This window comes from Polaromonas sp. OV174 (genome assembly GCF_900112285.1).
Classification (GTDB): domain Bacteria; phylum Pseudomonadota; class Gammaproteobacteria; order Burkholderiales; family Burkholderiaceae_C; genus Polaromonas.
On the sequence record NZ_FOKZ01000006.1, the window covers coordinates 1 to 55,538 of the forward strand.

Annotated in this window: 55 protein-coding genes, 1 pseudogene and 1 riboswitch (1 of these 57 running past the window's edge); of the genes and pseudogenes, 39 read left to right on the forward strand and 17 right to left on the reverse strand. The window is 64.1% G+C overall.

The genetic code is table 11. The features are described from left to right. On the reverse strand, window positions 1-311 hold a 311-nt coding region (locus BM160_RS07015; RefSeq protein WP_143093196.1), incomplete at its 3' end, for a helix-turn-helix domain-containing protein. Between the two features lie 106 nt (window positions 312-417). Continuing rightward, window positions 418-849, reverse strand: coding sequence for an SWIB/MDM2 domain-containing protein (locus BM160_RS07020; RefSeq protein WP_092002674.1), 432 nt, complete (start codon window positions 847-849; stop codon window positions 418-420). Between the two features lie 455 nt (window positions 850-1,304). Here BM160_RS07020 and rraA point away from each other — a divergent pair, with 455 nt between their 5' ends. After that, window positions 1,305-1,817: a ribonuclease E activity regulator RraA gene (gene rraA / locus BM160_RS07025; RefSeq protein WP_092002677.1), complete on the forward strand. Its 513-nt coding sequence runs from the start codon at window positions 1,305-1,307 to the stop codon at window positions 1,815-1,817. A gap of 26 nt (window positions 1,818-1,843) precedes the next feature. Here the strand turns inward: rraA and BM160_RS07030 are convergent, their stop codons facing one another. From BM160_RS07030 to zapB, 3 genes are all read right to left on the reverse strand, one after another. Next, a complete protein-coding gene (locus tag BM160_RS07030) occupies window positions 1,844-2,659 on the reverse strand; it encodes a sulfite exporter TauE/SafE family protein (protein ID WP_092002680.1) in 816 nt (271 codons plus the stop codon). Window positions 2,660-2,971: 312 nt separating this feature from the next. Next, a complete protein-coding gene (locus tag BM160_RS07035) occupies window positions 2,972-3,301 on the reverse strand; it encodes a cell division protein ZapA (protein WP_092002683.1) in 330 nt (109 codons plus the stop codon). Further along, window positions 3,298-3,537, reverse strand: coding sequence for a cell division protein ZapB (zapB, locus tag BM160_RS07040; RefSeq protein WP_092002685.1), 240 nt, complete (start codon window positions 3,535-3,537; stop codon window positions 3,298-3,300). The genes BM160_RS07035 and zapB overlap by 4 nt, the downstream gene beginning before the upstream one ends. Before the next feature lie 36 nt (window positions 3,538-3,573). Further along, window positions 3,574-3,864: riboswitch (cobalamin riboswitch) on the forward strand. Window positions 3,865-3,948: 84 nt separating this feature from the next. Here zapB and BM160_RS07045 point away from each other — a divergent pair. The 21 genes and pseudogenes from BM160_RS07045 to BM160_RS07145 all read left to right on the forward strand — a co-directional run bounded on the left by BM160_RS07045 (window position 3,949) and on the right by BM160_RS07145 (window position 26,712). After that, the gene (locus BM160_RS07045; RefSeq protein ID WP_092002688.1) at window positions 3,949-5,766 is read left to right on the forward strand and encodes a TonB-dependent receptor domain-containing protein; all 1,818 of its coding nucleotides are present in this window, start codon (window positions 3,949-3,951) and stop codon (window positions 5,764-5,766) included. Continuing rightward, the gene (locus BM160_RS07050) at window positions 5,751-7,103 is read left to right on the forward strand and encodes a cobyrinate a,c-diamide synthase (RefSeq protein ID WP_092002692.1); all 1,353 of its coding nucleotides are present in this window, start codon (window positions 5,751-5,753) and stop codon (window positions 7,101-7,103) included. Before BM160_RS07045 ends, BM160_RS07050 begins: the two co-directional genes overlap by 16 nt. Further along, window positions 7,096-8,040: a cobalamin-binding protein gene (locus tag BM160_RS07055; protein ID WP_255368711.1), complete on the forward strand. Its 945-nt coding sequence runs from the start codon at window positions 7,096-7,098 to the stop codon at window positions 8,038-8,040. Before BM160_RS07050 ends, BM160_RS07055 begins: the two co-directional genes overlap by 8 nt. Beyond that, window positions 8,033-8,623, forward strand: a complete 591-nt coding sequence (gene cobU, locus BM160_RS07060) for a bifunctional adenosylcobinamide kinase/adenosylcobinamide-phosphate guanylyltransferase (RefSeq protein ID WP_092002695.1) — start codon at window positions 8,033-8,035, stop codon at window positions 8,621-8,623. Before BM160_RS07055 ends, cobU begins: the two co-directional genes overlap by 8 nt. Before the next feature lie 5 nt (window positions 8,624-8,628). Then, window positions 8,629-9,492: an ABC transporter substrate-binding protein gene (locus tag BM160_RS07065; protein ID WP_369821759.1), complete on the forward strand. Its 864-nt coding sequence runs from the start codon at window positions 8,629-8,631 to the stop codon at window positions 9,490-9,492. Continuing rightward, window positions 9,489-10,568, forward strand: coding sequence for a FecCD family ABC transporter permease (locus BM160_RS07070; RefSeq protein ID WP_092002701.1), 1,080 nt, complete (start codon window positions 9,489-9,491; stop codon window positions 10,566-10,568). Before BM160_RS07065 ends, BM160_RS07070 begins: the two co-directional genes overlap by 4 nt. Before the next feature lie 8 nt (window positions 10,569-10,576). Further along, window positions 10,577-11,350, forward strand: a pseudogene (locus tag BM160_RS07075) (ABC transporter ATP-binding protein); the annotation flags it as partial. Window positions 11,351-11,377: 27 nt separating this feature from the next. After that, window positions 11,378-11,947, forward strand: coding sequence for a cob(I)yrinic acid a,c-diamide adenosyltransferase (cobO, locus tag BM160_RS07080; RefSeq protein ID WP_092003177.1), 570 nt, complete (start codon window positions 11,378-11,380; stop codon window positions 11,945-11,947). Between the two features lie 157 nt (window positions 11,948-12,104). Then, window positions 12,105-12,929, forward strand: coding sequence for an ABC transporter substrate-binding protein (locus tag BM160_RS07085; protein WP_092003180.1), 825 nt, complete (start codon window positions 12,105-12,107; stop codon window positions 12,927-12,929). A 23-nt stretch (window positions 12,930-12,952) separates the two neighbouring features. Then, window positions 12,953-14,014: a cobalamin biosynthesis protein CobW gene (gene cobW, locus BM160_RS07090; protein WP_092002704.1), complete on the forward strand. Its 1,062-nt coding sequence runs from the start codon at window positions 12,953-12,955 to the stop codon at window positions 14,012-14,014. 18 nt (window positions 14,015-14,032) lie between these two features. Next, window positions 14,033-17,860: a cobaltochelatase subunit CobN gene (gene cobN / locus BM160_RS07095; RefSeq protein WP_092002708.1), complete on the forward strand. Its 3,828-nt coding sequence runs from the start codon at window positions 14,033-14,035 to the stop codon at window positions 17,858-17,860. Continuing rightward, entirely contained in the window at window positions 17,857-18,930 is a 1,074-nt protein-coding gene (locus BM160_RS07100; protein WP_092002711.1) for an ATP-binding protein, read from the forward strand. The genes cobN and BM160_RS07100 overlap by 4 nt, the downstream gene beginning before the upstream one ends. Further along, the gene (locus tag BM160_RS07105; protein WP_092002714.1) at window positions 18,909-19,610 is read left to right on the forward strand and encodes a vWA domain-containing protein; all 702 of its coding nucleotides are present in this window, start codon (window positions 18,909-18,911) and stop codon (window positions 19,608-19,610) included. Before BM160_RS07100 ends, BM160_RS07105 begins: the two co-directional genes overlap by 22 nt. A 30-nt stretch (window positions 19,611-19,640) precedes the next feature. Then, on the forward strand, window positions 19,641-20,036 hold the full coding sequence (locus BM160_RS07110; RefSeq protein WP_092002717.1) for a DUF1636 family protein: 396 nt from the start codon (window positions 19,641-19,643) through the stop codon (window positions 20,034-20,036). Between the two features lie 53 nt (window positions 20,037-20,089). Next, entirely contained in the window at window positions 20,090-20,281 is a 192-nt protein-coding gene (locus BM160_RS07115) for a CbtB domain-containing protein (RefSeq protein ID WP_092003182.1), read from the forward strand. 28 nt (window positions 20,282-20,309) lie between these two features. Then, on the forward strand, window positions 20,310-21,140 hold the full coding sequence (locus BM160_RS07120) for a CbtA family protein (RefSeq protein WP_092002720.1): 831 nt from the start codon (window positions 20,310-20,312) through the stop codon (window positions 21,138-21,140). Between the two features lie 5 nt (window positions 21,141-21,145). Further along, window positions 21,146-21,868, forward strand: a complete 723-nt coding sequence (bluB, locus tag BM160_RS07125; protein ID WP_092003184.1) for a 5,6-dimethylbenzimidazole synthase — start codon at window positions 21,146-21,148, stop codon at window positions 21,866-21,868. Between the two features lie 206 nt (window positions 21,869-22,074). After that, the gene (locus BM160_RS07130; RefSeq protein ID WP_092002722.1) at window positions 22,075-23,277 is read left to right on the forward strand and encodes a sodium/glutamate symporter; all 1,203 of its coding nucleotides are present in this window, start codon (window positions 22,075-22,077) and stop codon (window positions 23,275-23,277) included. A gap of 17 nt (window positions 23,278-23,294) precedes the next feature. After that, window positions 23,295-24,239 carry an adenosylcobinamide-phosphate synthase CbiB gene (gene cbiB, locus BM160_RS07135; protein WP_255368713.1) on the forward strand — a complete coding sequence of 315 codons (945 nt, stop codon included), beginning with the start codon at window positions 23,295-23,297 and terminating at the stop codon, window positions 24,237-24,239. Next, window positions 24,236-25,258, forward strand: coding sequence for an aminotransferase class I/II-fold pyridoxal phosphate-dependent enzyme (locus BM160_RS07140; RefSeq protein ID WP_092002728.1), 1,023 nt, complete (start codon window positions 24,236-24,238; stop codon window positions 25,256-25,258). The genes cbiB and BM160_RS07140 overlap by 4 nt, the downstream gene beginning before the upstream one ends. Beyond that, a complete protein-coding gene (locus BM160_RS07145) occupies window positions 25,255-26,712 on the forward strand; it encodes a cobyric acid synthase (protein ID WP_092002730.1) in 1,458 nt (485 codons plus the stop codon). Before BM160_RS07140 ends, BM160_RS07145 begins: the two co-directional genes overlap by 4 nt. Window positions 26,713-26,735: 23 nt before the next feature. Here BM160_RS07145 and BM160_RS07150 read toward each other — a convergent pair whose 3' ends face one another. Together BM160_RS07150 and BM160_RS07155 are read right to left on the reverse strand one after the other, a co-directional pair. After that, window positions 26,736-27,170, reverse strand: coding sequence for a hypothetical protein (locus tag BM160_RS07150; protein WP_092002733.1), 435 nt, complete (start codon window positions 27,168-27,170; stop codon window positions 26,736-26,738). A gap of 71 nt (window positions 27,171-27,241) precedes the next feature. Continuing rightward, entirely contained in the window at window positions 27,242-28,147 is a 906-nt protein-coding gene (locus BM160_RS07155) for a LysR substrate-binding domain-containing protein (RefSeq protein ID WP_092002736.1), read from the reverse strand. A 180-nt stretch (window positions 28,148-28,327) separates the two neighbouring features. Between BM160_RS07155 and BM160_RS07160 the strand changes: the two genes are divergently transcribed. The 4 genes from BM160_RS07160 to BM160_RS07175 all read left to right on the forward strand — a co-directional run bounded on the left by BM160_RS07160 (window position 28,328) and on the right by BM160_RS07175 (window position 34,151). Then, a complete protein-coding gene (locus tag BM160_RS07160; protein WP_092002739.1) occupies window positions 28,328-29,293 on the forward strand; it encodes a Bug family tripartite tricarboxylate transporter substrate binding protein in 966 nt (321 codons plus the stop codon). A 33-nt stretch (window positions 29,294-29,326) separates the two neighbouring features. Then, window positions 29,327-30,508 carry a CaiB/BaiF CoA transferase family protein gene (locus tag BM160_RS07165; RefSeq protein WP_092002742.1) on the forward strand — a complete coding sequence of 394 codons (1,182 nt, stop codon included), beginning with the start codon at window positions 29,327-29,329 and terminating at the stop codon, window positions 30,506-30,508. 107 nt (window positions 30,509-30,615) lie between these two features. After that, on the forward strand, window positions 30,616-31,470 hold the full coding sequence (locus BM160_RS07170) for an HpcH/HpaI aldolase/citrate lyase family protein (RefSeq protein WP_255368714.1): 855 nt from the start codon (window positions 30,616-30,618) through the stop codon (window positions 31,468-31,470). A gap of 224 nt (window positions 31,471-31,694) precedes the next feature. Then, a complete protein-coding gene (locus tag BM160_RS07175) occupies window positions 31,695-34,151 on the forward strand; it encodes a penicillin-binding protein 1A (protein ID WP_092002748.1) in 2,457 nt (818 codons plus the stop codon). On the opposite strand, the gene thpR is transcribed toward BM160_RS07175, so the two are convergent. Both thpR and BM160_RS23135 read right to left on the reverse strand, forming a co-directional pair. Next, complete coding sequence (thpR, locus tag BM160_RS07180) at window positions 34,101-34,604, reverse strand: RNA 2',3'-cyclic phosphodiesterase (protein WP_092002751.1); 504 nt, start codon at window positions 34,602-34,604, stop codon at window positions 34,101-34,103. The two genes, BM160_RS07175 and thpR, sit on opposite strands and share 51 nt — an antisense overlap. Before the next feature lie 115 nt (window positions 34,605-34,719). Then, window positions 34,720-36,174 carry a dienelactone hydrolase family protein gene (locus BM160_RS23135; RefSeq protein ID WP_369821756.1) on the reverse strand — a complete coding sequence of 485 codons (1,455 nt, stop codon included), beginning with the start codon at window positions 36,172-36,174 and terminating at the stop codon, window positions 34,720-34,722. A gap of 101 nt (window positions 36,175-36,275) precedes the next feature. Between BM160_RS23135 and BM160_RS07190 the strand changes: the two genes are divergently transcribed. Beyond that, a complete protein-coding gene (locus tag BM160_RS07190; protein ID WP_092002754.1) occupies window positions 36,276-37,058 on the forward strand; it encodes an NYN domain-containing protein in 783 nt (260 codons plus the stop codon). A gap of 5 nt (window positions 37,059-37,063) precedes the next feature. Here the strand turns inward: BM160_RS07190 and BM160_RS07195 are convergent, their stop codons facing one another. From BM160_RS07195 to BM160_RS07210, 4 genes are all read right to left on the reverse strand, one after another. Continuing rightward, on the reverse strand, window positions 37,064-37,354 hold the full coding sequence (locus BM160_RS07195; RefSeq protein WP_092002757.1) for a DUF4389 domain-containing protein: 291 nt from the start codon (window positions 37,352-37,354) through the stop codon (window positions 37,064-37,066). 10 nt (window positions 37,355-37,364) lie between these two features. Further along, window positions 37,365-37,805 (reverse strand): universal stress protein, encoded by a 441-nt coding sequence (locus tag BM160_RS07200; protein ID WP_092002760.1) that lies wholly within the window; start codon window positions 37,803-37,805, stop codon window positions 37,365-37,367. A gap of 237 nt (window positions 37,806-38,042) precedes the next feature. Continuing rightward, the gene (locus BM160_RS07205; RefSeq protein ID WP_092002763.1) at window positions 38,043-41,147 is read right to left on the reverse strand and encodes an FAD-binding and (Fe-S)-binding domain-containing protein; all 3,105 of its coding nucleotides are present in this window, start codon (window positions 41,145-41,147) and stop codon (window positions 38,043-38,045) included. Between the two features lie 42 nt (window positions 41,148-41,189). Beyond that, the gene (locus tag BM160_RS07210) at window positions 41,190-41,870 is read right to left on the reverse strand and encodes a GntR family transcriptional regulator (protein ID WP_092002766.1); all 681 of its coding nucleotides are present in this window, start codon (window positions 41,868-41,870) and stop codon (window positions 41,190-41,192) included. Between the two features lie 126 nt (window positions 41,871-41,996). On the opposite strand from BM160_RS07210, the gene BM160_RS07215 reads away from it, so the two are divergent. From BM160_RS07215 to BM160_RS07235, 5 genes are all read left to right on the forward strand, one after another. Further along, entirely contained in the window at window positions 41,997-43,217 is a 1,221-nt protein-coding gene (locus BM160_RS07215; RefSeq protein WP_092002769.1) for a pyridoxal-phosphate-dependent aminotransferase family protein, read from the forward strand. An 86-nt stretch (window positions 43,218-43,303) separates the two neighbouring features. Next, on the forward strand, window positions 43,304-44,278 hold the full coding sequence (locus BM160_RS07220; protein ID WP_092002772.1) for a Bug family tripartite tricarboxylate transporter substrate binding protein: 975 nt from the start codon (window positions 43,304-43,306) through the stop codon (window positions 44,276-44,278). After that, on the forward strand, window positions 44,275-45,492 hold the full coding sequence (locus BM160_RS07225; RefSeq protein WP_092002774.1) for a CaiB/BaiF CoA transferase family protein: 1,218 nt from the start codon (window positions 44,275-44,277) through the stop codon (window positions 45,490-45,492). Before BM160_RS07220 ends, BM160_RS07225 begins: the two co-directional genes overlap by 4 nt. A 14-nt stretch (window positions 45,493-45,506) precedes the next feature. Then, complete coding sequence (locus BM160_RS07230; RefSeq protein ID WP_369821757.1) at window positions 45,507-46,289, forward strand: enoyl-CoA hydratase/isomerase family protein; 783 nt, start codon at window positions 45,507-45,509, stop codon at window positions 46,287-46,289. Window positions 46,290-46,442: 153 nt separating this feature from the next. Then, window positions 46,443-47,567 carry an ABC transporter substrate-binding protein gene (locus BM160_RS07235; protein ID WP_092002779.1) on the forward strand — a complete coding sequence of 375 codons (1,125 nt, stop codon included), beginning with the start codon at window positions 46,443-46,445 and terminating at the stop codon, window positions 47,565-47,567. Window positions 47,568-47,588: 21 nt separating this feature from the next. On the opposite strand, the gene nth is transcribed toward BM160_RS07235, so the two are convergent. Continuing rightward, window positions 47,589-48,233, reverse strand: a complete 645-nt coding sequence (nth, locus tag BM160_RS07240) for an endonuclease III (protein ID WP_092002782.1) — start codon at window positions 48,231-48,233, stop codon at window positions 47,589-47,591. 14 nt (window positions 48,234-48,247) lie between these two features. On the opposite strand from nth, the gene BM160_RS07245 reads away from it, so the two are divergent. The 6 genes from BM160_RS07245 to BM160_RS07270 all read left to right on the forward strand — a co-directional run bounded on the left by BM160_RS07245 (window position 48,248) and on the right by BM160_RS07270 (window position 53,274). Then, window positions 48,248-49,447, forward strand: coding sequence for an aminotransferase-like domain-containing protein (locus BM160_RS07245; RefSeq protein WP_092002785.1), 1,200 nt, complete (start codon window positions 48,248-48,250; stop codon window positions 49,445-49,447). Window positions 49,448-49,520: 73 nt separating this feature from the next. After that, complete coding sequence (locus BM160_RS07250) at window positions 49,521-50,162, forward strand: FHA domain-containing protein (RefSeq protein ID WP_092002788.1); 642 nt, start codon at window positions 49,521-49,523, stop codon at window positions 50,160-50,162. 47 nt (window positions 50,163-50,209) lie between these two features. Next, window positions 50,210-50,572, forward strand: coding sequence for a translation initiation factor Sui1 (locus BM160_RS07255; protein ID WP_092002791.1), 363 nt, complete (start codon window positions 50,210-50,212; stop codon window positions 50,570-50,572). Window position 50,573: 1 nt separating this feature from the next. Continuing rightward, on the forward strand, window positions 50,574-50,786 hold the full coding sequence (locus BM160_RS07260; protein WP_092003187.1) for a DUF3820 family protein: 213 nt from the start codon (window positions 50,574-50,576) through the stop codon (window positions 50,784-50,786). A 229-nt stretch (window positions 50,787-51,015) separates the two neighbouring features. Next, the gene (locus BM160_RS07265) at window positions 51,016-52,203 is read left to right on the forward strand and encodes a YjgN family protein (RefSeq protein WP_092002794.1); all 1,188 of its coding nucleotides are present in this window, start codon (window positions 51,016-51,018) and stop codon (window positions 52,201-52,203) included. A gap of 6 nt (window positions 52,204-52,209) precedes the next feature. Then, window positions 52,210-53,274: a M48 family metallopeptidase gene (locus BM160_RS07270; RefSeq protein WP_092002797.1), complete on the forward strand. Its 1,065-nt coding sequence runs from the start codon at window positions 52,210-52,212 to the stop codon at window positions 53,272-53,274. 81 nt (window positions 53,275-53,355) lie between these two features. On the opposite strand, the gene BM160_RS07275 is transcribed toward BM160_RS07270, so the two are convergent. From BM160_RS07275 to BM160_RS07285, 3 genes are all read right to left on the reverse strand, one after another. Then, on the reverse strand, window positions 53,356-53,697 hold the full coding sequence (locus BM160_RS07275) for a pentapeptide MXKDX repeat protein (RefSeq protein ID WP_092002800.1): 342 nt from the start codon (window positions 53,695-53,697) through the stop codon (window positions 53,356-53,358). Window positions 53,698-53,777: 80 nt separating this feature from the next. Beyond that, window positions 53,778-54,539, reverse strand: a complete 762-nt coding sequence (locus BM160_RS07280) for a molybdopterin-binding protein (RefSeq protein ID WP_255368729.1) — start codon at window positions 54,537-54,539, stop codon at window positions 53,778-53,780. Window positions 54,540-54,581: 42 nt separating this feature from the next. Then, window positions 54,582-55,178, reverse strand: a complete 597-nt coding sequence (locus BM160_RS07285; RefSeq protein ID WP_092002806.1) for a cytochrome b/b6 domain-containing protein — start codon at window positions 55,176-55,178, stop codon at window positions 54,582-54,584. A 171-nt stretch (window positions 55,179-55,349) separates the two neighbouring features. Here BM160_RS07285 and BM160_RS07290 point away from each other — a divergent pair, with 171 nt between their 5' ends. Beyond that, window positions 55,350-55,538, forward strand: the beginning of a protein-coding gene (locus tag BM160_RS07290; RefSeq protein ID WP_092002808.1) for a TVP38/TMEM64 family protein. Its footprint extends 378 nt past the window's final position; only the first 189 of its 567 coding nucleotides appear in the window; its start codon is at window positions 55,350-55,352; its stop codon lies off the right edge, out of view.

Here is a 55,538-nt window from a genome sequence, read left to right on the forward strand (position 1 = left end):
AGCCGGGCCTTCTCGTTGGCCTCCTGAAGTTGGACTTCAAGGGCTTTGATCTTCTGCTCGGGGGTCAGCGACGCAGGCGCAAAGGAGGATTTTTTTATCGGCATTGGCATAGGTAGCCATGATGATGCCGCATCTCCCCAGCCTTGCCGGCCGTGCTTGCGCAGCCACACCAGCACGGTCGAGCGACCCTGGATACCGTAGCGCTCCTGCGCCTGCTTGTACGTCAGCTCGCCTTTTTCTACCTGATCAACCACCGAGAGTTTAAAAGCCAGCGTGTAGTCGCGCTGTGTGCGTTTGACGCTTGTATCCATTGACTTGCCTTTTCTTTAGGGAAAAGGTGTCAACCCAATTCAGGACGGGTCACGGGCATAAAAAAAGGCCGGTGGATACCGGCCTTTTGAAAATCGGAAGATCCGATTACTTGACGTGCTTGCCGATCAGGCCAGCCATCTCGAACATCGACACTTGCGCCTTGCCGAACACGGCACGCAGTTTTTCGTCGGCGTTGATCATGCGCTTGTTGAGCTTGTCCTGCAGATCTTTGGATTTGATGTAAACCCACAGCTTGCTGACAATTTCGGTACGTGGCAAAGGCTTGTCGCCAACGACGGCTGCCAGTGCGGGGCTCAAGGTCAGCGCTTTCATGAAGGCTGCATTGGGCGTGCGTTTTTTGGCTGGAGCTGCTTTTTTGGCGGCTACAACTTTTTTCGCGGGAGCTACTTTCTTTGCTGGCGCGGCAGCTTTGACTGCCACCTTTTTCGCCGGTGCTGCTTTCACAGCGACTTTCTTTGCCGGAGCGACCTTTTTTGCAGGTGCTTTCTTTGCCGGTGCTTTTTTCGCAGTTGCCATGATTGATTTTCCTTCTAGAAGTTGACTAATCACCACTGAAATAACTACTTTCTTGTGGCATTGCGGATGCTACTGGAGAAAAACGCGGTTTCATAGGGAGAAAGCACTTTATTTACGCATTCTTGTTGCGGATTCGCCTCTGAAAATCAAAAAAACAGCAGCAAAAATCACAACGCATGCCAGCCACTGGCTAGCCGTGGTGCTTTTCCTGGTGAATCGTGTGCCTGGAGGAAGTGCGTTGGCACGCCTGTACGGGTGTAAGCGGAGGCCATTGCGAAGACTTCCTGATGAAGACGTCGAGCGGCTTGAAGCCGATATGGGTTGATGCGTTGCTTTGAGAAATGGGAGGAAATTTCAGGGCTCAGTTCAGCGCTCAACACTCCCCGTGAAAACGCCGTGGTGCGACCGGCGCGCCGGGATAACATCCAAGCTGCCATCAAGAAAGTGACTGAAAAATGAACCCTGCCGCTACTGCATCCTTCGCCACCGGTGATCTTTGCGACGTCCACAAGAATGACGATTCGGGCGCGTTTCGGGTCTTGCCGCCCGTTCTCAGGGACTTTGGCGGTGTGAAAAAATTCAGCGGGCCGGTCGTCACTCTCAAATGCTTTGAAGACAACTCGCTGGTCAAGGCCGCCGTGGATTCTGCGGGTGACGGCCGTGTGCTGGTGGTGGATGGTGGGTCCTCATTGCGCCGTGCCTTGTTGGGTGGCAATCTGGGCGCGGCGGCCGCCAAAAATGGCTGGGCTGGCGTGGTGATTGACGGCTGCGTGCGCGATGTGGCCGAATTGGCTCAGTGCCATACCGGCATACGCGCCTTGGCAGCCATGCCGCTGCCCACCGAAAAACGCCAGCAAGGCCAGCGCGATATTGCCGTGCAACTTCAGGGCGTCTGGGTACGCCCGGGCGACTGGCTGTATGCCGATGAAGATGGCATGGTGGTGATGCCGGCGCCAGGCCTGGCTTAAGCGCCCGGTCTGTTCCCGGGCGTCGCTCAGCCTGTCAGTCCCTTGTACAGCATATAGGCTGCCAACAAGTAGAGGATGCTGGCAAAGACCCGTTTGAGCTTGGAAATGGGGATGTTGTGCGCAGCCCGGGCGCCCAGCGGTGCGGTCAGGACGCTGCACACGGCAATCACGGCCAGTGCCGGCAGCCAGATGTAGCCAAAGGAGCCAACCGGCAGGTTCTGTACGCTTTGCCCGCTGATCACATAGCCCGCCACGTTGGCCAGGGCGATGGGAAAACCCAGGGCCGCGGAAGTGGCAACGGCGCTGTGAATCGCCACGTTGCACCAGGTCATGAAGGGCACGCTGATAAAACCGCCGCCCGCGCCTACCAGGCCAGACAGAAAGCCGATAAAGCCGCCGGCCGCCAATTGACCCGCGGTGCCAGGCATCTGGCGCGTGGGTTTGGGTTTCTTGTTCAGAAACATTTGCGTCGCGGAGAAGCTCACAAACAGGCCGAAGAAAATGGCCAGATAAGAGCCTTTGAGCAGGGAGAACACGCCCAAGCTGCCAATGAAGCTGCCTATCACGATGCCGGGCGCCAGCCGCTTCACGATGTCCCAGCGAACGGCACCGCGCTTGTGGTGCGCCCGGACGCTGGACAGCGAGGTGAAGATGATGGTCGCCATGGAGGTGGCAATGGCCATCTTGACGGCCAGATCAGGGGGAACACCGCGGGAGCCAATGATGATGGTGATGAAGGGCACCATCAGCATGCCGCCGCCAATGCCGAGTAAGCCGGCAAGAAAGCCGGTGCTCAGACCCAGCGCGGCAAGTTCAAGGATCAGCAAAGGGTCGAGATTCATGAGGGACGAGCAAGTGGCTCAGAGTCTTTTATCGCAGCCCGTTAAAACGGGCGGATGCTCCGAGGGAGGGGGATGAAATAAGGTGTCTGCGAGTACCACTGGACCGTCATCCTGAACCGGGGTTCAGGTGGGCGAGGGCAGTCAGGTTTCGGGTTCGTCTAACGCGAGACGATCACGCCTGCCGGACAATTTACCAAGCCCGAGCTCGTAGAGCATTGGTTCAAGGAAATATAAAGCCCAGTGCGCATCGCAGACCTGCCAATTGTAGGCCCTTGCGAGCGGACCGTTTGATCTGCGCCTGCTAAATTGTGCTCAGAGCAACTGACCGTCGACGCCCAGTGCGCCGTCCAGGCGCTGCAGCAAGAGCGTCAGCTGGGGCTGAGGTGCGGGCGTCGCTGCTTCGGGGATCGGCTGGGGCGCTGCTTCTGGTTCGGCCAGGCTGCTGCGCTCTGGCAGTTCAAAGGCGAGATTCAGCGCTGCCAGCACCGCAATGCGGTCGCGCGCCTTGATCTTGCCAGCGTCACGAATTTTGCACATGGCTGTATCCACTCTGCCCACGGCTTCGAGCAGGCGGGCATCGCCGTTTTCGGGGCAGCCCAGCAAATAGTTCTGGCCCATGATTTGTACTTCGAGCTGTTTCATCGCGCGGTGTCCACAGGGGTTGGGTCGGCGTGACCGAGGCTGTCGGGCAGGCGTTCGATCAGGGCGTCCACACGGGCACGTGCGGCACTGAGTCGTGATTTGAGCGAATCGCGTTCATGCGTGAGTGCGCTGATCTGGTCGCCCAGCAGTGCATTGGTGCGCTGTAATTCCTCATAGCGCAACAGAAGACGTTCAACGCGTTCGGCGATCTGGTCGATTTGAGTTTGGTTCGACATGGCAAGGCCGATTGTAGGGTTTGCGGCATTTTGCCGCGTAGAATCTCGCTTGTTGGTGCTCGCAGTGTGGTTCACACGCTGCAGTTCAACGGGAAGCAGGAGGGAGTCAACGCCATCTGGACCGGGTCAGCCCGGTCTTGCCAAGCGCCGAAACTCCTAACCTGCGCTGCCCCCGCAACGGTAAACGGACGAGTGTGTTTTTTTTCTCCAACGAAAGAAGCCATTCAGCTTTCATCAATAGCCACTGAGCGTTTTGAACACGCGCTTGGGAAGGCGATGAGAGCAGTTCCGTCAGCCCGGATACCGGCCAACAAGGTGAGTGCGTGCGTCCTTTTTTAGGAGGCGGCGCATTTGTAACGCTCAGGCACTGGCGGGGAAGCTGGTGAGGGCATTTTGTTGATAGTTCGACCCATGAAAACCTGTGTTTCCACTGTACGCCTGGCTGTATTGCCCCTGGCTTTGGCTGCTGCATTTCCGTCTTTCTCCCAAACCCAGGCAGCGCCGCAACTCAAGGAAATGGTCGTCACGGCCACGCGTAGCGCGCAGCCATTGAGCGATGTGGTGGCCGATGTCACCATCATTGACCGCGAGCGTATAGAGCGCAGTGGAGCAGTCGGCCTGGCCGATGTGCTCAAGCGCATCCCCGGCATTGAAATTTCCCGCAACGGCGGCCCCGCCAGCACCACCAGCGTCTTTCTGCGCGGCGCTGAATCGCGCTTCACGGCCGTCTATATCGACGGCGTGCGGATTGACTCGCAGGCCACTGGCGGCGCCGCGTGGGAGGCGATTCCCCTGGCGCTGATAGACCGGATTGAAGTCTTGCGCGGTCCGGCCGGCGCCGTTTATGGCTCCGATGCGCTGGGCGGTGTCATTCAGATATTCACCAAACGTGGCGAAACCGGCTTTGCGCCTTACGCCGATGCGGGTTTTGGGACTTACGACACGCGCAAGCTGGGCGCCGGCTTTAGCGGCGCCAGCGGTGCTTTTGATTACGCCCTGGGTCTGGCGTATGAAAAAAGCGATGGCTTCAACGCCCGCACGATTCCCACCCAAAACCCCGATCTTGACGGCTACCGTACCGAGTCGGCCAACCTGCGGCTGGGCTTTCAGCTCAACAAGGCGCATCGTCTGGAGGCGACCTACCTGACGAGCGACAGCAACTCCGGCTATGACAACGGCCTGGGCAAGGACGACCGCAATTTGCACAAACTCCAGACATTGGGTCTGAACTGGCAGGCGCAGTGGACCGAAGCCTGGAGCACGCGCCTGTCGGTGAATGAATCCAGTGATCGCTATGAAACCAAACCTTCGCCCTACCTGACCCTCACCAAGCTGCGCGGCTACACCCTGCAAAATGAGTTTCGCGTCGGCGAGCATCTGCTGACCGCGGCCCTGGAGCGCAAGGAAGACCACCTGGAAAACGCGCCCATCAACCAGGGCCGTTCGCAGAACGCCGTGGCGCTGGGTTACGGCCTGAGCCACCAGGCACACACGCTTCAGCTCAATTTGCGCCACGATAAGGACAGCGAGTTTGGCGGCAAGACCACCGGCAGCGCTGCCTACGCCTACGCCTTCACGCCGGCTTGGCGCGCGACGGCTTCGGCCGGCACCGCCTTCCGCGCGCCCACGCTCTACCAGCGCTTTAGTGAGTACGGCGTGCCGACGCTGGTGCCCGAGAGCAGCCGCAACGTCGAGCTGGGCTTGCACTGGACGCAAGGCGCCAGCAGCGCCGGTCTGGTGGCCTACCGTAACAAGGTGGACAACCTGATCACCTTTGCCGCTGCCGGCCCCTGCAAGTCGTCCTTTGGTTGCTATGCCAACACCGCGCGCGCCGAATATTCCGGTGCCACGCTGTCGGCGACCCACGCGATCGGCGGCGTCAACCTGAGCGCCTCGCTGGATTTGCAGAACCCGCGCGATCTGGGCACCGGCAAGCAACTGGCCCGGCGCGCCAAGCAGCACGGCACGCTGGCGGCCGATACTCGTGTCAGCAGCTGGCTGTTGGGCGCCGAGGCGCAGTTCTCGGGCCGGCGTTTTAACGATGCGGGCAATACCCAGGTGCTGAGCGGCTACACCCTGCTGAACCTGAGCGCCAGTACGCCGATTGCAAAAGACTGGACCCTGCTGGCGCGCGTCGACAACTTGAGCGACAGGAAGTACGAACTGGCGAGCACCTATGCAACCGCCGGCCGTTCGTACTACGTGGGTGTGAAGTGGGCGCCGAAGTAAACACGGCACGTTGTCCGGTCCTGCTCGTCGCCGCTCCGGCCTCGGGCCAGGGCAAGACCACCGTCGCTTGCGCGCTGGCCCGCCTGCATGCCCGTCAGGGCCGCAAGGTGCGGGCCTTCAAGTGCGGGCCGGACTTCCTGGACCCTTACTGGCTGACGCTGGCCAGCGGTGCACCGGTGCACCAGCTAGATCTGTGGATGACCGGGGAGGCCGATTGCGCGCAGCGCCTGCATGAGGCGGCGCAGGACGCCGACCTCATCATTGTCGAAGGCGTCATGGGCCTGTTCGACGGCCAGCCCAGCGCCGCCGATCTGGCGCAGCGCTTTGGTCTGCCGGTGCTGGCGGTGATAGATGCCAGCGCCATGGCCGGCACTTTTGGTGCGCTGGCCTGGGGTTTGCAGCATTACCGCGAAGGCTTGCCTTTTGCCGGCGTGCTGGCCAATCGCGTGGCCTCGCCAGGCCATGCGGCCATGCTGGAAGACGGCCTGCGTGACCCCGCGCAATGGCTGGGCGCGCTGATGCGAAACGAGGCCCTGGTCTTGCCCGAACGCCATCTGGGCCTGGTCATGGCCCAGGAGCTGGGCGACGCCATGCAGCGGCTGGACGCCGCCGCCGACGCGCTGGCCGAGACAAAACTGGGGCAGATGGACGAGCAGGCCTTGCAGGCCTGGGCCGTCAGCTTTGAGGCCGCGCCTGGGTCGAGGCAGGACTTCCCGACCGGCGCCTTGCAGGGGCAGACGATTGCCGTGGCGCGTGACGCCGCCTTTTGTTTTATCTACGCCGCCAATCTCGATTGCCTGCAGGCCATGGGCGCCGAGCTGGTGTACTTTTCACCGCTGGCGGACGCGGCACTGCCTGACTGTGATGCCTTGTGGCTGCCGGGCGGCTATCCCGAGCTGCATGCCCATACCCTGGCCGCGAACACAGCCATGAAGTCGAGCATCATCAGCCACGTGCAGGACGGCAAGCCGGTCTGGGCCGAGTGCGGCGGCATGATGGCCTTGTTTGCGCAGCTCAGCACGTTGGACGGCGCCAGCCACAGCCTGTGGGGCATCTTGCCCGGCAGCGTGACCATGCAAAAGCGCCTGGCCGCCCTGGGGCCGCAGCAGCTGGACGTGGCCGGTGGCAGCTTGCGCGGCCATACCTTTCACTACTCCACCTGCGTCACCCAACTGCCGGTGGCGGGCCGCAGCCAGGCCGCGCCGGGGCGCACCCTGCGCGGCGAGGGCGAGGCGCTGTATGTATCAGGGGCGATCCAGGCGAGTTACTTTCATGCCTGGTTTGCGTCCAATCCGGCAGCGGCGGCAAGCCTGTTTCTGAAGGAAAGTCATGACTGACATGAGACTCGACTGGCGTGCGCTGGCCGCCAGCGCAGGCGGCCCGGCAAGTGGATCCGCCTATGGCCCGCAGCGCATCGTCTGCCTGACCGAAGAGCCGACCGAGTGGCTCTACCTGCTGGGCGAGGAGCGCCGCATCGTCGGCATCTCGGGCTACACCGTGCGCCCGCCGCGGGCGCGCGATGAGAAGCCCAAGGTCAGCGCCTACCTGAGCGCCAAGATAGACAAGATCGTGGAGCTGCAGCCTGACTGCGTGATCGGCTTTTCCGACCTGCAGGCCGACATTGCCTCGCAGCTGATCAAAAAGGGCATTCAGGTCACCATCTTTAACCAGCGCAGCGTGGCCGAGATTTTTTCCATGATGTACCAGCTCGCCGCCATGGTCGGCCAGGTGGAACGCGGCCTGGCGCTGATCCAGGCCATGCAAAACCGGCTGCTTGAAATTGAGCGGGCCGCTGCCGGGCTCAAGCGCCGGCCGCGTGTCTATTTCGAGGAGTGGCATGACCCGCACATCAGCTGCATTGCCTGGGTTTCCGAACTGATAGGCATTGCTGGTGGGGACGACTGTTTCCCCGAGCTGGCCAAAGAGCCCATGGGCAAGGGCCGCATCATTGCCGATGGTGGCGAGATCGTGCGGCGCGACCCGGACATTATTTTTGGCTCCTGGTGCGGCAAGAAGTTCAGGCCTGAAATGGTCGTGGCGCGGCCAGGCTGGGAAAACGTTGCGGCGGTCAAAAACCAGCAATTGTTCGAGATCAAGTCGTCTGAAATTTTGCAACCGGGACCGGCTTCGCTGACCGATGGCGTGGAAAAACTGCACAAGCTGATCATGGCCTGGAGCATGGCCCCCACGCTTGTCGCTTCGCGTACTGCGCTGCCCCCCGAGGGGGCTGCCCCGCCTAAGGGCGGCCTGTCGGCGGGGCGTCAACATGACTAAGCCCTTGGAAGTCGCCCGCAGCGAGCTGATCCTGGGCGGCCAGAGAAGCGGCAAGTCACGACGGGCCGAGTTGCTGGCGCGCGATTGGCTGGCGCAGTCGCCAGAGCATCAAGCCGTGCTGATTGCCACGGCCCAGCCCTGGGACGATGAGATGCGCGAACGCATTGCGCGCCATCAGCAGGATAGGGCGCAGCGCGTGCCCGGCATGCGTACGCTGGAGGAGCCGCTCGAACTGGCGCGGGCTATCGAGCTGCAGAGCCGGCCCGACACACTGGTGGTGGTGGACTGCCTCACCTTATGGCTGACCAATTGGCTCATGCCGACTGATGTTCTTAAGCAAAATGAGGCGCTAGCCCATATGGGTCGTGCGCAAGCAGCTATGCTTTTGGTAGCGATTAAAAAGGCCGCCGGCCCCGTGCTGCTGGTCGGCAACGAGATAGGCCTGGGCGTGATTCCCATGGGCCGTGAAACCCGCGCCTTTGTCGATGCCCTGGGCCGGCTAAACCAGGAGGTGGCGCAGACCTGCGCGCGCGTGACCTTCATGGCGGCCGGCTTGCCGCTTACCTTGAAAGACCAGTCTTGAAAAAAATCTTCGCACTGTGGCTGCTGAGCATCGCGGCGCTGACCTCTGCGCAGGCCCTGACCCTGACCGATGACCGGGGCGTGGTGGTGACTCTGGCGCAAGCGCCGCAGCGCATCGTCAGCCTGCTGCCCTCGCTGACCGAGACCGTGTGTGAGCTGGGCCAGTGCCAGCGCCTGGTCGGCGTGGACCGCTATTCCAACTACCCGGCCAGCATCAAAAGCCTGCCGGTGGTGGGCGGCGGACTGGACCCCAATATCGAGGCCATCGTCGCGCTTAAACCCGACGTGGTGCTGATGGCCACCTCGTCGCGCGTGGGCGAGCGGCTGCAGGCGCTGGGCATCAAGGTGGTGGCGCTGGAGCCCAGAAGCCACGCCGACGTGCAGCGCGTGATGCTCAAGCTGGGCCAGTTGCTGGAGGTGCGCGATGCCGCACGCATCTGGCGCGCGATTGACGCCGGCGTCTCGGCCGCGGCCCAGTCGCTGCCGCCCAGTCTGCGCGGCACGCGGGTCTATTTTGAGGTCAACCAGGGCCCGTATGCGGCGAGCGAGTCGTCCTTTATTGGCGAGACGCTGACCCGCCTGGGCGTCAAAAACATCGTGCCGGCCAAGCTCGGGCCTTTTCCCAAGCTCAACCCCGAGTACATCGTGCGCGCCAACCCCGATCTGATCATGATTGGCCAGCGTAGCGCCGATGGCTTGCTGACGCGGCCTGGCTGGCAGAGCATTCGCGCGCTGCGTGAGCAACGGGTCTGCATTTTCCCTGCCGATGAGGCCGACATGCTGGTGCGTCCCGGCCCGCGCATGGCCGAGGGCGCGCGTCTGATGGCCCGTTGCCTTATAGACAAGGCAGCCAAGGGAGCCAAGCCATGATGCAGGCCCGCGTGTGGTGGTTGGTGTGGGCCGGTGTGTTGGGCGCGCTGGCCCTGGTGGCGCTGGGCATTTGCGTGGGCAGCACCGGGCTGGAAAATTTAATTGGGCCGCTGCTCAATCCTGCGCAAGACCCATCGCAGACTGCCATGGCGCAGCAAATCATTTGGGAAATTCGCCTGCCGCGCACGCTGGGCGCCTGGGCCGCCGGCGCCTTGCTGGGCCTGGCGGGTGCGGTGGCCCAAGGCCTGTTTCGCAACCCCCTGGCCGATCCGTATTTGCTGGGCAGTGCATCGGGTGCCTCGCTGGGCGTGGCGCTGGCGCTGGCCGCCTTGGGCGGTGGTGCGGGCATGTTGGGCGGCAGCATGATGAATGGTGGCGTGGCCGTCAGCGTGTTCTCCAGCAGTGTCTGGGTGCGCCTGGGCCTGACCGGCGCGGCGTTTCTGGGCGCCGTGTTTGCGGTGATGTTGACGCTGGTGTTGTCGCGCGGCGTGGGCCACACCTTGCGCCTGTTGTTGGCCGGTGTGGTGGTGGGTGTGGTGCTGGGCGCCATGACGCACCTGGTGCTGCTGTTTTCGCCCGAATCGCTGCAGGCCATGCAGGCCTTCATGCTGGGCTCGACCGCCTTTGTCGGCTGGACTTCGTGCGTGCTCATGGCCAGCGTGTGGGCCGTGTGCGGGCTGGCGGCCTGGCTGCTGGCGCGCGTGCTCGACGGCCTGAGCCTGGGCGACGCCACTGCCGTCAGCCTGGGCCTGCCGGTGGCGCCCATGCGTGCGGCGCTGGTGGCGGTGCTGGCGCTGGCCACGGGTACGGCGGTGGCGCAGACCGGGCTGATTGCCTTTGTCGGCCTGGCCGCGCCGCACCTGGTGCGCTCGGTGGTGAAGACCACCCATGCCCACCTGATGCTGCTGTCCAGCCTGATGGGCGGCGTGCTGCTGATGGCGGCCGACACGCTGGCGCGCGGGCTGATGGCCCCGCAGGAGCTGCCCGTGGGCATGCTCACCGCGGTGCTGGGCGGCGGCTACCTGTTGTGGCTGATGCACCGTAGCAGCAACCTGGCCGGAGGGCGCGCGGTATGAGGGATGCTATGAACTCAGTAGCTATTGGCGCACATTCCATCGGGGCCAGCCTCGGAAATGGCTTGCAAAAGAAAAGCGTGCTGCACGGCATCAGCCTGGACATTGCCGCGGCACGGTGGACCAGCATCGTCGGTCCCAATGGCGCCGGCAAGTCCACCTTGCTCAGGGCGCTGGCTGGCGTGCTGCCGCACAGCGGCAGTGTCACGCTGCTGGGTCAGCCCATGCACAGCCTGCCGCACCGCGAGCGCGCCCGTCAGCTGGCCTGGCTGGGCCAGAGTGAAACCTCGGCCGATGACCTGACCGTGTGGGATGTCGCCATGCTGGGCCGCTTGCCGCACCAGGCCTGGCTGGCGCCGCCCAGCGCGGCCGACCATGCAGCGGTGGAGCAGGCCCTGCGTGCCACCCGCGCCTGGGACTGGCGCCAGCGCGCCCTGGGCCAACTCTCGGGCGGCGAGCGCCAGCGCGTGTTGCTGGCCCGTGCCCTGGCGGTGCAGGCCCAGGTGCTGCTGATGGACGAGCCGCTGGCCAATCTGGACCCGCCGCACCAGGCCGACTGGCTGGACGTGGTGCGTGCGCTGGTGGCCGAAGGAAAAACCGTGGTCAGCGTGCTGCACGAGATCACCATGGCGCTGCAAGCCGACACCATGGTGGTGATGGCCGAAGGCCGTGTCACCCACCAGGGCGCCTGCGCCGACCTGGCCACCCACCGGGCACTGGAAGACGTATTTGACGGACGCATTGCCGTCCACCCCTTGCAAGGGCAGTGGATTGCGCTGCCCAAAGTAAACCATCCTGCAAAAAAGGCTCCCATGCAAATCGAAACCCCACCCACCGAATACGAACGTGTCACCCCGACGGCCGAGCGCCGTGGCCTCATCATGATCAACACCGGCCACGGCAAGGGCAAGAGCACGGCGGCCTTTGGCCTGGCCCTGCGCGCCCATGGCCGGGGCAAGGCCGTCAAGGTCTACCAGTTCATGAAAGTGCCTACGGCGCGCTTTGGCGAGCATCGGCTGTTTGAACAACTGGGCGTTCCTATTGAAGGCCTGGGCGACGGCTTTAGCTGGAAGAGCCGTGACCTGGAGCACTCGGCCCAGCTGGCACTCGATGGCTGGGCCAAGGCCGAAGCCACCATACGCGCCGGCGAACACTTCATGGTGGTGCTGGACGAGATCATGTACCCGCTGCGCTACGGCTGGATTCCGCTGGAAGCCGTACTCACCTGCCTGCGCGAACGCCCGCCGCACGTGCACGTGGTGCTGACCGGCCGCAACGCACCCGACGAGCTGGTGGAACTGGCCGATACGGTCACTGAAATGACCTTGATCAAACACCATTTCAAGGCCGGCGTGCCGGCGCAACGCGGCATCGAAGACTAGAGACATGGCCCCCACGCTTGTCGCTTCGAGCCTACGGCGCGCTGCCCCTTTTATGGGGTTTGGGGCGCTGCGCCTGCGGCCCGACGAAAGCGGTTCCGCGGCCCCGGCTGGTGAAGATGCATCCCCCGCGCTTGTCCTTGCGCGTAAAGCGCTGCGCATGCTGCCATCGGCGTCGTTGCTGGCAACTCTGGGGCTGTTTTCCAGCCTGGCCGTGGCGCAGCAGCCCGTGTCGCGCATCGTCACGCTATCGCCATCTTTGACCGAGGCCGTGTGCGCGCTGGGCCGTTGCGCGCAACTGGTGGGGACCGACCGCCATTCCACCTGGCCCGGCTCGGTGCAGGTGCTGCCCAAGGTGGGCGGGCTGGAAGACGCGCAGATCGAACGCATCGTGGCCCTGCGGCCCAACATGGTCTTGCTGGGCCCACGCAGCCGCGCCGGTGAACGCCTGCAGTCCCTGGGTGTGCCTGTGATGGTGTTTGATGCCCGCACCCATGCCGAGTTAAAGCGCATGCTTTTGAAGCTGGGCGACTCGCTGGGTGAACCCGTCCGCGCTGCCGACTTGGTGGCCCGTATCAATGCAGAGATGGATGCCGCAGCAAGCCGCGTGCCTGTCGCCTTGCGCGGACGCACCGTGTATGTGGAAGTGGGGCCCGCACCGACGGCAGCCAGCGACAAAAGCTTTATTGGTGAAACCCTTGCCAGGTTGGGCCTGGTCAACGTCGTCAGTGGCGAGCTGGGCCTGTTTCCCAAGATCAATCCCGAGCTGCTGCTGCGCCGCCCGCCGGATCTCATCATCGGCCCGCGCGCCACCTTGGCCAATCTGATGGACCGCCCCGGCTGGAGCACGCTGCCCGCGGTGCGCCAGCAGCAGCTATGCCTGCTGGACGCCGAGCGCATGGACCTGCTGTCGCGCCCCGGTCCGCGCCTGGGCGAGGCCGCGCAGATGCTGGTGGACTGCCTGATGGCGCTGCCACCCCGTTAACTCTTTTCTTCAAGGACCACCCGATGCAAACCCGAAAAATCCCCGCCACCATCGTCACCGGCTTCCTGGGCAGCGGCAAGACCACGCTGTTGCGCCACCTGCTGGCCAACGCGCAGGGCCGCCGCATCGCGGTCATCGTCAACGAATTTGGCGAACTCGGCATCGACGGCGAACTGTTGCGCGGCTGCGGCATTGGCTGTGATGAAAACGGGGAGGAAAACGGACAACTCTATGAGCTGGCCAATGGTTGCCTGTGTTGCACCGTGCAGGAAGAGTTTGCGCCGGTGATGGAAAAGCTGGCCGCGCGTCGCGACCAGATTGACCACCTGATCATCGAGACCTCGGGCCTGGCGTTACCGAAGCCGCTGGTGCAGGCCTTTCAGTGGCCCGCCTTGCGCAACACCTTTACCGTGGACGCGGTGGTCACCGTGGTGGACGCGCCCGCTGTGGCTGCGGGGGACTTTGCCGATGATCCGGTGGCTGTGGACGCCCAGCGCCGCGCCGACGACAACCTGGACCACGAGTCGCCCTTGCACGAGCTGTTTGAAGACCAGCTGGCCACGGCCGACCTGGTGATAGTGCACAAGACCGATGGCATGGACGCAGCCGCGCTGGCGGGTGTGGAAGCCGCCATCCGTCTAGAGACCGCACCCGGCGTGAAGCTGGTGCATGCGCAGCATGGCCGCGTTGACATCGGCGTGTTGCTGGGCCTGGAGCGCGCGGTGGAAGACCAGATCGACCAGCGCAAGACCCACCACGACGAGGAGGAGGACCACGACCATGACGCCTTTGACTCGGTGCAGGTGACGCTGGACGTGTCCAGCCGCGAGGCGTTGCTGGCCGCATTGCGCAGCCTGGTGGAGCGCCATGAAATTTACCGCGTCAAGGGCTTTGTGGCCTTGCCTGGTGCGGCCATGCGCCTGGTGGTGCAGGGCGTTGGCACGCGCTTTGACAGCTACTTTGATCGCCCCTGGCGCGCTGATGAAGTCCGCCAGTCGCGCCTGGTGCTGATTGGCTCTGAGCTGAATGCCGCCACCTTGCAAGCCGAGCTGAGCGCGGCGCTGGCCGTGCCAGTGGCGGCTTAACGCGACCGAAAGCACGCCATGCATTTGCTCTCCACCCGCCCCGGCGGCCACGTAGAAGACGGTGGCCAGGGCGTGGTGCGCGTGGAACAAACGCCGGGCGACATCGTGGTGCTCAGCGCCGCCGACACCACCTTGGCGCTGCTGGCCGATGCGGCCGGGCAACTGGGCAGTGACTTTCCCAGCGTGCGCCTGGCGAATCTGATGTGGCTGCGCCAGCCCGCATCGGCAGACATGTATGTGGACGACGTGCTGCAGCATGCACGCGTGGTGGTGATAGATCACCTCGGGGCAGCCAGTGACTGGGCTTATGTGGTGGAGCGGGTGCAAGACCTGGCCCGAGCGCGCGGCCAGTGGCTGGCCCTGTTTTCGGGCGACTCGGTGGAAGATCTGCAGCTGCTGCTGCGCAGCACCGTCCCGCATGAAGATTGCCGCCAGCTCTGGCGTTGTCTGCGCGAAGGCGGCCAGGGCAACGCACGCATCTTCTTCGAGTTGATTGGCCACGCCGCCTTTGGCCTGGGCCCGCGCCCCGCGCCGCCTAGGGCCTTGCCACCCGCTATGGTCTACCAGCCGCAGGGGGCTAATGCATGCCTGCCCTGGAAAGATGGCGCGCCGGTGGCGCTGCTGGTTTTTTACCGCGCCCACGTGCAGGCCGGCAACACGGCGGTGTTTGACGCCATGTTGGCCGCACTCAGTGCCGCGGGCCTGAACACCGTGGCGGTGGCGGTGGACTCGCTGAAGACTCCCAGCAGTCTGGCGCTGCTGCAGTCGCTGGCCGCTGAGCATCAGGTGGGCGTGGTGCTCAACGCCACCAGCTTTGCGGTTACCGCGCTGGACGGTGCCGATGGCGACAGCGTGGCGGGCGCGCAGATGGCCCCGCTGGCCGGCGACGCCCCGGTGCTGCAACTCATCACCGCCGGCTGCTCGCAAGAGCAGTGGCAGGCCGACCCGCATGGCCTGGCGCCGCGCGACCTGGCGATGCAGGTGGTGTTGCCCGAGGTGGATGGCCGCATAGGCACGCGTGCCATCAGCTTCAAGGGCCTGGCCTGGCGCGACGAACGCACGCAGGTGGACGTGGTGCGCTACCAGCCCGAACCCGAGCGCATGGCCTTTGTCGCCGAGCTGGCGCGCCGCTGGTGCGTGCTGCGTGACAAGCCCAACGCCGACAAACGCGTGGCGCTGATTCTGGCCAATTACCCCAACGACGATGCCCGCCTGGCCAACGGTGTGGGCCTGGATACACCGGCCTCTACCGTAGCCTTGCTGCGCGCCATGCAGGAGGCGGGCTACGCTACCGGCGCCTTGCCCGAAGGTGGTGACGCACTGATTGCAGCGCTGGTGGCCGGTGTGACTAACAACCTGGACGCCAACAATGCCAGGCCCGCCGGCCAAAGCCTGGCCATGGCCGATTACCTGGAAGACTTCATGCGCCTGGATGCCGCCAGCCGCGATGCCGTGAATACCTTGTGGGGCCCGCCCGAGCAAGACCCCATGGTGCGCAGCGGCCGCTTCATGGTGTCGGGCCATCGCTATGGCCAGGTGTTTGTCGGCATCCAGCCGGCACGCGGGCGTGATCTGGATCTCGTCGCGACGTATCACGATGCTGACCTGGTGCCCACGCACAACTACCTGGCGTTTTACTTCTGGCTGCGCCGCAGCTTTGCGGTGGATGCGGTGGTGCATGTGGGCAAGCACGGCAACCTGGAATGGCTGCCCGGCAAAAGCGTGGCGCTGGGCGCGGCCTGCTGGCCAGATGCCATCCTGGGCCCCTTGCCGCATCTCTACCCCTTCATCGTCAACGACCCCGGCGAGGGCAGCCAGGCCAAGCGCCGCACGCAGGCGGTCATCATCGACCACCTGATGCCGGCCCTGACCCGTGCCGAAACCTACGGCCCGCTGCAAAAGCTGGAGCGGCAGATGGACGAGTATTACGAGGCTCTGTCGCTGGACCCGCGGCGTGCGCAGCGCCTGCGCGAAGACATTCTGGAGCGCGTGCTCAGCGAAGGCCTGCATGCCGAGCTGGGCTTTGCCAAACCCGCCGACGATGCCGGGCGCAACGCGTTGCTGCAGCGGCTGGATGCCTACCTGTGCGAGATCAAGGAATCGCAGATCCGCGACGGCCTGCACATATTGGGCAGCTCGCCGCAAGGCCGCCAGCAGATAGATACGCTGGTGGCGCTGGCGCGCTTTCCCGGTGGCAAGGCCGCGGGCCAGGGCAGCTTGTTGGTGGCATTGGCGCAAGATTTGAAATTGGACGGTGTGGACGGCTTTAGCGCGCTGAGCCCCGAGTGGGCCGCGCCCTGGAAGGGCCCGTACCCCGCCGTGCTGCAACAACTGAGTACCGAAGCCTGGCGCCATGCTGGCCACACGCGGGAACGGCTGGAACTGCTGGCGCGGCAATTGGTGGCTGACCATGTGGTGGCCGACGAAACCTGGGATGCGGCAGCCTGGCCGCACACCGCACCGGTGTTGCAGCGCATGCGTGCTGTGCTGCGTCCGCGCCTGGACGCCTGCGGCCCGCAGGAAATTGCGCAGTGCCTGCGCGGCCTCGCAGGCCGCTTTGTACCGGCCGGCCCCAGCGGCGCACCCTCGCGTGGCCGGCCCGATGTGCTGCCCACGGGTCGCAACTTTTATTCGGTGGATACGCGCGCCGTGCCCACGCAGACCGCCTACGCCATGGGCGCGGCGGCGGCGGAGCGCGTGATCGAACGGCATCTGCAGGACCATGGCGAGATGCTGCGTTGCCTGGGCCTGTCGGTCTGGGGCACCAGCACCATGCGCACCGGTGGCGAGGACATTGCCCAGGCCTTTGCGCTGCTGGGTGTGCGGCCCAAGTGGGCCGATGGCAGCAGCCGGGTGGTGGACATTGAAGTGCTGCCCATGGCCATCAGAAACCGGCCCCGGGTGGATGTGACCCTGCGCGTGTCGGGTTTCTTTCGCGATGCCTTTCCCAATGTGATTGACCTGTTCGACACCGCGGTACGGGCCGTGGCCGCGATCAGCGAAGAGGACGAGCCCGACGACGTCAACCCCATACGCGCCCGGGTGCAGCGCGAAGCTGAGCAGGCGCAGGCCAAGGGATTGAGTGCGGAAGACGCTGAGCGCGAGGCCAGCTGGCGCGTGTTTGGCCCGCGCCCCGGTGGCTACGGCGCCGGGCTGCAAGAGCTCATGGCCAGTGGTCGCTGGAACGACGGCGCCGACCTGGCCCAGGCCTATTTGCGCGCCGGTGCCTTTGCCTACGGCCAGGGCGAACATGGTGTGGCCGCGCGCGGCAGTTTTGAGCAGCGCCTGGCCGGTCTGGACGCCGTGCTGCACAACCAGGACAACCGCGAGCACGATGTGCTGGATTCGGACGACTACTACCAGTTCCAGGGCGGCATGGCGGTGGCGGTAGAACATTTGGCGGGCGCGCCAGCCGCGCTCTACCACGGCGACTTCAGTGTGCCCGGTGCGCCGCGCATACGCACTCTGGGTGAGGAAGTGGCGCGCGTGGTGCGTTCGCGCGCCGTCAACCCCAAGTGGCTGGAGGGCGTGCGCCGCCACGGGTACAAGGGCGCGTTCGAGATGGCGGCCACGGTGGACTACCTGTTTGCGTTTGACGCCACCACCGGCGTGGTGGGCGACCACCAGTACGCGCTGGTGGCCGAGGCCTATCTGCACGATGACACCAACCGCGCATTCCTGCAGCAGCACAACCCGCTGGCCTTGCGCAGCATTGGCGAACGCCTGCTCGAAGCCATGCAGCGTGGTCTGTGGGAGTCACCGGGCGATCAGCGCGAACGCATCGAAGACCATTTGCTGGCGCTGGAGCGCCGACTCGAAGAACACGGAGAAGGACCCCTGGCATGAGTAATCCTGAACTGAACATTTCCATGGAGCCCGCCACCCGCGCGGCCTTTCCCTTCACCGCGCTGGTCGGCCAGCCCGCTTTGCAGCGCGCCTTGCAGCTGGCGGCCATAGACCCCGGCATTGGCGGTGTGCTGATCAGCGGCCCACGCGGCACGGCCAAGTCCACGGCGGCCCGTGCGCTGGCCGCGCTGCTGCCCGGCGCGCCCTTTGTCACCTTGCCGCTGGCCGCCAGCCTGGAGCAACTGGTGGGTACGCTGAACGTGGAAGACGTGCTGCGCGACGGCCAGGTGCGCCTGGCGCCCGGCCTGGTGGCGCGGGCCCACAAGGGTGTGCTCTATGTGGACGAGGTCAACCTGCTGCCCGATGCGCTGGTGGATGCCTTGCTGGACGTGGCCGCCAGTGGCGTGAATACGGTGGAGCGCGATGGCATCTCGCAGCAGCATGCCGCGCGCTTTGTGCTGGTGGGCACCATGAACCCGGAGGAGGGCGAGCTGCGCCCGCAGCTGCTGGACCGCTTCGGCCTCTCGCTGGTGCTGGCCAATCCGGTGGATGCCCAGCAGCGCACAGACATCCTGCGCGCACGCCTGGGCTTTGACGAAAACCCCGCCGCCCTGGGTGAACAGCATGCCCAGGCACAAGGCGCGCTGAGTGCCGCACTGGTGGCGGCTCGCGCCGCCTTGCCACGCCTGAGCTGGTCTGACGCGGTGCTGCACCATGCTGCAGTCTGCGCGATGGCGGCGGGTGTGGACGGCATGCGTGCCGACCTGGTGATGCTGCGCGCCGCACGTGCGCTGGCGGCGCTGGAAGGGCGCAGCGAAGTGACCGTGGACGATGTGGATGCCGTGGCCGAACTGGCGCTGGCGCACCGCCGGCCTGAGGGCGGCGCGGCGCAGCCACCGGGCAAGGCCAGCGCATCGCAGCCCAGGCAAAATCCCGAGCGCTTGCAAGACCAGCCGTCTGCCGCCTCTGCGCCGCCCGTTCCTCAAGGCGACTGGGGCGCGCTGCCCGCCCAGCCCGAAGGGACGACCAAGGTCCAGCGAATAGCAGGGTGGCCGCCAAAAAAAGCCTAGGCCACCCCGGCGGCCGCCCGCGCAACGGGCCCGGCAGCTGGCGGTGGCCTCCACCCCAACGCATCCCTTCATCAGGTGCCGCAGCGCGCGCCCACAGTGCGCCGCAGCGCGGCGCAGCCATTGCCTGGCAGCCCACGGTGCTGGCCAAGGGGCCCGCGCCGCTGCAGCGCGAGCACCTGCGCCGCCAGCCGGTGACGCTGCGCGCCAGCCGGCTGCATTGCATCGTGCTCGACACCTCGGGCTCCATGCGCCAGCGCGGTCGCCTGGCCCTGGCCAAGGGCCATGCGGCCTTGATGATTGAGCAGGCAGCGCGCCTGGGCGACGATGTGGCGCTGTTGTGCTTTGGCGGGCAGGGCGTGGAGTTGCTGCTGCCACCGGGCCGCGCCCGCGCCGCCGCCAGCCAGCGCCTGCGCCCGGTGGGCGGTGGCGGTGGCACGCCGCTGGCCGAGGCACTGGCCCAGGCCGATCGTCTGCTGCAGCGCAGCTTGCGCAAGAGTGGCCCCACCGAGTGCTGGCTGTGGCTGCTGACCGATGGCCGTACCTTGGAGCAGCCGCAGGCGCCGCAGGCCGCGCAGCACCTGGTGATCGTGGACTTTGACGATCCGCACAAGACCCTGGGCCGCTGTGCCGCCTGGGCCTCCCGCTGGGGCGCGGAGCACCGCCTGGCGCTTGCGTCATGACTTGTTAACCCTAGAACGAACTCCCTACCGATGTCCGATACCGAAATCATTGTCTGCACCACCTGCCGCCCACCGGGCGCATCGCGCGAGCTGCCGGCCGAAGGCCTGGCCTTGTTCGAAGCGGTGCAGGAAGCGCTGCTGGTGTGCGAGCTGGACACCGGGCAGCACAAGGGCCTGCAACTGCGCGGCCTGGCCTGCATGAGCGGCTGCTCCCGCGCCTGCACAGTGACGCTGCAAGCCCAGGGCAAATTCAGCTACTACTTTGGCGACCTGCTTCCCAACGCCGAGACCGCAGCCCAGGTGATTGCCTGCGCGCAGCTGCACAAGCAGAGCGCCGACGGCAACCTGGCCCGCAACGCACGGCCCGAGCGCCTGCGCAGCGGCATCCTGGCGCGATTGCCCCCTACAGGCCTGGGCGCGACATGAGCCGCCTGATCCATTTCGTTTGTTTTTCATCCACCAACCCCAAGGAGATTGCTATGACTGCACCGACAACCCTGACCCACAGCCCATCTGATACCCAAAATCCCGGCCTGGCCCTTTTGCGCCCGCTCCTGGGCGCCGCCGCATTGGGCCTGGTCGTGCTGTATGGCGTGGCCTTTGCCGAGAGCCCGCTGGCGCACAACGCGGCGCATGACGTGCGCCACGTGACCGTCAAACCCTGCCACTGATCGCTGCGCACTTCACAAGGAGATTGCCATGATTTTTCAACGATTGATTTGGGCCGCTTTGGCGGCTGCCTTGTTGGTGGGAAGTGTGCAGTCGGGCGTGCAGCAGTTGCAGGCCGTGCCCATCATCCTGGCCGCAGAGGTGTTTGAGGGGCAGAAAGTGGAAACGCCCAAGCCCGCTGCCGCTCCCGCGATGGCCACTGCCCATACGCATGCCGATGCGGCTGCGCATACCCATGCAGACGAGGCCGCCGAAGAATGGGCCCCGGCCGACGGCGTGGAGCGTGCGTTCTGGACCTGGGCGGCCAATGTCCTGCATGCTTTCAGCATGGCGCTGCTGGTGTTTGTGGTGATGGGCTTTTGCCTCATGCGCGGCAGCAGCCTGCGCTCCCTGCCGCTGGCCGCTTGGGTGGCCGCAGCGGGCTGGTTGACCTTTCATTTCTGGCCTTCGCTGGGCTTGCATGCGGAAATTCCCGGCATGGATGCCGCCCGCCTGGGCTCGCGCCAGGGCTGGTGGGTGCTGGCGGCCGCTAGTGCGGCACTGGCCTGCGTGTCGCTGGCCATGCTGCGCAGCCCCTTGCGTTGGGCGGCAGCGGCTGCCTGGCTGGCATTGCCCTTTGTCGTGGGCGCACCCCATCTCACGGCCGACCCCCTGGCCGGTTTCAGCGGTGAGGCCCAGGCGACTCTGCGCCACCTGGGTACGCAATTCATCTGGGCAACCACCTGGGTGTCCCTGTCGTTTTGGGTGAGCATGGCTCTGGCGGGCGGATTGGCCTTTCAGCGCTGGGTGCGCCCGGCCTTGCTGGCGGTGCTGCAGCGTGCGGACCTGCCTGCCGCGGGCGCTGTGCAGGCCACGCAGTGAGTGATGTGTCCGGCGTTGTTTCCAGCGACGGGGCCGGTCCGGTTGATCCGGCCGCGGCCGCTCACGCCTTTAGCGCCGCTGAACGGCAGTCGGTGTACCGCGCGATTTTTGAGCGGCGCGACATGCGGCATTTTTGTGGCGGCGAGGTCGCGCCCGAGTTGATGCGGCGCTTGCTGACGGCCGCCCACCATGCGCCCAGCGTCGGTTTCATGCAACCCTGGCGCTTTGTGCGTATCGCGCAGCCGTCTTTGCGCCGGCAGTTGCATGCGCTGGTAGAGGTCGAACGCGTGCAGACGGCACGGGCGCTGGGGGAGCGCGAGGACGCCTTCATGCGGCTCAAGGTCGAGGGGCTGCTGAGTGCGGCGGAAGTCTGGGTCGTGGCCCTGGCCGAGGGCCGTGAAAAGCATGTGTTTGGCCGCCGCACCATGCCGCAGATGGATCTGGCTTCCACCGCCTGTGCGATCCAGAACCTCTGGCTGGCGGCCCGCGCCGAAGGCCTGGGCATGGGTTGGGTCTCGCTGTTTGATCCGGCCGCCGTCAGCGCCTTGCTGCACATGCCGCCAGGCGCCGAGCCGGTGGCCTTGCTGTGCCTGGGGCCGGTGAGCGACTTTTATGAGCAGCCCATGCTGCAGCAGCAACGCTGGGCCAGCCGCTGCGCGCTGGACGAGCTGATTTATGAAGATGGCTGGGGTCAGCCCATGGCCGCGGCCTTAGCCGGGAAGCCGTGAGCAGCCATGCGGATCAGCCAACTCGGCGAACTGGGCCGCGCCTGCCCAGGAAACCATTCGAATAGCATAAAAAGTGCTTCTGGCCCTTGTTGTATATGCGCTGTCAGCTACTGTATTTGTAGCGTTGCAGGTGTTTCCCAAGCTTGGCATTCCTGCGCCGCGCCGTAGCGCGGACTGACAGTACATTCGATGGTGGAGGTTTGCCTATGATTGTTTTGGAATTGAATAGCGCCTGGACGCTGGTGGCTGCCTTGGCCACCATCATGTTGGGCCAGGGTGTCAACCGGGTCTGGCCTGTGCTGGAGCGGGCCAGCATCCCGCCGGCGGTGTCGGCGGGCCTGCTGCTGTCGGTGCTGCTGGCGCTGCTCCGCATCGCCGGTGTGCTGGACCTGCGCCTGGACACGGCGCCGCGCGATGTGCTGCTGCTGGTGTTTTTTGCCTCGCTGGGCTTTGGCGCGCACCTGGGGCGGCTGGCTACCGCCGGCACCGGCGCGCTGGTGATCTGCCTGGCCGTCGCCCTGGTGGCGCTGGGCCAGAATCTGGCCGGCATGGCCCTGGCTTACTTGTTTGGTGAGCCCACCGTGCTGGGCTTGTTTGTGGGCAGCGCCGCCTACCTGGGCGGCCACGGCACGGCCACGGCCTGGGCCGGCGCGCCGCAGGTGGAAGGGCTCAAGGGCGCCCTGGAGGTTGGCCTGGGCAGTGCCACGCTGGGCCTGGTGCTGGGCGCGCTGATTGCCGGTCCGGTGGCATCCTGGCTGATGCGGCGCGAGCACAGCGGGGCCGTGGTGGGCCAGGCGCAACAGGAACAAGCGCCGCCGACACGGCCGCGCGAGTCGCCGTTTTCCTCGGACCGCTGGCTGTTTCCTCTGCTGTGCCTGGTGGCCTGCATGGCCGTGGGGCCGCTGCTGCGCGACCTGGTGGCCGCCAAGGCGGGCCTGCATGTGCCGCTGTTTCTGACCGTGCTGCTGGCGGCTGTGCTGCTGACCAATGCGGCCGATGCGCTGCGCAAGCCCTTTGACACCGAGGCGACCGACCTGGTGGGCACGCTGGCGCTGCGCGTCTTCTTGGCGATTGCCATGCTGTCGCTCGACTGGGTGGCGCTGGCGGCCAAACTGCCGCTGCTGCTCACCGGGGCGCTGGTTCAGGTGCTGGTCACAGTGGCGGTGGGCCTGCTGGTGGTCTACACCTTGTTTGGCCGCGGCCGTGAAGGGGCTGCGGCCTGCGGCGGTTTCATCGGTTTCAGCATGGGCGCCATGCCCGTGGGGCTGGCGGTGATGCGCCGCCTGAACACCCAGTTTGGCGACACGCCGCGCGCGCTGCTGGCGATCACGCTGGCGGCGTCGCTGTTCACCGACACGGCCAACGCGCTGATTCTCACTGCGCTGCTGCGCTGGTCCGGCGGATATTGAGCGCGGTGCTGCCGGTATTGACTATTGCCGCGGGCCTGCTCGTGGCCCTGGCCATTGATCGCCTGCTGGGCGAGCCGCCCGCGCGCCTGCATCCCGTGGTGTGGATGGGGCGCTACCTGGGCTGGGCCGGTAAGCGCATTGCGCCCGCCGAATCGGGCAGCGGGCCAGACTGGCGCGCCTTTGGCGCCGGCGCGCTGGCCTGGTGCGTGGGGGCGGCGCTGGTGATGGGCCTGGCCTGCTGGGCGCAGCAGGCGGTGGCCGGTTGGCACCCGTTGCTGGCCGGCCTGGTTCTGGGTTGCCTGCTCAAACCGCTGCTGGCCTGGCGCATGCTGCGCAACGAGGTGCTCGCCGTGGAGGCGGCATTGGCGCAATCGCTGATGACCGGACGCGCGCGTCTGGCCTGGCTGGTGAGCCGCGACGTGATCAATCTGAGCGAAGCGCAGGTACGCGAAAGCGCCATCGAGTCGCTGGCCGAAAACCTCAACGACTCGGTGGTGGCACCGCTGTTCTGGTTTGTGCTGCTGGGCCTGCCGGGCGCGGCGCTGTACCGCCTGGCCAACACGGCCGACGCCATGTGGGGCTACCCCGGCATGCGCGGCGGGCGCTACTGGCAATGGGCGGGCAAATGGGCGGCGCGCGCCGACGATGTGCTGTCGTGGTTGCCGGCGCGTATCACCGCGCTGCTGCTGGCCCTGGCTGCGCGTGGCCTGCCGCTGCGCGCGCTGCGGCAGCAGGCGCGCCAGACCCCATCGCCCAACAGCGGCTGGCCCATGGCTGCCATGGCGCTGGCGCTGGGCGTGCGCCTGGCCAAGCCCGGGGTCTATGTGCTGAATGAGGCGGGCCGTGCCGTGCAGCCCGGTGATATGCAGCGCGCTGTGGTTTTGGCATCAAAAGTGCTTGTATCGCTTGTGGCGTGTGCGCTATCAGCTATTGTTTTTGTAGTATTTAGGGTGTTTTCATGAGTTCAGAGCAGCCGGCCGCGGCGCGTGTTCACGGCGGCCCCGATCAGCATGGCGTGCCGCGCTACGATTTTTCTACCAACAGCAACGCCTGCGGGCCATGCCCGACCGCGCTGGCCGCCGTGCAGCAGGCCGACCCCGGCCCTTACCCCGACGCCAGCTACAGCGCCTTGCGCCGGCAGCTGGCCGAGTTTCATGGTGTGGAGCCGCAGCGCGTGCTGCTGGCGGCCAGCGCCAGCGAGTTTATTTTTCGCATCAGCGCCGTGGCGGCGCAGAGCGGGCAGGGCGTCTGGCTGCCGCCGCACAGCTATGGCGACTATGCCCAGGCCGCCAGCGCGCATCGCCTGGCGCTGGCGGCCGGCCCCGCCGAGGCCCAACTGCTCTGGGCTTGCGAGCCCTCCAGCCCGCTGGGCGCGGCGCAGGCCGGACTGGCTGAACTGGTGGATGCGCAGACTGCCAAGGCCATGCTGGTGCTGGACTGCGCCTACGAGCCGCTGCGCCTGCAGGCTGCGCCCAGCTTGAGCTACACGCAGCTGCAAAGCGTCTGGCAACTCTGGACGCCCAACAAGGCCCTGGGCCTGACCGGCGTGCGCGCCGCCTATGCGATCGCGCCCCTGGCGGCCCAGCACAGCGTGGCCGCCCTGGAGCAGCTGTGCCCTTCCTGGCCGGTGGGCGCGCACGGCGTGGCCATGCTGCAGGCCTGGACGAGCGCCGGGGTGCAAGCCTGGCTGGCGGCCAGTCTGGCCAGCTTGCGCGACTGGAAAGCCAGGCAGATCGCGCTGTGCCAAGCGCTGGGCTGGGTCTACCTGCCCAGCGATGCCAATTTTTTCTGCGCCAGGCCGCTGCTGCCGCAGGGCATGAGCCTGCAGCAGGCGCTGGCCGGGCTGCGCGCCCAAGGTATCAAGCTGCGTGATACCGCTTCCTTCGGCTTGCCCGGCCATGTGCGCGTGAGCGTGCAGCCGCCCGCCGCTCAGGACGCTTTACACAATGCCTCGCAACAACTTCTTAAGGACATGAAATGAGCGCAAAAAGCGTCATGGTGCTGGGCACCACCAGCGGTGCCGGCAAGAGCTGGCTGACCACGGCGCTGTGCCGTTATTACGCCCGTCAGGGCTTGAAGGTCGCGCCCTACAAGGCGCAGAACATGAGCAACAACGCCCGGGTGGTGGCGGGCGGAGAAATCGGCAGCGCCCAATATTTCCAGGCGCTGGCGGCGCGCGCCGTTCCCGACGTGCGCATGAATCCCTTGCTGCTCAAGCCCGAGAAAGACACGCAAAGCCAGGTCGTGCTGATGGGCCAGGTCAATGCCGGGCTCTCGCGCATGGAGTGGCGTGGCCGCAGCGCCAGCGTCTGGCCCGTGGTGGCGAGTGCGCTGGACGAGTTGCTGGACGAAAACGACGTGGTGGTGATGGAAGGCGCAGGCTCGCCGGCAGAAATCAATCTGTCGGCCAGCGACATCGTCAACATGCGGGTGGCGCAACATGCCAACGCCGCCTGCCTGCTGGTCACCGACATAGACCGTGGCGGCGCTTTTGCCCATCTCTATGGCACCTGGGCCCTGCTTGGCGAAGCCGAGCGTCAGTTGATACGCGGCTTTGTGCTGAACAAGTTTCGCGGTGATGCCAGCCTGCTGGCGCCGGGCCCGCAAATGCTGCAAGACCTGACCGGCGTGCCCACGGTCGCCACCTTGCCGATGTGGTGGCAGCACGGCCTGCCGGAGGAGGACGGCGTGTTTGACGACCGCAGCCGGGCCACGGGTGCGGTGACCCGAACCGTCGCCGTGATTGCCTATCCGCGCATCAGCAACCTGGATGAATTCCAGCCGCTGAAAAACGTGCCGGGCCTGCACCTGAAGTGGGTGCGCAGCCCGGCCGAGCTGGCTGGCCTGGCGCCGGCCGACTGGATCATCCTGCCCGGCTCCAAGCACACCAGCGACGACCTGCTCTGGCTGCGCGCCCAAGGCCTGGACCAGGCGATTGCCGCCCACGCCGGCAGAGGAGGGGCGGTGCTGGGGATTTGTGGCGGCCTGCAAATGCTGGGCGAAGCGCTGATAGACCCGCACGGCATAGACGGCAACGGCCCCGGCCTGGGGCTCTTGCCGGTGGTCACCGTGTTTGACGAAAGCAAGACCGTGCGCCACCGGCAGGCGGCATTTGCCAAGCTGGGCGGGCCGTGGTCCGCCCTGTCGGACGTGGCTGTGCAGGGCTATGAAATCCACCACGGCCAGACCGCGCCGCATGCCGCCATGGCCGCGGCCGGCGACATCGCCCATGCGGTGATGCCCGAGGGCCTGGCCTGGCAAAACCCCAGCGGCAATGTGCTGGGCCTGTATTTACACGGCTTGTTTGAAGACCCGCGCGTGCTGCAAGCCTTGTTTGGCGCCGCCGTGCCGACGCTGGATAAGGTGTTCGAGGGCCTGGCCGACTATATTGACGAGCACTTTGAGCCCGGCCTGCTGCAGTCGCTGATTGCCTGATGGATGGGTATAGGCCGACAGCCTTATTCGGGCTTGCGCTTCAAGGGGCCGAAACAGGCTTTCAGGGACTCTTCCTTGCAAACAATGAGTTGATCACGCTTGGGGCTGAGCTGGATATAGTGGGTGACGGCTTCATCCGATACCTCGTGCAAGTCGCCCGAGCAGTCGCGCTTGCCGTTGCTCTCGCTCACCGTTTCGACCAGTCGGTAGTAGCCCAGCAGGCTGGGCACGGGCGATAGCTCGTAACGGCTTTGCGTGATTTCTTCGCCGCTGCGGCTGGTTCGCGTGCCATTGGCGCGAAATTTCCAGGTTTCCGCGCATTGCTTGCCCGGCAGTGTCCAGCTCCAGCTGCCTATGAGCGGGTGCGCTGCCGGCAGGGTAGCCGCTGCTGAAGGCGCTGCCGCCTGCGCCTGGGCAAAGCCGCAGATTAGGGCGGTGTAGAGAAATAGCTGTCGCAAATCGTCGCTCCTGATGGCTTAGGTCCGGTGTTTGGGGGGATGAAGGATTATGAAGACCTCGTGTAAACCCGCTATTGCGACTTGTCTTCCTGGTAATGCGCGCAGATCGCATCGATCAGCGACTGCGCATAGGCCGGAAGCCTTTCATGCTCGCGCACCAGGATGTAGCGTTCGCGCACGCTCCAGGGCTCTATCAGCTCAATCAGCGCCAGACTCATGTTGGCCTGATTGCGCCGGGCCGCGCTCTCGGGCAAGATGCCCACGCCTACGCCGGCGCCAATCATGCGGCACATGGCGTCAAAGCTGCTTAGCTGTATGCGCAGCTTGAGCGGCTTGCCCAGCTTGTCCGTGACCTGTGCCAGAAATTTCTGCAGCGTGCTGTCCGGCTGCATGGCCACGGTATCTTCATCTAGCGTTTCGGCAAAGGCGATGCGCTGGCGTTCGGCCAGGCGGTGCTGGCGCGACGTGACCAGCATCAGTCTGTCTGTGCTGAAGTGCAGAGCCCGCAGCCCCAGCGTGTCGACCTGGCCGGCCACGATGCCGAGGTCTGCGCGCCCGTCGAGCACGCCGCGGGCAATGTCAGCATTCGGTTTTTCCTGAAGGTCTATGTTGACGCGTGGGTTGTGGTAGAGAAAGTTTGGCAGGATTTCCGGTAGGAAATCCGTCACCGCCGTGGTATTGGCGAACACCCGTACATGGCCGCGCAGTCCGCCGCTGTACTCCTGCAGATCGGTGCGCAATTGCTCGGCCTGCCGCAATACGCCGCGCGCGTGGTGCAAAAAGGCTTCGCCGGGCGGCGTCAGGCGCACGCCACGCGCTTCGCGGTAGAGCAGGGGCATGCCGGCCTGCGCTTCCAGGGTCTTGATGCGTGCGCTGGCGGCGGCCAGTGAGAGGTGTTGCCGCACGGCGGCGCGGGTCAGCTTGCCTTCATCGGCGGTGAGCACGAACAGGCGCAGGTCGGTCAGGTCGAAGTGCATAGCTTGATATTAGCGTCTTGGGCGTCAAGCCTTCTGAAATACCGAAGGCTTGGTCTTGAAATCTGTGATTGCTTTTGGCGCCCGATGCTGTGACCATGCCGGCACAACAGGAGATACCACGTGTTCAATTCCCTTTCTTCGCTTCTTTCCCTCTCTGCAGGTTTTCCGCGCCGCACCCTGATGGCGGGCGCTCTGGCCAGCCTGGCCTGCGCCGGCCTGGCCCAGGCCCAGACGGCTTATCCGAGCCGTCCCATCGTGATGGTGGTTCCCCAGGCGGCTGGTGGCACCAACGACATCGTGGGCCGGGTGGTGAGCCAGAAGCTGGGCGAAGTGCTTGGCGGCTCCGTCGTGGTCGAGAACCGGCCGGGCGCCGGTGGCAATATTGGCACCCAGGTGGTGGCCAAGGCCAACAAGGACGGCTATTCGCTGCTCATGACCATCAGCAGCAGTCAGGCCATAAATCCTGCGCTCTACAAAAATCCCGGCTTCGATCCGGTGAAGGATTTTCGGCCTGTGAGCCTGATCGGTTCGGTGCCCAATGTGTTACTGGTTCATCCGTCCTTTCCGGCAAAAAACGTGGCCGAGCTGCTGGCCCTGGCCAAGGCCAAGCCGGACCATTACCAATACGCTTCAGCCGGCAACGGCACCCTGAACCACTTGCTGGGCGAGATGCTGAACAATATGGGCGGTGTGTCTCTTCAGCATGTGCCCTACAGAGGCGTGGCACCGGCCCTGAACGATGTGCTGGGCGGTCAGTTGCCTATGCTCTTTGCCAGCCTGCCTTCCTCCTTGGCCAATATCAAGGCCGGCAAGCTGCGCGCGCTGGCGGTCAGCGGCGCTACCCGTTCGCCGGTGCTGCCCGATGTGCCGACGCTGGCGGAATCCGTGCCTGGCTACAACGGCACGCTGTGGATTGGCCTGTTTGCACCCGCCGGTATTCCGCCCGAGGTGTTTGCCCGCCTGCAGGACGGCATGGCCAAAGCCCTGGCCTCCAAAGACTTGCGTGCCACGCTGGAAAAACAGGGCGTGGAGCTGGCAGGCACGCCTGACAAGCCGGTGACCCCGAACCAGTTCGCCGCCTTGCTGAATGAAGACATTGCGAAGTGGGCGCGCATCGTGAAGTCTTCCGGGGCGGCGGTGGACTGAAGTTCGCGCTCTATTTGATACAAGGAACAAGACATGACGAGACCGCTTGAAGGCATTACCGTTGTTTCGCTGGAGCATGCGATTGCGGCGCCGTTCTGCACCCGGCAACTGGCGGATCTGGGCGCCCGCGTGATCAAGGTCGAGCGCCCGGGCGCTGGCGACTTTGCCCGCGCCTACGACAGCCGCGTCAAGGGCCAGGCTTCGCACTTCGTCTGGACCAACCGCTCCAAGGAAAGCCTGACGCTTGATCTCAAGCAGCCAGGCGCGCTGGCCGCCTTGAAACAGCTGCTGGCCCAGGCCGACGTGCTGGTGCAAAACCTCGCGCCCGGCGCAGCGGCGCGCATGGGCTTGTCCTTCGAGGCGCTGAGTCAGGCCCATCCGCAACTGATCGTCTGCGATATTTCAGGCTATGGCGATGACGGCCCCTACCGCGACAAGAAGGCCTACGACCTGCTGATCCAGAGCGAGGCAGGCATGCTGTCCATCACGGGCACGCCCGACGAGCCTTCCAAGGCGGGCAGCTCCATGGCCGATATTGCCGCCGGTATGTACGCCTATACCTGCATACTGTCGGCGCTGCTGCTGCGCGGCAAGACCGGGCAGGGTAGCCATATAGATGTGTCCATGCTGGAGTCGCTGGCCGAATGGATGGGTTATCCCCTGTACTACGCCTTCGACGGCGCGCCGCCGCCGCCGCGCACTGCGGCGTCGCATGCCAGTATTTATCCCTACGGGCCTTTCCAGGCGGGCGATGGCGGCACGGTGATGCTGGGCCTGCAGAACGAGCGTGAGTGGAAGGTTTTCTGCGCGGTGGTGCTGGAGGATGCTGCTTTGGCCGACGACCCGCGTTTTGACAGCAATGCCAGACGCAATGAGCAGCGCGAGACACTCAGGACGCTTATTCTTGCCACCTTTGCCGGGCTGACCACGGCTGAGCTCACGGCGCGGCTGGACCGGGCGCAGATTGCCAACGCCCGCATGAACAGCATGGCAGAAGTCTGGGCGCATCCGCAGCTCAAGGCGCGCGAGCGCTGGCAGACCGTGGGCTCACCGGCCGGCGATATTCCTGCGTTGCTGCCGCCTGGCCGCAACAACCGCTTTGCTTACCGCATGGATGCCATTCCCGCCGTTGGCCAGCACACCGAGGCCATTTTGCGCGAGCTGGGCCAGGATGACGAGGCCATTGCCAACTTGCGTAGCAGCGGGGCGGTTTGAGCTGGCCGGGACGCATCTGGCGATATTTGAATTGCTATTCAAACAATAGCTATATGCGCTTATTTTTAAAGGGCCAAGCCCGGTTTTAACTCATGAAAATGTCTTGTGTGAACACGGATGAAACCACGCTGGCGGCACTTGCTTCGGCCAGCACCTTTTTGTTTGTGCCGGCCAACCGGCCCGAGCGTTACGCCAAGGCGCTGGCTTCGGGGGCAGGCGCCGTCATCATTGATCTGGAAGACGCCATTGCCCCTGTCGACAAACAGGCGGCGCGGCAAACCCTGGTTCAGGCGGTGAACGGCCTGGATGCCTTGCAGCGCCGCCGCCTGGTGGTGCGCATCAACGCCGCCGGGACGCCCTGGCATGCCGACGATCTGGCGGCACTGCGTGATCAGGGCATGGGCGCGGTGATGGTATCCAAGGCCGAATCGGCCGCTACGCTGGCCCAGGTGGCCAGCGTCATGGGCCCGGCCTGCGCGCTGCTGCCGCTGATCGAGTCGGTGGCCGGCCTGGATGCCGTGGATGCGCTGGCAGCTTGTTCGCAGGTGCTGCGCCTGGTTTTTGGCCATCTGGATTTTCAGGCCGATGCCGGTCTGGCCTGCGGCCCCGATGAGTCCGAGCTGGTGCCTGTGCGTCTGGCGCTGGTGTTGGCATCGCGCCGTGCGGCACTGGCCGCGCCGGTGGACGGCATTTCGCCCGGTACGCAGGACACAACGCAGCTGGCCCTGGATGCCGCGCGCAGCCGGCGTGGCGGTTTTGGCGGCAAGCTCTGCATCCATCCGGCACAGGTGGCGCCGGTCAAGGCGGCGTTTGCGCCCAGCGCGGCGGAACTTGACTGGGCGCGGCGGGTGCAGTCGGCTTTCGAGCAGGCCGGGGGCGGCGTGTTCAGCCTGGACGGCCGCATGGTGGATGCGCCTGTCATGCGTCTGGCGCAACGCACGCTGGCGCTGAGCCAGGCCTGAGCCAACGCGGCCTGGCGAGGCCCGGGCCAGCGGTTTGAGCGCTGGCGGGCCGGTTTGGTTAAAATTGCGGCTTTCTGCGCCAGGCCTGCGAGCCTGGCATTCATGATGGCAAGCGCATTGTTTGCCGCGGTTTTACCGGCCAGGGCAGCGCCGTCGCAGCCCAGCAGCCTCTGCTGAAGCCGCTAAATTTCGCTCAATTTCGCTCAACTCCGGACTCCCATCTGATGAAAATGGCCCTGGCCCGTGTCAAAACCTTTGCCGCTCACATGCTGGGGCGGCTGCGCCATCCGACCCGGCGCGGCGTGGCCTTGGCGCTGGCGGCCGTGCCGACGCTGGTGCTCTTGTATGTGCTGGTGCTGATTCCCTTTACGCCCAGCATCAGCGACCTGAGAAAGGCCAAGTCCGAAAAGCCAGCCCAGTTGCTCACGGCCGACGGCAAGGAGCTGGCCCTGCTCAAGCGCGCCAACCGCGATTGGGCCACGCTGGACGAGATCTCGCCCGCTGTGGTGAGCGCCCTGATCGCCACCGAAGACCACCGCTTTTTTCAGCACCACGGCATAGACCTGAGGCGTACCGCCTCGGCGGCGCTGCACACTTTTTCCGGCGATCTGCAGGGTGGCTCGACCATCACCCAGCAACTGGCCCGCAACCTCTACCCCGAGGAGATTGGCCGGGCCCAGACCCTGACGCGCAAGATCAAGGAGGCCATCACGGCGCTGAAGATAGAAGTGGTCTACAGCAAGCAGGAGATTCTGGAGACCTATCTCAACACCGTGCCCTTTCTCTACAACGCCTACGGCATAGAAATGGCGGCCCGCACCTATTTCGACAAGTCGGCCAGTGAACTCGATGAGCTGGAGAGCGCCACGCTGATAGGCATGTTGAAGGGCACCAGCTACTACAACCCGGTGCTCAACCCCGAGCGCGCGCTGCAGCGCCGCAATACCGTTCTGGCCCAGATGGTCAAGCGCGACAAGCTGAGCACGGCCAGGTTTGAGACGCTGAAGAAGCGCCCGCTCAAGGTCGATTTCGAGCGCCAGAGCGAGCCGCTGGGCAGCGCCCCCCATGTCACCCAGTATCTGCGCCGCTGGCTGATCGAATGGGCCGATCGCAAGGGCTACAACATCTATGCCGACGGCCTGGTGGTGCACACCACGCTGGATTCGCGGCTGCAAAAGCTGGCCAACCAGGCGGTGGCGCGCCAGGCCGACCGGCTGCAAGGCGTGGCGAATGTGGAGTGGGGGCCACGCGCTTGGGCCGCCAAAAAAGAGCTGGTGCGTGCCTTTGTGCGTGAGACCCGCGAGTACAAAAACGCCCGCAACGCCGGCCAGAGCGATGCGCAGGCGCTCAAAGCCCTGCAGGCCGATGCCGACTTCATGCGCACGCTGCGTCAGGACAAGACCCGTTTGCAGGCCGGTTTTCTGGCGCTGGATCCGAGAAACGGCCATGTGATGGCCTGGGTCGGCAGCCGCGACTTCGACCTGGATCCCTTTGACCATGTGCAGCAGGCGCGCCGCCAGCCCGGCTCGACCTTCAAGCCCTTTGTCTATGGCGCGGCTTTTGAGCAGGGCGCCCATCCCGACGACAGCTTTATGGACGAGGCGGTGGCGATTCCCCTGGGCCATGGCGCGGTCTGGCGCCCCACCGATGGCGGCGAGCCCAGCGGGCGCAGCATGAGCTTGCGCGAAGGCCTGGTCTATTCCAAGAACACCATCACCGCCCAGGTCATGCAAAGCGTAGGCCCGGCGCGGGTGGCCAAGCTGGCCCAAGCCATGGGCGTGCGCCAAAGCAAGCTGGAGGCCGTGCCCGCGCTGGCGCTGGGAACCAGTCCGGTGACGCTGAAGGAAATGGTCTCGGCCTACGGCACCATCGCTAACAGCGGTGCTTATATCGAGCCCATGCTGGTGACGCGCATAGAGGACAGAAACGGCCGGGTGCTGGAGACCTTCCAGAGTCAGGCGCCCGAGCAGGCCATGTCGGTGGCCGGTGCGCAAACCCTGCTGGACGTGATGCGCGGCGTGATCGATCGCGGCACCGGCGCCGGCATTCGCAACCGCTTCGGCATACGCGCCGATGTGGCCGGCAAGACCGGTACCACCCAGGACAACACCGACGGTTGGTTCATCCTGATGCATGCGCAACTGGTGGCGGGCGCCTGGGTCGGCTTTAACGACAACCGGGTGACGATACAAAGCAATTATTGGGGCCAGGGCGCGCACAGCGCACTGCCCATGGTGGGCGACTTCTTTGCGCAGTCCCTGAATGCCCGGGTGATTGATCCAAATGCGCGCCTGGCCGCAGCGCCCGATGTCACGGCGCTGGACAGCTTGCCGACCCAACTGGGCAACTGGTTGAGCGGCCTGTTCTCCAGCACGCCGGAAGCGGTGGCCAAGCCTGAGGCCGAGCCCGTAACGCGGCCGGCAGCCGTCACGGTGGCACCGGTCAGTCCGATTAGTCCGATTAGCCCGGCCGTCAGTGTGCCTGAGTTGCCGCCGGCTCCGACCGCGCCAGCCCAGTTCCCGGCCCTTGCTCAACCCCAAATTCCGCCTGCGCCGCCGGATGATGCCCTGGACGTGTGGATCCGGTCGACACCCGCCGGCGAAGGCGGTGCCGCAGAAAAGCCGGCGGACTCATTCCCGCGCCCCATAGGTTTGCAGGATGCGGTAACGCCCGGTGGCTGAAGGCAGGGACGCCGCGAGGTAAAACGCCTTTACCTGCCAGGCTATGGCGCTTGGCGGGGGCAACAAAGCGTCGCTGGCGCGGCGTGCCAGCGTCACATGGGGCTGGAAACTGCGGTTGTGGGCGCTGAGCCCCAGCGCGCTCAGCTGCGCATCCAGCGCCGCTTGCAACTCAAGCAGTGCGGCCGATGCCATGCTGGGCCTGAGTACCGCCACCTCACCCCAGAGTTCGGGTTGCCCAAACAGCAGCGGGAAGGCCACAAAATCGGGTGCCCGCAGGCCCTGCAGCGGCTCGACCTGCGCCAAGTCCAGGTTGCCGACAAAGCGCAGCGTCAGATGAAAATCGGCTGCGGCGACCGGTTTGGCCTCTCTGGGCCAGACGCAGCTGGCCGAGTAATCGGCCAGTTGCTCGCGCAGTGGCGTGTCTGGCCAGAGGGCGAAAAAGAGGCGAGTCATGGGCGTTGCCTGCTATTTAATTGATAGCGTTATGCGGCCGTGTTGATTGGGCTAGAGCCTAATTTTGATTAAAAATCGAGCAAACCCGCAGGCCGCGGCGGGCCTGGCGCTCAATTCAGTAAGGCAAGGCAAAGCCATCGCGCCCGGCGTTGATGCGCAGCGCCGTCGGCTTGCCATCCAGCGCCTGGGCGCTCAGCGACACGCTGGCGCCAGACACCAGCAGGCTGCGGTCGGCCGGCTTGAAGCTCACGATGGGCGTGCCTGGCGGCACGATGATGGTTTGCTCGCCGCCCTGGTATTTCAGCTGCAGCTTGCGGCCTTGGGGCGCCGTCGCCAGATCGGCCACCGTGGCATTGGTCATGGTGCTGTCGGGCGCCAGATCGAAAGGCCTGTGGCCTTCGCCGCTGCCGCGCGCCGATTCGGGAAATACCGTCACGGCCACGGCGCGCTGCGAACCGTCGGCCTGGGGCTGGCCGCCCACGCCGACGAAACTGCCGGCGTGGATGTCGGCGAGCGCGATCGGGTAGACCTCCATCACCACCAGCTTGGCCGGCAGCGCCAGTGTGATGACTTCGCCGCCGCGCGTTTTCAGCATCAGGCTGTCGGGCCCGACAGCCTGCAGCGTGCCGCGCAGGCGCACTACCGGTGAGTCCTGGGCTGTCGCGACGCTGGCCGGAGCCTGCAGATGGGTTTTGAAGAAAGCGATGGTGCGCTCCCAGGCCAGCTTGGCGGCGGCCGCGTCATAGCGCGGCGTGGTGTCGTTGTTAAAGCCGTGTTGGGTGCCGGGGTAGCGGTAAACCGTGTAGCTCGCGCCGGCGGCCTTGAGCGCCGCTTCATAGGCCGGCCAGGCGGCATTGATGCGTTCATCCACCGCCGCTTGCTGCACCAGCAGCGGGGCCTTGACCTTGGCGGCTTCGGCGGGCGCCGGAACGTTGCCGTAAAAGGGCACGCCGGCATTGAGCTCGGGCAGGCGGGTGGCCAGCAGATGGACGATGCCGCCGCCATAGCAAAAGCCCACCGCGCCTAGCTTGCCGTTGCCGTCGCTGCGGGCCTGCAGCCAGCGGGCGGCGGTGACGAAATCCTCTAGCGTCTTGGCCCGGTCCAGGGTGGCGAAGGCGGCGACGGCCTTTTCCTCGTCGCCCGGGTAGCCACCCAGCGGGGTCAGCGCATCGGGGGCAAAGGCCATGAAACCGTCCAGCGCCAGGCGCCGGGTGATGTCTTCGATGTGCGGGTTCAGGCCGCGGTTTTCATGAATCACCAGCACCGCCGGCAGCTTGGCTGTGCCGGCGCCGGCGGGCCGCGCCAGATAGCCCGTGATGCTGCCGTGGCCGGCGGGCGAGGCCAGGCTGAGGCGTTCGGTTTTCAGTCGCGGGTCATTGGGCGTCACCTGCTGTCCGGCGGCGAAGTCGGGGCTGAGGGCGGCCAGCAGGCCGGCGGCCGTGATGCCGGCCTTGGCGAATTTTTGTGCCTGGGCCAGAAAACCGCGCCGGTCCAGCTGGCCATGGACATAGGCGTCGAAGAGGATTAACAGTTCCTGGTCAAAGTCTTGGGCGCTCAGGCGTGGTGGCATGGGGACTCCTTGGCAAAAACGCAGCATACGCCGGGCGTAAAAAATCCGTCAAGTCGGCTTGGCCGGCGCGTTAGGATCGGTCCTTGATCCACGGAGACTTTATGCGCAAGCGCGACAGAGAAGAAGAGCCATCGGTTGCCCTGTACTGGGATTTTGAGAACTTGCACGCCAGCCTGTGCGAGGCCAAGCAAGAGGGCGCTTACAGCAAGCAGGACAACCGCTTCCGGGTGCAGGAGCCGCTGATCGAGGTGCAGGCCATTGTTGAGCTGGCGGCTTCGTTCGGCCCGATTGCCATCAACCGGGCCTACTGCAACTGGCAGTATTTCAGCCGCTACCGCGATGCCTTGCTGCAAAACGCGGTAGAGCTGATACAGCTGTTTCCACCCGGCGGCGGCGCCAAGAATGGGGCCGACATCAAGCTGTGCCTGGATGCCATGGAAGACATAGGGCGCTTTGGCCACATAGGCACGGTGGTCATCGTCAGCGGCGACAGCGACTTCATGCCGCTGTCACAAAAAATCAAGGCGGCCGGGCGCACTCTGGTGGGGGTGGGCGCGCGTCCCTTCACCAATCGCCATTGGGCCAAGAGCTGCCACGAATTTCGCTATTACGAGAGTTTGCTGGAGAGCCCGGCGCCCACAGCAACGGCACTGCAGGTCGACGCGGCGGCCGAGCTCCTGCAGCGGGCGCTGCGCCTGCTGGCGCCGAGCCTGGGCGATGGCTGGGTCGGCCAGACGGCGACCTGGCAGATGATCAAGCGCCTGGATCCCAGCTTTGAGCCCAGGGAGCATGGCTACGCCGATTTTCCGGCCATGCTCAAGGCCTTGGCGACCCTGCTGGAAGTCAGGGAGGGCGAGCCGGAGCCGCTGGTGCGACTGCGCTGACGGGGTTAGAGCTTGGTCTGGCTGGTGTCCGCAGGCCATTCGCTGAAGGGAAAGGGCAGCTCCTCGCTGCCAAAGCTTTCAAAGACGGCAATCTGGGCCAAGTAGCGGCCCAGGCTTTTCCCCAGTTGCTGCAGACGGGCGTTGGGCGCGTCCGTGACCACTGCCAGCAGCAACTGCAACAGCGCCACCAGGCTGAGCAGCCAAACGGCCAGCTGAAAGGCCAATGCCATCAGCAGCATCAACACCAGGCGCAGCCACAGCTTGCGCGGTGGCACAGGAGCGATCAGTTCATTCATCGTTGGTGCTTCAGCGCGCCACCAGGACCGGCAGCGGGGACTCCGCCACGACCTTGCTGGCCACGCTGCCCAGCATCAGCCTGGCTATGCCGCTGCGGCCGTGCGAGCCGACCACGATGAGGTCGACGCCTTCATCCTTGGCGGTTTGGACAATGCCGCTGGCCGCCGCCACGTTTTCAACCATGCGCGCCTGCATGCTCACCAGGCTTGCGCCTTGGCTGCATAGCTGGGCCACCTTGGCATGGGCTTGCGCGGCGTGTGCCTGGGCCGCTGACATATAGGTTTCAAAGCCTAGCGGGTTGGACTCGCCTATGGCCAGAAAAGGATAGGGATCGATGACATACACGGCCAGCAGTTTGGCGCCGTGTATGCGTGCCAGGTTGACGGCCAGCTGTGCGGCGTGTTCGGAGGCCGGGGAGCCGTCGGTGGCGATCAGGATGTGTTTGAACATGGGGTCTCGCTTCTGAAGTGGCTGAGTCCGCATTCTGCGCCGGGCGCCGCATTTCCAGAAGTCACCCGGGTCTGCGGGTGTGGCGGTGTTGCGCGGTTTTCCGGCAACACGCTTGAAAATTTAGAGAAAAAAGGCCGCTATCCCAATAGGGACGGGCGTAGCCAGCTATTAAATTAGAAGTAACGTCGGGGCGGCCTGTGCGCTGGGCGCGACCCCGCATAGATCGTCAACAGGCGCTTAGCTTTGCAGCTGCCTGGCCAGCAATACCGCCACATGAATCGCTTCGCGCTGCGCGCCGTCCTTGATCTGGTGGCGGCAACTGGTGCCGTCGGCCACCACGATGGCGTCGGGCTGCTGGCGCACGGCCGGTAGCAGGCTGAGTTCGGCCATTTGCATGGACACCTCGTAGTGACTGGCCTCGTAGCCGAAGCTGCCGGCCATGCCGCAGCAGCTCGATTCAATCAGCTCGGGCTGGGCGCCCGGAATCAGTTTGAGCACGTCCATGATGGGGCTGACCGCGCCAAAGGCTTTCTGGTGGCAATGACCGTGCAGCAGTATCGGCTGTGCGGCGGGCTTGAGCCTGGCCTTGAGGGTTTCCAGCCGACCGGCAGCGGCTTCGCGGGCCAGAAACTCCTCCAGCAGCAACGCGTGCCGGCTGATGGTTTGGGGCGCTTCGCCCAGTCCCATGACCAGCATTTCGTCACGCAGCGTCAGCAGGCAGGAGGGCTCCAGGCCAACGATGGCGATGCCTTTTTCGGCAAAGGGCAGCAGGGCATCGACCACTTCGCGCGCCTTGGCCTTGGCCTTGTCGACCATGCCGCTGGCCAGGTAGGTGCGGCCGCAGCACAGGCTTTTGCCGTCTGCCACGGTCTTGCTGGCGATGTGTACGGTGTAGCCGGCCGCCTGCAGCACTTTGAGCGCTGAAACGGCATTTTTGGATTCGAAGTAGCCATTGAAGGTATCGACAAACAGCACCACCGGCCGGGTGGCGGCCAGGACTTCCTCGCGGCTGGCGGTCTTGAGGCGCTCGTGCAGCATTGTGCCGGGCGTGCTCAGGCGTTTCCAGAAGGTTTGGCTGGTCCATTGCGGCAGGCTGCGGCGAGCCGACAGGCCCAGCAGTTTTTCGCTCCAGACGGCCAGGCCGGGCACCTTGTCGCGCAAATTGAGCAGCGGCGCCAGGCGGCTGGCCCAGTGGGCGTAGTCCGGCAGATAGGCGACCAGCTTGTCTTTCAGCGTGTAGCCGTGCCTGGCCTTGTAGTGGTGCAAAAACTCCACCTTCATCTTGGCCATGTCCACGCCGGTCGGGCAGTCGCGCTTGCAGCCCTTGCAGCCCACGCACAGGTCCAGCGCCTCTTTGACGGCGGGGCTGGTGAAAGCCTGTTCGGCATTCATGCCTTCGAGCTGACCCGAGAAGGCCAGGCGCAGCGTGTTGGCGCGGCCGCGCGTCACATGTTTTTCGTCGCGCGTGACGCGGTAGCTGGGGCACATGGTGCCGGCGTCAAACTTGCGGCAGTGGCCGTTGTTGTTGCACATCTCCACGGCCTTGGCAAAGCCCTGGGCGGCATCGCCGCCGCTGCCGGGCGCGCTGGTCTGCTCGGTGACCGGGTCGTTCTGCACATTCCAGGCGCTCCAGTCCAGCGCGGTCTTGATCGGGATGACCTTGTAGCTGGGTGGAAAGCGCATCAGCTGGGTGTCGTCCATCTTGGGCGGATTGACGATGCGCTGGGGGCTGAGCAGATTGAGCGGATCGAGGTAGCTCTTGATCTGCGAAAACGCGTGCGTGATCTTGGGGCCAAACTGCCACTCGACCCATTCGCCGCGGCACAGGCCGTCGCCGTGCTCGCCGCTGTAGGCGCCCTTGTAGTGGCGCACCAGTTCCGAGGCTTCTTCGGCGATGGCGCGCATTTTTGAGGCGCCGCCCCGCCGCATGTCCAGGATGGGCCGCACATGCAAGGTGCCGACCGAGGCGTGGGCATACCAGGTGCCCTTGCTGCCGTGCTTGCGAAAGACCTGGGTCAGCGCGTCGGTGTATTCGGCCAGGTGTTCCAGCGGCACGGCGCAGTCTTCGATGAAGCTGACCGGTTTGCCGTCGCCTTTGAGGCTCATCATGATGTTGAGGCCGGCCTTGCGCACTTCCCAGAGGTTTTTCTGCGGCGCGTCCTCAATCATTTCCACCACGGCTCCGGGCAGGCCCAGCTCGCCCATCAACTCCACCAACTGCTTGATCTTGGGCGTGAGTTCGGCCTTGGACTGGCCGGAAAACTCCACCAGCAAAATGGCATCGGGCTGGCCTATCAAAGCGGTGCGCACCGTGGCCGCAAAGGCCGGGTTTTGCAGCGACAGCTCAATCATGGTGCGATCGACCAGCTCGACCGCGGTCAGCGTGCCGTCGCCCAGCTTGACGATGTGCTGGGCCGCATCCATGGCCTGGTAAAAGGTCGGGAAGTTCACCACGCCCAGCACCTTGGTGCGCGGCAGTTCGGCCAGGCGCAGCTTGAGCGATTGGGTCAAGGCCAGCGTGCCTTCGCTGCCTATCAGCAGGTGGGCCAGGTTGACCGAGCCGTCTGCCGTGTAAGGCTTTTCGTTCTGGTTGTTGAAGATGTCCAGGTTGTAGCCGGCCACGCGGCGCATCACCTTGGGCCAATGCGCTTGCAGCTCGGGCCTGAGCTGGTCGGACAAGGCCTTGACGTAGTCGCCCAGGGCCCGTGCTTCGCCGGTGGCCGCGTCGTAGCGGCCCAGCGTCAGCAGGCTGCCGTCCGAGCGCCAGGCAGTGGCGCCCAGCACGTTGTGCACCATGTTGCCGTAGGCGATGCTGCGGCTGCCGCAGGAGTTGTTGCCGGCCATGCCGCCCAGCGTGGCCTGGGCGCTGGTGGAGACGTCCACCGGATACCACAGGCCGTGTTTTTTCAGCGCGGCGTTCAGGTGGTCCAGCACGATGCCGGGTTCGACCTCGACCGTGCGCTCTTGCGCGTTCACATTCAGGATGTTGCGCACATGCTTGGCGTGGTCTATGACCAGGCCGGCGCCGACGGTCTGGCCGCACTGGCTGGTGCCGCCGCCGCGCGGCACGATGGGCACCGCCAGATCGCGGCAGATATCCATGGCGAGCTTCACGTCGTTGGCGTTGCGCGGCACGAACACGCCGACCGGCATCACCTGGTAGATGGAGGCATCGGTGGCGTAGCGGCCGCGGTCGGCGGCGCTGAACAGCACCTCGCCCTGGGTTTCCTGCGCCAGTCTGGCGGCCAGCCGGCCCGCCACTTCGTTGCTGACGCGCGCCACGTCGTCGTAGGCTCGGTCGGCATTTTCCTGGGTGATGTTCAGGGGCAGGGGAGCGTTCATCGGGGTTTTGGTGTTGAAGGCTTGAAGGGGCAGGCTTGGGACTCAGGCCGAGGCCTGGCCGGCGGCGCGCAGCTGCTGGATCACCACATCGAGCTTGTTGGCCAGGTGGCTTTGCAGCACGCGCCGCATGGCCGCGGCGTCGCGCGCGGTGAGGGCGCTGATCATCTGCTCGTGTTCGTCCATGGCGAACTTCCACTTGTCTTCGTCCTGGTTGGAGCGAAAACGCAGTGCCTGCAAGCGTGCATTGACCTGGTTGTAGGTGGCGGTGAGCACCGGGTTCTTGGCGGCGACATTGATGGCGTTGTGGATGGCCGAGTTGAGCCGGTAGTAGGCCGGCAGGTCGCGGCGGGTATAGGCCGCCAGCATTTCAAAGTGCATGGCCTTGATCTCGGCCAGTTCTGCCTCGGTGATGCGCTGGGCTGCCAGCTCGCCGGATTGGGCCTCCAGCCCGGCCATGACCTCAAAGGTGTTCAGTACATCGGCTTCGCTCAGTTCCACGGCAATCGCACCGCGATTGGGCAGGAGTTCGACCAGGCCTTCGGCGGCCAGCATCTTGATGGCTTCGCGCAGCGGAGTGCGCGACACATTGAGTTCTTCGCTGAGCTGTCGCTCGTTGAGTTTGGCGCCGGGAGCGATGCGGTTTTCTATCAGCATCTGGCGCAGACGGTGGGCGACTTGCTCGTGCAGGGCGGAGCGGGGAATGAGTATGACTTCGGCTGACATGTCTATATTTTGTATGCAAAAAAAACCTATGTCAAATCGATCGTTAACCCTAGTAATGGTTTTATTTCGTTGACAAATAATTTTTGTATGCAAAAAATGAGCAATTACTTGAGGAGACCACCTGATATGTTGACACTTGACTTTCATCCCACCGGCCGTCATTTCTTGCAGATTCCCGGCCCTTCGCCGGTGCCGGATCGCATTTTGCGGGCCATGAGCCTGCCCACCATTGACCACCGCGGCCCCGAGTTTGGCGCGCTGGGCCTGAAGGTGCTGGCCGATGTGCAGAAAATTTTCCAGACCACGCAGCCCGTCATCATCTATCCGGCCTCGGGCACCGGCGCCTGGGAAGCGGCGCTGGCCAACACTCTGAGCCCGGGCGACCATGTTCTGATGTACGAAACCGGGCACTTTGCGGCCTTGTGGCAAAAGCTCGCGGCGCGGCTGGGCCTGAAAACCGAGGTGATGTCGCATCCCGGTGCCGAGGTCTGGCGCCATGGCGTGCAGGCCAGCCTGATCGAGGAGCGCCTGCGCGCCGATACCCAGCACAGCATCAAGGCGGTGTGCGTGGTGCACAACGAAACCTCCACCGGCGTCACCAGCAATATTGCGGCGGTGCGCCAGGCGATGGACGCGGCCAAACATCCGGCGCTGCTGCTGGTCGACACGATTTCCGGCCTGGCCTCGGCCGATTACCGTCACGATGCCTGGGGTGTCGACGTCACCATCAGCGGCTCGCAAAAAGGCCTGATGCTGCCGCCCGGCATCAGCTTTAACGCGGTGTCGGCCAAGGCGCTTGAGGCCAGCAAAAAGGCCACGCTGCCCAAGGCCTTCTGGGCCTGGGACGAGATCATTGAGATGAACAAGACGGGCTACTGGCCGTCCACCCCGAATACCAATTTGCTCTATGCGCTCAGCGAAGCCTGCGACATGTTGCTCGAGCATGGGCTGGAGACCGTGTTTGCGCGCCACCAGCGCTGGGCCACCGGGGTGCGGGCCGCCGTGCGGGCCTGGGGCTTGCAGATCCAGTGCGCCGATGCCGCCGTGTATTCGCCGGTGCTGACCGGCGTGATGACACCCGAAGGCATAGACGCCGATGCGGTGCGGCGGATTATTTACGAGCGCTTCGATTGCTCGCTGGGCACCGGCCTGGGCAAGGTCAAGGGGCGGATGTTCCGCATCGGCCACCTGGGCGACTGCAATGATTTGACGCTGATGGCGGCGCTGTCGGGCTGCGAGATGGGTCTGAAGCTGGCTGGCGTCAAGCTGGCGGGGTCGGGCGTGCAGGCGGCGATGGACCATTTTTCCAGCCACGCGGCCGTCGTGCCACAGCGCAAGGCCGCTTGAGACGAATCGTTTGCTATTAATAAGGTAGCTAACTGCCCATAAAGAGTGCGGGCTACCAACCTATTTTTATAAGAGGAGACAAACTCATGCAACGCAGAACCTTTCTCAACGCCACTACCGCTACCACCGCCGTACTAGCGGCCCCCATGCTCAGAGCGCAAACCCTGCCTAACGGGCCGGTGCGCATCATCGTCGGCTTCGCGCCCGGTGGCGGCACCGATATTCTGGCGCGGGTGATTGGCCAAAAACTCGGCGACATGTGGAAGACGCAGGTCATTGTCGAAAACAAGGCGGGTGCCTCGGGCACCATCGCCGCCGATTACGTGGCCAAGCAGCCCGGCGACGGCAACACCTTGCTGATGGCCCACATCAACAGCCAGGCCATCACGCCGGCCTTGCAGAAGGTGAATTACGATGCGGCCAAGGACTTCCAGTCGGTGGTGCTGGTGGGCGTCACGCCCAACTTGCTGATCTGCAACGAGCACCAACCGGCCAAGACCGTGAAGGACCTGGTCGAGTTGTGCCGCGCCAACCCCGGCAAGATCAGCTTCGGCTCGGCCGGCACGGGCAGCGCGCAGCACCTGGCGCTGGAAATGTTCATGCTGGCGGCCAAGGTCAAGGCCATCCACGTGCCCTACAAGGGCTCGGGCCCCATGCTCACCGACCTGATTGGCGGCAACATCCAGTACAGCTTTGACACCATGACGGCGGCCACGCCCCATGTGAAAAGCGGCAAGGCCATTGCCCTGGCGCAGACGCGCCAGCAGCGCGTGGGTGCCTACGCCAACGTGCCGACCATGGCCGAGTCGGGCTTCCCCGGCTTCGAGGCAACCACCTGGTACGGCCTGGTCGGCCCTGCCAAGATGCCCGCGGCCATGGCCAAGCGCATGAACGAGGATGTCAACAAGGTCATGCTGATGCCCGACGTGATGGAAAAGCTGGCGGCCTCGGGCGCGCAGGACGGTGGCGGTTCCGCCGAGAAGTTCAGCGACTTCATGCGCACCGAGCAGGCCAAGTGGGCCAAGATCATCAAGGACGGTGGCGTGAAGGCCGACGCGTGACCGAGCCAGCCGCCAAAAGGCCACTTCCCCTGGCGGGTGTCCGCGTGCTGGACATCAGCCAGGTGATGGCTGGGCCTTATGCCTGCATGCTGCTGGCCGATCTGGGCGCCGACGTGATCAAGATAGAGCCGCCCGGCAGCGGCGACCAGACGCGCGGCGCCATGGGCTTCAAGATGAAGGGGGCCGACAGCCTGGGCTACCTGAACATGAACCGCAACAAGCGTAGCGTTACGCTCAACCTGAAGTCCAAGGCCGGGCGCGAGGTGCTGCTGCGCATGGTGAAGGACGCCGACATCCTGCTTGAAAACTACCGCCCCGGCGCGATGAAGCGGCTGGGCCTGGGCTACGAGGTGGTCAAGGAGATCAATCCGCGTCTGGTCTACACCAGTATTTCCGGTTTTGGTCAGACCGGACCCTGGGCCGACCGCCCGGGTTTTGATCTGATGGCGCAGGCCATGTCGGGCGTTATGAGCGTGACCGGCTATCCCGGTGGTCCGCCGGTGAAGGCCGGCGTGCCGGTGGCCGACATCGGTTGCGCGCTGTTTGCCGTCTACGCCACGCTGTCCGCCTACATTGGGGCCAAGGCCAGTGGGCAGGGCCAGCATGTGGATGCCTCCTTGTTCGACTCGGCGCTGGCTTTCTCGGTCTGGGATATCTGCGATTACTGGGGCACGGGAAAAGCGCCCGAGCCGCTGGGGACCTCCAACAAAATGACCGCTCCCTATCAGGCCATGGCCTGCTCGGACGGCTATTTCGTGATGGGCGCCAACAACCAGAAGCTGTGGCAGCAGCTGTGCCTCTTGTTGAATCGGCAGGAACTGCTGGAAGACGGGCGGTTTTCGACCATTTCCTTGCGACTTGCCAACCGCCATGCGCTGGAGACCGAACTGGAGCTGAGCTTTATCAAGCAGCCCAAGGCCTATTGGGTCGAGACTTTGCTTGAAGCCGGTATTCCGGCGGGCCCCATCTTGAGCTATCCGGAAGCGTTTGACAGCGAGCACGCCAAGGCGCGCGGCATGCGCATGGAAATTGATCATCCGGTGGAGGGCAAGGTGCCCAACATCGGCTTTGCCGTCAAGCTCTCGGGCACACCGCAGCAGGTAAGGCGGCACCCGCCCTTGCTGGGTGAGCACACCGAGGAAGTGCTGGCCGAATTGGGCATTGGTGCGGGCGAACGCGCCGAACTTGAAGCGCTGGGCGCGTTTGCCGTATGAGCGAGGAGGACAAGATGGGCACGGTTCGCTTGAGCGTGGCGGGCGGCATCGCCTCCGTGCTGTTCGATCGCCCGCAGGCGCGCAATGCCATGACCTGGGCCATGTATGAGCAGCTTGGCCGGATCTGCGAGCAGTTGCACGCCGACGCATCGGTGCGGGTGGTGACGTTTCGCGGTGCCGGTGGCGAGGCCTTTGTGGCCGGCACGGACATAGAGCAGTTCAAGGCCTTCGGCCAAAACCGCGACAGCGGCGAGGACGGCGTGGCCTATGAGCGGCAGATCGACCAATGCTTGCAGCGGCTGGAGTCGCTGCCCATGCCCACCGTGGCCGTGATCGAGGGCTGGGCCATAGGCGGCGGTCTGGCCATTGCCAATAGCTGTGATTTCCGTCTCGCCACCCCGGCTTCGCGCTTTGGCGTGCCGATTGCCAAGACCCTGGGCAACTGTCTTTCGGTGGCCAACCTGGCGCGACTGAGTGCCGTGTTCGGCATGTCTCGTGTCAAGCGCATGCTGATGCTGGCGGAAATTCTTGCGGCCGACGAGGCCTTGGCCTGTGGTTTTCTCACACAGGTCAGCGAGGCTGGCGAGATTGATGCGGCCCTGGTGGTTCTGTGCGAACGCCTTAGCGCGCTGGCGCCAGTTACCCAGAGCGTCAGCAAGGAAGGCCTGCGCCGGCTGCATGCTCATGGCTTGCCGGCTGACGAAGACCTGATTCGCCGCTGCTACGGCAGCGCTGACTTTCGTGAAGGCGTGGCCTCCTTTGTCGCCAAGCGGCGTCCCGCCTGGGCTGGGGTTTAGCCGGATTGCGAGCCGCGGTACATGCCGCAAAAAATCAGATGCAGGACATGCCAGCTATCGGCGCAAGGCCGAAGATGATACTGGAGCGGTCCCGGCTGGCCCTTGACATCGGCCTGTATAAAAAATTAATCGCAAAGACAAGGAAACCGTTTCATGAAGCTTGTTGATTTCTCCAGGGCTGGCAGCTTGCTGGCCGGCTTGTTGTTGTCCGTGGCCAGTTCCACCGCGTCGGCAGATATCGTGCTTGGGCACTCGGGGGATTTGTCCGGCAATACCGCGGCTCTGACGACCGACTATGTGCGCGGCATGAACGCCTACTTCGATGATCTCAACAAGCGCGGCGGTATTCGGGGCGAGAAGATCAAGCTGATCAGTCTTGATGATGGTTTCAATCCCGACAAGACGGCTGAAAACACCAAGGCCTTGATAGAAAAACATGAGGCGGTGGCCCTGGTGGGGTTTCGCGGTACGGCCAATATGCTGAAGATCGTGCCGATTGTGCAGGCGGCGGGCATCGCTCAAATTGGCAATACCAGCGGTGCCAAATCACTGCGCGACCCTTATGTCCCGAATTTGTTCCATGTCCGTGCCAGCACCACCGATGAGGTCGAAGCGGCCGTCAATCACGCCTGGACCATAGGCATCAATAAAATTGCGGCGCTCTACCAGGACGATGCCTTTGGCAAGGAGGGCCTGGAGGCGCTGAATGCTTCCCTGCAAAAGCGGGGGGCGAAGCCGGTGGCCGTGGCGCCGGTGCCACGCGGAACGGTGGACGTGAGCAAGGCCATCGATGTCATCGCCGCGGCCCAGCCACAGGCCGTGCTGCTGATTGGTCAGGCCAAACCGAATGCCGCCTTTATCAAGGGCCTGCGCCTGAAGGGGGTGAGCCCGCAGTTTTTTGTCCTGAGCGTGTCTTCTGGCCTGTATGCAGAGCTCAAGGAGCCTTCAGCCGGTGTGATCGCGGTTCAGGTGGTGCCTTATCCGTTTACCGAGCTGGGCAACGCCGTGGTGCGCGAATACCAGACCGTCATTTCGGCCAGTGGCGACAAAAAGTTCAGCTACAACAGCATGGAGGGTTTCCTCAATGCCAAGCTGGTGGCCCGGGCCATGCAGAAGATATCCGGGCCGGTCAGCCGCGCCAAGATCATCAGCACGCTGGAGTCTTTCACCAACGAAGACCTGGGCGGCTTTGCACTGACCTATGGCAAGCACAGCAATCTCGGCTCGCGCTTCGTCAATCTGACCATGATTCGCGCCGACGGCTCTTTTGCCCGATAGGTCAGACCTTTGTAGCGCTGCTTAGACGGGCGGCGCCGGCGTCTTGGGGCTGAAGTCGCACCAGGGCGCCACGGCGCACTGCCAGCACAGGGGTTTGCGCGCCATGCACACATAGCGCCCGTGCAGGATCAGCCAGTGGTGGGCATCCACCAGGTATTCAGGTGGAATGCGTTTGAGCAGTTTCAGCTCGACTTCCAGCGGCGTTTTTCCAGGCGCCAGCCCGGTGCGGTTGCCAATGCGAAAAATATGCGTGTCCACCGCCATGGTGGCTTCGCCAAACGCCGAATTCAGCACAACATTGGCCGTTTTCCTGCCGACGCCGGGCAGGGCTTCAAGGGCTTCGCGGGTGCGCGGCACCTGGCCGCCATGCTGCTCCATCAGTATCTGGCAGGTCGCCATCAGGTTTTTGGCCTTGGTGCGGTACAAGCCTATGGTCTTGATATAGCTTTCCAGTCCGGCCAGCCCCAAATCCAGGATGGCCTGCGGCGTGCCCGCGATCGGAAATAGTTTGCGCGTGGCCTTGTTCACGCCCACATCCGTGGCTTGTGCCGAGAGCAGAACGGCGGCCAGCAGTTCAAACACGCTCGTATACTCCAACTCAGTTACGGGCTGTGGATTGGCTGCCTTCAAAGTGGCAAAGAATGGCTCGATGTTTTCCTTCTTCATGGACCAATTCTCCCATGCCACTTCAATTTGCCGATCGCCTGAACAATGTCGAAACCTCCGCCATCCGCGAGCTCTTCAAACTGCTGGGCAAGCCCGGCATCATCAGCTTTGCCGGAGGTTTTCCCGACCCCGCCATGTTTGACGTGCAGGGGATTCAGGAGGCCAGCAACAAGGCCTTGAGCGAGGAGCCAGGCGCGGCCCTGCAATACGGCGCGACGGAAGGCTATCAGCCGTTGCGCGAACAGCTTGCCGCCTTCATGGCGACCAAAGGCGCCACCGTGGCGGCCAGTGAACTGATCGTGACCACCGGCAGCCAGCAGGCGCTGGACCTGCTGGGTAAAACCATGATTTCACCGGGCGACAAGGTGATTGTGGAGGGCCCGACCTTTCTGGCCACCATCCAGTGCTTTCGCTTGTACGGGGCCGAGCTCATCAGCGCCCCCATCGATGCCAACGGTGTCAAGACGGACGAGCTCGAGCAGCTGATTGCCGAGCACAAGCCCAAGCTGGTTTACCTGATTCCCACTTTTGGCAACCCCAGCGGTGCCATGTTGAGCCTGGAGCGGCGCAAAAAAGTGCTGGAGCTGGCCGTCAAGTATGAGACGCTGATCGTGGAAGACGATCCCTATGGCGATCTGTTCTTTGATGCACCGCCGCCACCGTCCTTGCTGGCCTTGAGCGATAGCGTGCCCGGCAGCCGCGACTGGCTGGCCCATTGTGGATCGCTCAGCAAGGTGTTGTCGCCCGGCCTGCGTGTGGGCTGGCTGATCGCCCCGCCTGCCTTGCTGGCCAATGCCACCATGTGCAAGCAGTTCAGCGACGCCCACACCAGCACCTTTGCCCAAGCCACGGCGGCTCAATACCTGAAGGCCGGCCGCATGCCTGCTACCTTGGCACATGTGCGTCAGGTCTATGCCGAGCGCGCCAGGGCGATGGGCGAGGCGCTAGGGCGCGAGCTGGGCGAGGCTGTGGCTTTTGTGCAGCCTGGCGGTGGTCTGTTCTTCTGGGTTCGCCTGACGGGTGCTGGCGGCGCCATCAGCGATGCGGGTGAGCTGGCCAAGCGAGCGATCGAAAAAGGCGTGGCCTTTGTGCCTGGGGCGCCGTTTTATGCGCTCAACCCGGACAGCTCTACCCTGCGCCTGAGTTTTGCCACGGCCGATGTCGCCAAGATCGAAGAGGGCATCGCCCGTCTGGGCCAAGCCTTGTGCCGTTGACGAAGGCCGATTACGATTAACTGGCCGATCACTGCATGGGGCGTGTGCGGCGAGCCAATCTGCAGGAACCATCATGCCGCAACTCATTGCATCGGTCGAAGGCGTCGAAGTCAAGCATGTTTACCTGAAAAATAACAGGACAACGCTGGGGCGCAAGCGGCATAACGACATCGTGCTGGATAACCTGGTGGTCAGTGGCGATCACTGCGTCTTTGATTTGCATGGCCTGGCCGAGGTCAGCATAGAAGACCTGGGCAGCACCAATGGCACTTACATCAATGGCGAGATGATCAAGTCGCGCCGCGTGCTGAAGGATCAGGACGTCATCACCATAGGCAATTTCAAGGTTCTTTTCATCGCTGACTCGGGGAATGACACCATAGGTTCTCCGCTGGAGACCAGGGCTACGGTGTTGGGCTCACTGGGTTTTCCAGGGACTAACGGTGCGATGCAGGCCAGCCTGAGGGTGTTGTCAGGTACCTCGGCCGGGCTGGAGGTGCCGGTGGTGAAGGCGGTGACGACTTTCGGCCGGCCGGGGGTGGCCGTCATTTCGATCTCGCACCGGCGCGACGGCTACTACGTGGCGCGCATGAGCAGCCAGCAGCCCCCCACCTTGAATGGGCAACTCATTGGCCCCGGTGCGATACCCTTGAACCACAACGATGTGCTGAATCTGGCGGGCACGGAAATGGCCTTTTTATTGAAGGACGCTTGAGTTCCACTGTCGTTAGCGGTGGCCCGAATATCCGCTATAACGCCGGGATGAGAAAAAATACTTCAAGCAGCGGCCTTGTCTATTCCACTGAGGCCGGAAGAATGTGCCCGGACTGCCGCCAGCCCATGGCCGCTTGCATTTGCAAGCAGTCCAAACCCCTCCCAAAATCCGATGGCGTGGTGCGCGTCTCCAGAAGCAGCAAGGGGCGTGGCGGAAAAATCGTGACGCTGGTCACCGGCTTGGCGCTCGATGACTTGGCTCTGGCCCAGTTTGGCAAGCAGCTCAAAGCGGCGTGCGGCTCGGGCGGCACGGTGAAAGACGGTGTGATCGAAGTGCAGGGCGACCATTGCGATCAGGTGATGCAGACGCTGCAAAAGCATGGTTACACGGCCAAGCGAGCGGGTGGCTAGCGTGAATCCTGAAGACCTGCAGTTGCTGCTGAGCCGTGAAATGCCTTATGGCAAATACAAGGGCAAGAAGATTGCCGACTTGCCCGGCAACTACCTGAACTGGTTTGCCCGCGAAGGTTTTCCCAAGGGAGAAATTGGACGGCTGCTGGCGCTCATGCACGAAATCGACCACAACGGCCTGAGTGCGCTGCTCGATCCGCTGCGCAAGCCTTAAGGGGATTCCCCGTTTAAGATTTCAAGCAAGGTGGTTTGCTACCATAAAGGTAGCATTCTTTGCCTATTGCTATTGGGTTAAAGGCATGTTCCGTTCTTTTTAAGCGCCTGACGCCGACTTGGCTTTGGGGGCTCGCTCGGGTCTTCTTGATTTGACGTTACATTATTTGACAACTGAGTGCTGTGCTAGGCATCCAGTAGAAAAAAAACAGTCACTCAGGGAGACTCTTGTGAATGATTTCGTGCGCAATTCTTTGTTGCTGGCCACCCCCGCGCCGAGCATGGAGCCTCAGGCCCATCGTTTGCCGATCGAGTTCACCGGTTCCGGCAGCGAGTACTTCCGCATCTGGCTGGTCAACCTGCTGCTCTTGCTGCTGACCCTGGGCATTTATTACCCTTGGGCCAAGGTGCGGCGCCTGCGCTACTTTCATGGCAATACGCTGGTGGGCGGCGAGCCGTTGGGCTTTCATGGAAACCCCAGGAAGATGCTCAAAGGCTACTTGTTGGTGGGGCTGCTTTTCGTGCTGTATTCCGTCGCTGGCAACTTTTCGCCTATGGCGGGTTTCGTGGCTTTTTTGATCGTCACGGCGATTTGGCCTGCGCTGCTGAAATCATCCATGCAGTTCCGACTCGCCAATACCAGCTGGCGTGGCTTGCGCTTTCGCTTCAAGGGCTCGCTGGGCGATGCCTACCGTGCGGCACTGCCGCTGTTTGTGCCCGGCCTGCTGATTCTTGGGGCGGTGACGGGCGTCGCCGATCCCCAGAAGCCGCCGAGCTGGTATCTGATCATCGTGGCCGGCGTGATGCTGCTGACCCTGGCCGTACTGCCCTGGCTGCTCTGGAATTTCAAGCAGTATCAGCACAATCATTACGCGCTGGCTTCCCTGCAAACGACCTTCACGGCTACGCTGGGGTCTTTCTATCAGACCTTTTTCAAGGCTTTCGGCATCATGCTTCTATCGCTGGTATTGCCGGTTGGCGTGGTGGTGGCGGCCATGTTTGCGCTGAAAACCAGCGGCACGCTGAACCCATCTTCAGGGGTGCTGTTTGCCCTGATGGCGGGGCTTGGCCCCTTGGTCGGAATACTGGCCATGCTGGTGGTGCTCAAACCCTACTTGACGTCGCGCCTGCAGAATCTGGTGTGGACGCGTACCGGTAATGCATCCCTGCGTTTCAAGAGCAAGCTGCGCTTTCGGTCGCTGCTCTGGCTAACGCTCAAAAACTGGCTGCTGATTGTGCTGACGCTGGGGCTTTACTGGCCCTTTGCCGCAGTGGCGCTGGCGCGTCTGCGGCTGCAGGCCGTGACAGTCAAGACCCGGGAGAGTCCGGACACCTTGGTCAGCCAGGTCAGTGCAAGCGAAGGCGACGCCGCAGGCGATGCTGCCGGCGACCTGTTTGGCCTTGATATCGGCCTTTGACGCGGCATGCCAGCGATTGAGTCTAGCCTGCTGCCCGCCCGTTATTTTGACGGCGTGAGCGCACGCGCGCATGCCGTGAGGCTGCAGCTTCAGGACGGTTTTTTGCTGATCAGCGGCGACGGTATTCAGCGCAGCCTGGCGCTCAGTGATGTGCAATGGCCGGAACGTACCCGCCACGGCGGGCGGGTGGCTTACCTGAAAGATGGCGGCTCCGTGCAGTGTGCCGACAGCGCAGCCTGGGACCACTGGCGCCGTCTCGGCGGGGCTCGCGAGCCGCTGGTGGTGAAGCTGCAGCAAAGCTGGCGCTGGGTGCTGGCCTGCACGCTGATGTTGGTAGCTCTATTGGTGCTGCTGCAGCAATGGGGCTTGCCTGTGCTTTCTCGCGCCCTGGTGGCCGCGACCCCTCTGAGCGTGGACCAGTCGCTGGGCGAGGCGTCTTTGGCGCTGATCGACGGGCAGCTGATGCGGCCCAGCAAGCTCTTGCCTGCCGAGCAGGCGCGGCTGCAGGCTGCATTGGCGCAGGCCGTCAGCGCCATGCCAGCGGGCAGTGTGCCGACATGGCAACTGGTGTTTCGCCAGAGCCGCATAGGCCCCAACGCCTTTGCCTTGCCGGGCGGCACGCTGGTCATGACCGATGAGTTGGTTGAACTGGTGGAGCGAGATGACAAAGTGATTACGGCCGTGCTGGCGCATGAGCTTGGTCATGTGCGGCACCGTCACGGTTTACGCATGCTGATACAGACTGCGGCGCTGAGCGGGCTGGCTGGCGTGGTGTTGGGAGACTTCAGCAGCGTGCTGGCAGGCATGCCTGTGCTGCTGGGGCAAGCCAGCTATTCGCGGGAGGCCGAGCGTGAGGCCGACCGCGAGGCGGTGCGCGTTCTCAAGGCCGCGGGCATCTCACCGGCGGTGATGCTGACCCTGTTTGACCGGCTGGAGGCCAAAAGGCGCAAGGCGGAAAAGGGCGATGACAAAGCGCTGGGACAGGATTCGTGGCTGGGCATTGCCTTTGCGTCCCATCCACCCGATGCCGATCGCGTGAGTTATTTCAGGGAAGCCGCCGCCGGGCCTTGATGCCAGCGAATCTGCATTGGGCGGCTTGGCGGCGCAACTACCGGGTGTGAGCTCCCTCCCTGAAGGCTTGATCTGAGGGGCTTATTTTTTCATCTCGTCCTTGCCCATGGCATCTTTCCCCATCTGGTCTTTGGCCATGCCATCTTTCCCCATCTGGTCTTTGGCCATGCCATCTTTCTTCATACCGTCCTTGGCCATGCCATCTTTCTTCATACCGTCCTTGGCCATGTGATCCTTTTTCATCGCGTCTTTCTTCATGGCCCCTTTGCCCATGGCGTCTTTCTTCATGCCGTCTTTCGCCATGGCATCCGAGCTCATGGCGTCCTTGCCCATGGCATCTTTTTTCATGGCGTCTTGTGCCATGGCGCTGGCCCCTGCGACCAGCAGGCAGGCGGACAACAGAGTTGCTGTGAGTTTCTTCATGATGATTTCCTTAGGTGGTGAGGGTTGAAGTCTTCAGTCGAACGGCAGCGAGGCCGGTGTTTCAGGGTCTCTGAGCGGGCTCAGCTACCTCCGAACCAGTTGTAACCCTGGTCTTCCCAGTAGCCGCCAGGGTAGGTGTTGGTGACGAAAATCGCCTGTATGTGCTTGGGGTTTTTGTAGCCCAGCTTGGTCGGCATGCGCAGCTTCATGGGAAAGCCGTATTTGGGCGGCAGCGGCTGGCCGTCGTAGCTCAGCGCCAGTACGGTTTGCGGGTGCAGCGCGGTAGCCATGTCTATGCTGGTGAAGTAGTCGTCGGCGCACTTGAAGCCCACGTATTTGGCGCTCAAGTCGGCGCCCACCTGGCGCAGAAAGCGCTCAAACGAAACCCCGCCCCATTTGCCGATGGCGCTCCATCCCTCGACGCAGATGTGGCGCGTGACCTGGTCTATCTGCGGCATGGCGCGCAACTCGGCCAGGGTCCATTTGCGCTTGTCGGCGACCAAACCGGTCACTTCCAGCCGGTAGCCGCTTTCCTCGACTTCTCGCACCTCGTCTTCGCTGTAATAGGCGTTGAAGGGAAAGGGCCGGGTGATCATGGACTCGGGATAGGTGGGCGCCAGGCGATGCGGGTCAAAGAGCCAGGCCTGCACCTTGTCATTCATGCGGGAAACCCGGCTCAGCACCGTCTCCATGCTGTCTTCATCCACCAGCGTGCAGCCGGTGAGCATGGACAGGCCGCCCAGGGTCAGCGAGCGGCGCAGGAATTCGCGCCGCGCCGGCTGCAGCTGGCCTGCATGGCTGATGCGGGCGACGGCCTCGTCCAGCCATCCGCGGCTGTCCATGGCCATGTGTGGAGGTGGTTTGATGATCATTTTTCCGACTCCTTAGCGACCACGAACCATGTAGAGCAACGTGCGCGGCACCAGCGCCACCATGACCAGGTGAACCAGGATAAAAGCGGCCAGTGCCGCCATGGCAAAAAAGTGCACCAGCCGGGCGCCTTCATAGCCGCCCAGCAGCTCGCGCAGCAACGGGAATTGCACGGATTTCCACAGCACCAGGCCTGAGAGCACCAGCAGCACGCTGTCGACCATGACGAACAGATAAGCCAGGCGCTGCACCATGTTGTAGTGCTGTGGGTCGGCATGGGCCAGTTGGCCCTTGAGTGCGGCCCGCACATCGCTCAGTAGGGCCCTGGCCGAGAGCGGGAAGAACTTGTGGCGCAGCCGGCCTGTGGCCAGGTTCAAGCCCAGATAGAGCAGGCCGTTGATGGCCAGCACCCACATGGCGGCAAAATGCCACATGATGGCGCCACCCAGCCAGCCGCCCAGCGTGATGTCTTTGGGAATGGCAAAGCCCAGGAAGGCGGTGGCGTTGTAAATTCTCCAGCCGCTCATCATCAGAACGATGACGGCCAGGGCGTTGACCCAGTGCATGATGCGCAACCAGCCTGGGTGTATGAGTGCTTTTTTTGCCTTCATGGCTGCTCCTTGGGGCTATCAACAAAACCTGGTTTTTTCAGGAATTTCACGTCCATTTCCTGGCGTGTTGAGCATTGGTCGGCGCAGTGGCCGACTTCTTACCGCTGCCTTGCATTTGGTTACGCGGGATGCTTCCCGCAATGGATTTAAGAGCGCAAGCTGCAAGCCAAGATGTACCGCTATAAGCGACTGTTCGCCGTGGCCGGCTTTTTGGCCTTGTTGTTCGCGCTGTTTCAGTTTTCGGGGCTGCGCGAGCATTTCAGCCTGGCTTTTTTGCACCAGAAATTTCTGGATAACGTGGTCAGTGGCATGCTGATCTTCATCCTGCTCTTTTCACTGGGCAATCTGATCCAGATTCCG

Coding starts and splice junctions, on each gene's coding strand:
- BM160_RS07055 (WP_255368711.1), top strand. CDS start 7,096: ATGACTGACATGAGACTCGACTGGCGTGCGCTGGCCGCCAGCGCAGGC.
- BM160_RS07205 (WP_092002763.1), bottom strand. CDS start 41,147: ATGAACGCTCCCCTGCCCCTGAACATCACCCAGGAAAATGCCGACCGA.
- cobU (WP_092002695.1), top strand. CDS start 8,033: ATGACTAAGCCCTTGGAAGTCGCCCGCAGCGAGCTGATCCTGGGCGGC.
- BM160_RS07130 (WP_092002722.1), top strand. CDS start 22,075: ATGATTGTTTTGGAATTGAATAGCGCCTGGACGCTGGTGGCTGCCTTG.
- BM160_RS07110 (WP_092002717.1), top strand. CDS start 19,641: ATGTCCGATACCGAAATCATTGTCTGCACCACCTGCCGCCCACCGGGC.
- BM160_RS07115 (WP_092003182.1), top strand. CDS start 20,090: ATGACTGCACCGACAACCCTGACCCACAGCCCATCTGATACCCAAAAT.
- BM160_RS07255 (WP_092002791.1), top strand. CDS start 50,210: ATGAGAAAAAATACTTCAAGCAGCGGCCTTGTCTATTCCACTGAGGCC.
- cobW (WP_092002704.1), top strand. CDS start 12,953: ATGCAAACCCGAAAAATCCCCGCCACCATCGTCACCGGCTTCCTGGGC.
- BM160_RS07275 (WP_092002800.1), bottom strand. CDS start 53,697: ATGAAGAAACTCACAGCAACTCTGTTGTCCGCCTGCCTGCTGGTCGCA.
- BM160_RS07285 (WP_092002806.1), bottom strand. CDS start 55,178: ATGAAGGCAAAAAAAGCACTCATACACCCAGGCTGGTTGCGCATCATG.
- BM160_RS07035 (WP_092002683.1), bottom strand. CDS start 3,301: ATGAAACAGCTCGAAGTACAAATCATGGGCCAGAACTATTTGCTGGGC.
- BM160_RS07230 (WP_369821757.1), top strand. CDS start 45,507: ATGGGCACGGTTCGCTTGAGCGTGGCGGGCGGCATCGCCTCCGTGCTG.
- BM160_RS07165 (WP_092002742.1), top strand. CDS start 29,327: ATGACGAGACCGCTTGAAGGCATTACCGTTGTTTCGCTGGAGCATGCG.
- BM160_RS07030 (WP_092002680.1), bottom strand. CDS start 2,659: ATGAATCTCGACCCTTTGCTGATCCTTGAACTTGCCGCGCTGGGTCTG.
- BM160_RS23135 (WP_369821756.1), bottom strand. CDS start 36,174: ATGCCACCACGCCTGAGCGCCCAAGACTTTGACCAGGAACTGTTAATC.
- BM160_RS07250 (WP_092002788.1), top strand. CDS start 49,521: ATGCCGCAACTCATTGCATCGGTCGAAGGCGTCGAAGTCAAGCATGTT.
- BM160_RS07210 (WP_092002766.1), bottom strand. CDS start 41,870: ATGTCAGCCGAAGTCATACTCATTCCCCGCTCCGCCCTGCACGAGCAA.
- BM160_RS07070 (WP_092002701.1), top strand. CDS start 9,489: ATGATGCAGGCCCGCGTGTGGTGGTTGGTGTGGGCCGGTGTGTTGGGC.
- zapB (WP_092002685.1), bottom strand. CDS start 3,537: ATGTCGAACCAAACTCAAATCGACCAGATCGCCGAACGCGTTGAACGT.
- BM160_RS07190 (WP_092002754.1), top strand. CDS start 36,276: ATGCGCAAGCGCGACAGAGAAGAAGAGCCATCGGTTGCCCTGTACTGG.
- BM160_RS07045 (WP_092002688.1), top strand. CDS start 3,949: ATGAAAACCTGTGTTTCCACTGTACGCCTGGCTGTATTGCCCCTGGCT.
- BM160_RS07085 (WP_092003180.1), top strand. CDS start 12,105: ATGCTGCCATCGGCGTCGTTGCTGGCAACTCTGGGGCTGTTTTCCAGC.
- nth (WP_092002782.1), bottom strand. CDS start 48,233: ATGAAGAAGGAAAACATCGAGCCATTCTTTGCCACTTTGAAGGCAGCC.
- BM160_RS07160 (WP_092002739.1), top strand. CDS start 28,328: ATGGCGGGCGCTCTGGCCAGCCTGGCCTGCGCCGGCCTGGCCCAGGCC.
- BM160_RS07215 (WP_092002769.1), top strand. CDS start 41,997: ATGTTGACACTTGACTTTCATCCCACCGGCCGTCATTTCTTGCAGATT.
- BM160_RS07175 (WP_092002748.1), top strand. CDS start 31,695: ATGAAAATGGCCCTGGCCCGTGTCAAAACCTTTGCCGCTCACATGCTG.
- rraA (WP_092002677.1), top strand. CDS start 1,305: ATGAACCCTGCCGCTACTGCATCCTTCGCCACCGGTGATCTTTGCGAC.
- BM160_RS07155 (WP_092002736.1), bottom strand. CDS start 28,147: ATGCACTTCGACCTGACCGACCTGCGCCTGTTCGTGCTCACCGCCGAT.
- BM160_RS07200 (WP_092002760.1), bottom strand. CDS start 37,805: ATGTTCAAACACATCCTGATCGCCACCGACGGCTCCCCGGCCTCCGAA.
- BM160_RS07020 (WP_092002674.1), bottom strand. CDS start 849: ATGGCAACTGCGAAAAAAGCACCGGCAAAGAAAGCACCTGCAAAAAAG.
- BM160_RS07100 (WP_092002711.1), top strand. CDS start 17,857: ATGAGTAATCCTGAACTGAACATTTCCATGGAGCCCGCCACCCGCGCG.
- BM160_RS07195 (WP_092002757.1), bottom strand. CDS start 37,354: ATGAATGAACTGATCGCTCCTGTGCCACCGCGCAAGCTGTGGCTGCGC.
- BM160_RS07245 (WP_092002785.1), top strand. CDS start 48,248: ATGCCACTTCAATTTGCCGATCGCCTGAACAATGTCGAAACCTCCGCC.
- thpR (WP_092002751.1), bottom strand. CDS start 34,604: ATGACTCGCCTCTTTTTCGCCCTCTGGCCAGACACGCCACTGCGCGAG.
- BM160_RS07235 (WP_092002779.1), top strand. CDS start 46,443: ATGAAGCTTGTTGATTTCTCCAGGGCTGGCAGCTTGCTGGCCGGCTTG.
- cobN (WP_092002708.1), top strand. CDS start 14,033: ATGCATTTGCTCTCCACCCGCCCCGGCGGCCACGTAGAAGACGGTGGC.
- cobO (WP_092003177.1), top strand. CDS start 11,378: ATGCAAATCGAAACCCCACCCACCGAATACGAACGTGTCACCCCGACG.
- BM160_RS07120 (WP_092002720.1), top strand. CDS start 20,310: ATGATTTTTCAACGATTGATTTGGGCCGCTTTGGCGGCTGCCTTGTTG.
- BM160_RS07145 (WP_092002730.1), top strand. CDS start 25,255: ATGAGCGCAAAAAGCGTCATGGTGCTGGGCACCACCAGCGGTGCCGGC.
- BM160_RS07140 (WP_092002728.1), top strand. CDS start 24,236: ATGAGTTCAGAGCAGCCGGCCGCGGCGCGTGTTCACGGCGGCCCCGAT.
- BM160_RS07280 (WP_255368729.1), bottom strand. CDS start 54,539: ATGGACAGCCGCGGATGGCTGGACGAGGCCGTCGCCCGCATCAGCCAT.
- BM160_RS07270 (WP_092002797.1), top strand. CDS start 52,210: ATGCCAGCGATTGAGTCTAGCCTGCTGCCCGCCCGTTATTTTGACGGC.
- BM160_RS07220 (WP_092002772.1), top strand. CDS start 43,304: ATGCAACGCAGAACCTTTCTCAACGCCACTACCGCTACCACCGCCGTA.